Source organism: Clostridium sp. BL-8, assembly GCF_002006495.1.
GTDB lineage: Bacteria > Bacillota > Clostridia > Clostridiales > Clostridiaceae > Clostridium.
Genome location: NZ_LZZL01000030.1, coordinates 1 through 57671, shown reverse-complemented (window position 1 = coordinate 57671; position 57671 = coordinate 1). Strand labels below are relative to the sequence as shown.

Below are 57671 nucleotides of genomic sequence, written 5' to 3'. Positions count from 1 at the left end.
TCCTGTATTAGCTGAAGCAGGTTTCCATGTAGTAGCCCCAGATTTAAGAGGCTTTGGAGATACAGAGCAGCCAGAAGCTATTGATAAGTATACGCTTCTTCATTTAGTAGGTGATATAGTGGGATTATTAGATGCATTGAATGAAGAAAGGGCTGTAATAGTAGGAAATGACTGGGGAGCAACACTTGCATGGAATGCAGCATTATTAAGACCAGACAGATTCAGTGGAATTATTGCGTTAACAGTTCCTATGATGCCGCAACCGCCAATTCCTCCAACAACAGTTTTTCCACAGAATGAGAAAGAATTATTTTATACTCTCTATTTCCAAACCCCAGGTGTGGCGGAAAAAGAATTTGAGCAAGATGTACGTCTTACAGTACACAATTTATTTTACTCAGCTTCTAGAGATGCAGGTCCACGCAAAGATAATGATGGAACTCCAAATCCATTTAACATGGTATCAAGAGAATACGGCTTACTTTCAGCATTACCAACACCTAGAACAACCTCTTGGCTTACAGAAAAGGATTTAGATGTTTATGCAGAGGCATTTGCCAAAACAGGCTTCCGTGGAGGATTGAATTATTATCGTAATTTAGATAGAAATAGAGAATTATTAAGCTGCTTTAATGGAGTGAAAGTAACAATTCCAGCTCTATTTATGATAGGGGAGAGTGATGTTGGTTTAAGCATTCCGGGAATGGAGCAAATAATTTCTGGAATGAAGAATCTTGTTTCAAACCTTCGTGAAACTATATTTCTTAAAGATTGCGGGCATTGGGCACAGCAGGAAAAATCAGAAGAAGTAAATAAAGCGATAATTTCATTTCTTAAAGATCTTTAATTTATATATATTGAAATTTGCAATGTACAGTTTACAATTGTAAATTATGCATTGTAAATTGTTAGTCATAACATATATATTTCAGAAGAGTAAAATGATTTTTTATATATTATAAATATGAAATTTATTGAGATGAGAATAAGCTGAAATGTACGCATATTATAAAAATAAGAAAAGCTTAGAGACATCATATCTAAGCTTTTCTTGAATAATATATTTATACTAAGCAACTTCTTGTATTAACTTTGAGGCAGCTGGTTTTACACTTGCATTATGTGTTTCAGCTTTCATTATTGAAGTTAAAATTATAGATACTAGGCATAAGGCACCCACAATTATAAAGGTAGGTATAAATCCACCAGCTATTGCAGCGATAAATGAACCTGCAAGAGCTCCAAAGCCAAAGCCCTGATAGATAATTCCATAATTTTTAGTCTGGTTCTTCAAGCCGAAGAAATCACCTACAATAGTAGGGAATACTGTAATATTTCCGCCAAAGCAAAATGCAATTGAAGCAACGCAGGCGAAGAAAATCATGAAGTCTAAATGTACAAAACTTAAAACAAATACTGAAACAGTTGTTACAGCTAAGGTAAAGAGTATTACATTTAATCTTCCAAGTCTATCAGATAAGGCACCAAGGATGATTCTGCCGGCTGTATTAAAGATTGCTATCATAGCAACTGCATTTGCGGCTACAGCAGGTGTAAGACCAGCCAATTGAACACCTATATCTTTAACAATTCCTATTAAATAAAGACCACTCATACATGCTGTGAAGAATATTACAAATAGAAAATACGCTTCTTTAGTTTTTAACATTTCTTTTACTGAAAAATCTTTTTTATCTACGTTACCGTTAGAATGATTAGCTGATGTATTTATTACAGGGGCATCTTTTATTAATTGAGCACCAATAACAACTAGTACCATAATTATTATTCCCCAGTACAAAAATGCTTCCGAAACACCTACACTACTGATTAAGCCGCCATTAATATATTTAAATATTAAACTTCCAGTACCATAAGCTCCAACTGAAATACCTGAGATAAGTCCTTTTTTCTCAGGAAACCATTTAATACAGTTTGAAAGTGATGTAAGATATGCTATACCATCTGCAGCACCAACTATTACACCAGCTGTTAAATATAACATAGATATTGAAGTAACTTTAGAGGTTAATATTAGTCCAGCGCCTAGAACTAAACCTGAAATTGATATTAGCTTTCGAATTCCTAATTTATCTTGAAGTTTTCCTCCAGCTAAAGTAGAGAAGGCTAAAGCAAAACTTGTTATAGAAAAGGTAACAGTTACCCCACTCAACTGCCAGCCAAATTTATCTACTAAAGGTTGATTAAATAAACTCCAAGTATAAATTGTTCCAAGACCTAATTGTGCAATAATTGTACCTAAAACTATTAACCATCGATTTTCAGTTTTTTCTTTCATCGTTCATCGCTCCTTAATTATATACAAATATTTATTAAGGCATTTACAACATTCTTTAGTTAACTCTTTATGTTGCTTGCTTCCTTGACTTTATTATAAGTCCGTGAAATAGAAACTTACGCTTTATTGAACGAAATGCATAAAAATCGACATGGGATACATTTATATATTCATAAGTTGTTTAAACTCTTTTATGTTACTCCTGCTTACAGGAATTTGGAAATCTATATCCTGAAGTTTTAAATTGTAAGTGTTATTAAACCAAGGTATGATTTCTCTGATTTTATTTACATTAACAATATAGGATCTATGGCATTTAAAGAAAGTATCCTTCGGAAGAGTTTCATAGAACTCAGCTATACCAAGGTTCACTGAATACTCATCATTTTTGGTAAAAACATGGGTTATTCTTTCTTCAGCAGCACAGTAATATATATCATTCATAGAGACTACTATTATTTTTTCATTTTTCCATAAATTTATTTTATTTGACAAGCTACTCTTAGGGACAGTATTTTCTTTGTCATTATTGACAGCTTCTAGTTTTTTTAGCATGGCTACAATTCTAGACTCTGAATAAGGCTTTAATATATAATCAAAGGCTTCTATTTCAAAGGCCTCTGCAGCATGTTCCTTATAAGCTGTTATAAAGACTATGTAAGGTTTTTTAGAAAACTTACTTATACTTTTAGCAAGTAATACTCCATCTAACGATGGTATGTTTATATCCATGAATATAATATCAATCTCATTATTTTGAATGAATTTAAGTACATCTATTCCATCTTCAAATTCATCTATAATTTCTATTTTGCTGTAATTTTTAATAAAAAATTTAAGTTCTTCTCGTGCTAAGAACTCATCTTCAACTATTATAGCTTTCATATGATCACCTTCTCTTATATTCTCTTTATATAAAATTCTATCTTAGTACCTTTTTCTAATCTTTTTATAATAAGCCCTTCTCCGTAAATAAGCTTAATCCTCAAATGTACGTTATATAATCCTATTTTATTTTCAGGTACTGAATTAGTATAAACATTTTTAATTGCCTCTTCACTTATGCCTATGCCGCTGTCAATTATAGAAATCTTAACTTTTTCTCCTTCTTCTTTTACGATAATTTGTACTGTTCCGAGTCCTTTGTCTTTTAAGATGCCGTGAATTATGGCATTTTCTACTAAAGGCTGTATTGTAAGACTTGGTATCTTAATATTAACATCATCTATATCATAAATTACATTCAATTTATTTCCAAATCTGGCCTTTTCTATTTCTATATAATCTTTTACCTGTTGCAATTCCTTTTTTATATCAATAAATTCGCTGTTTAATTCCAAATTATATCTTAAATAGCTGGCAAGGTTTATTATAAGTTCCCTTGCTTTATTTGGATCTATTCGTATAAAAGAAGTTATGGCGTTTAGAGCGTTAAATAAAAAATGCGGATTTATCTGTCTTTGAAGAGCTTTAAGTTCTGCTTTATTAGCCATTTCTTTCATTTGTTCAACCTTTGATACCTCCATCAAAGTTGATATAATTTGAGAGAGCCCTACTGCAAGAGTTTGAAGAGAATAAGTTATCCTGTTAGAACTTGCATAGTATATTTTCAAAGCGCCTACAACTTCATTTTTGACCTTAAGTGGAATTACAATTGCTGATTTCAGCATTGAACTTTTATCCTGAAAACCATTGTTTTTGATGACTATCTTATCATTGCTTATGGCTTCCTTAGTTGCTTCGGTTATTATCTCGTGTTCAATGTTATAATATTCTTTTCCAATCCCAATATAAGCCAGGATATTTCTTGTATCAGTTATCGATACGGCATCGGCTTTAATATCATCACGTATAATGGTACAGATTTTATTTAGAGAATCACTGTTTACATTTCTAAAATAAGGAAGAGTTTTATTAGCTATATCAAGTGCTAGTTTTGCCTGCTTGGCGGCTATTTTTTCCTTATCATCTTCTATACTTTGAATTAATTGCACAATAAAGCCAACAGAAACCTGCCCAAGTATCATTGGAAACGCTATTTTAGATACTATATCTAATCCTAAGGAAAGGGGCTTGCTTAATAAGAGTATAAGGAGCATGGTTATGGTTTCAGAAAATACTCCAGCTATTATTCCAGCTATCCATCTATAGTTTCTTTGAATTTTTCTATTAATATATCCAGCTATTATTCCGGCAGTTATACTGCTTATAAGACATGGTATTGAAGTTATTCCCCCTACATCCATCAGATATCTATGTACCCCGGATATTACTCCAGTTGTAATTCCGACTACTGGACCAAATATTATACCGCCAGATACTATGGCTATTGTTCTGACATTTACTAGAGAGCCTTCAACATTAACTCCAGTATAATTTGCCATTATAGCAAATAAAGAAAATACTGTGCATGCAACTATGTAATCTTTTTTACTGTAATTTTCATTTCGGAATATTTCTCTAAAGCCTCTAAGTCTTGTTATGACAAACAAACACAGGAGCAGCAGTGCAACTCTATCCACAAATTGAGTTAATATATATTGAGCTAGAATGTTATATAGATAGTTCAATTTGAATTCATCTCGCTTTCTTGTCAAAGTAGGACAGCAGCAACGCGATTCTGCTGTTATTTGTATGACTTTAATTATAACATTGCTTTAGTAATAATCAAAAAAATAATGGAGAGTTCACTTTTTAAATTAAAAGATCGCTAAGATAAATGGAAACAACAATATAATTTAAAAAAGTATTTACACCTATAATATTGCAAATTCACATGCAATATTATAGGGATTTTAGTATTTGTATGTATAACTTTGAAATTTTATAACACAAGATTAAGTTCAAAATAGAGTGTTTTCAAAAAAATGTAGTAATTTAGTGGAAAAAAATTCTGAAAAAGGGTTTATATTTTCTTATGTAAAGCATATTTCATTATTAGGGAAATAAAATCAGAATATAAATTAATTAAAAAAATAAAGGGGAATGATAAATATGAGAGAAAGAAAGTATGTAAAGTTTAAAGTGAGCATGTATTATGATACTAAATTCAAAATAATCGATATGAAGCGTGAAAGGGATCTTATTCATTATGTTTGGACTAGGGTTGTGGTTTTAGCTGGAAAGGTTAATTTAGAAGGAGAGTTATATCTTTCTAAAAATATTCCTTATACAATAGAGACTTTGGCTATAGAGTTTAATAGAGACGTCGATGGTGTAAAAGCAGCTTTTGATGTGTTAATGGAATTAGAGATGGTTGAACTTACTGAAGATAAGGTATATAAAGTAATAAATTTTGCAAAGCACCAAAATATAAAGGTTAAAGAAAAAAATAAGTTATCAAATATAGAAGAAACTATAAAAAATAGAGTTAATGATGAAAAAGAAGGATATAACCCAAAAGTACAGGAGAAAATTGTTAAGCAACAAGATAATATTTGTAGGGGAGAGGAAGAAAAAATAAATAAAAATGAATCGAATTGTTTAAAAGAAGATGTAATAGAAAATGAACAAAGTAATAAGGTAAAAGATTTAACGGATGTTACTGTTAACAAAAATATCAGTATTGTCAATGATAATATGATTTATAAAGGGGGAAAGGAGAACATAACTGATAATAAGATGAGCAGTGGAGCAAAAAGTAGTCTTCCTCTAATTCTAGACGCTAAAGAAAGTAATGTGAAAAAGAAAAAAGATGCTTTATTTGAAATGTCAGAAGAAAATGACGATGAAGATATATGTGGGTTTACTGATGGAGAATATAAATTAGCACCAGGAGAGAGTATCATTACGACTCTTTCGTTTTCTTAAGGTAAGATTAATATTTTTGGAGTCTATAACCCGAATATTAGAGATTTAAAGATATATGGTGAGTTTTATAGAATAAGAATATATGTAATTTCATTAAGCTTTAAAAAAAACTGAGACAAAGCTTTCATATATGTAGGAATTTATTGACTTAGCAAAGGTATTAAGGTAATATAACAAGGATAAGTATGTTATAATTGGGAGTGAAATAATGAAAAATATTATAACAAAAGTACTACCTAATGGAATTGCAGAAGAAGTTGGAATTGAAGTTAATGATGTTTTATTATCAATAAATGATAACAAGATAGATGATGTTATAGATTATAAATTCTTATCTGCTGATGAGGAAATTGTTTTAGAAATAGAAAAACCTGATGGTGAAGTATGGGAAGTTGAAATAGAAAAGGAATATGGAGAGGACTTAGGCATAGAATTTGGCGGAGGCATAATGGATAAGGCAAAATCATGCAGCAATAAGTGCATCTTTTGTTTTATAGATCAGCTGCCAGATGGCATGAGGGAGACTCTGTATTTTAAGGACGATGATTCTAGATTATCTTTTTTACAAGGTAATTTTGTAACTTTAACTAATATGAAAGATGAAGATATTGACAGAATAATTAAATATCATATTAGTCCAATAAATATTTCTGTGCATACGACTAATCCAGAGCTAAGAGTTCAAATGTTAAATAACAGATTTGCAGGAAGCGTTTTTGAGAGAATGAAAAGATTAGCAGAGGCAGGCATTTCTATGAATGCACAGATAGTTTGTGTTCCAGGAATAAACAATGGAGAGGAACTTAAAAGAACAATTGAGGATTTATATACCTTATATCCACAAGTTTCAGATGTTGCAGTAGTGCCAATAGGAATAACTAAGTTCAGGCAAGGACTTAAACATGTTAATACATATACAAAGGAAGGATCCATAAAAGAAATTGAAAGTATTAGTAAGCTTCAAGAGAGATATATTAAAGAAACTGGATCACCATTTGTTAGATTATCTGATGAATTTTATTTAGTTGCAGGCAAGGAAATTCCTAATGAGGAATTTTATGATGACTATCATCAAATAGAAGATGGTATAGGCATGGTGAGATGCTTTAGAGATGCTATAGACAGCACTTTAGATGAGCTAGATGTAGGAATGAAAGAAAGTTTTTCTATTGTTACAGGAGAGCTTGCTTATAATGAATTGTTAGCTGCCAGCAAAAGGATAAAAGAGAAAAATCCAAACATACAGCTTGATGTTTATAAGGTAATAAATAACTACTTTGGTGAAACAATTACCATAGCAGGTCTTTTGACTGGAACTGATATAATAAATCAGCTAAAGGGAATAATAAGTACTAAGTATTTATTGATGTCTAATAACATGTTCAGAAAAGGATATGAATTAGCAGACTCTGATGAACAAATTATGCTGGATGATATGAAAATTAAAGATATTGAATCGGCTTTGGATGTTAAAGTAATTGTAGTTGATTACACAGGAGAAGATTTGATTGAGAAACTAAATGAGGCATGTGAAAGAAAATAATACGAATATGCCTAAATATAAAGAGGAGGAATAATAATGGGTAAACCGATTGTTGCAATAGTTGGAAGACCGAATGTTGGAAAGTCAACGTTATTTAATAGACTGGCGGGGAAGAGAATTTCAATAGTACAAGATACGCCAGGAGTTACTAGAGATAGAGTGTATGCGGAAGCAGAATGGTTAAATTATAGTTTTACTATGATAGATACGGGTGGTATTGAACCGGAAAGAGACGATATTATAGTCAAGCAAATGAGAAGACAGGCAAATATTGCAATTGAGACAGCAGATGTGATTGTATTCATTGTTGATGGTAAAGAAGGTTTAACACCATCAGATAATGAAGTTGCAGCTATGCTTAGAAAAAGTAAAAAGCCAGTTGTTTTAGTAGTTAATAAGGTTGATTCTTTAAAGGAAGAGGATAATGCTTGGGAATTCTATAATTTAGGTATAGGAGATCCAGTAACAATATCAGCATCACAAGGTTTAGGTCTTGGAGATATGCTTGATAAAGTAGTTGAAAACATTGATAAATCTGTATATGAAGAAGAAGAGGATGAATATATTAGAATTGCCATGATTGGTAAGCCTAATGTAGGAAAATCTTCATTAATTAATAAATTACTTGGTGAAGAAAGAGTAATAGTATCAGATGTACCAGGTACTACAAGAGATGCAATAGACAGCCACTTAGAAACAGAAAACGGAAAGTTCATTTTAATTGATACAGCAGGACTTAGAAGAAAGAGCAAAGTTAAAGAAGAAATTGAAAGATACAGCGTAGTAAGAACCTATGCAGCAATTGAAAGAGCAGATGTATGCATACTTATGATAGATGCAACTGAAGGTATTACAGAACAAGATGAAAAGATTATTGGTTATGCTCACGAAATGAGAAAAGCTATCATGGTTATAGTTAATAAGTGGGATCTTGTTGAAAAAGATGATAAAACTTTAGATAAATTTAAAAAAGACTTACAACAAAATTTGAAATTCTTAAGTTATGCTGAATATCTGTTTATTTCTGCATTAACTGGTCAAAGAGTAGGAAAAGTTCTTGATGTAGCAAAATATTGCTACGACAATTATAATAAGAGAATTTCAACAGGAATATTAAATGATGTTATAAGTAAGGCTGTTCTTATGAAAGAGCCCCCAGTAGTTTCTCTTAAGAGAATGAAGATTTACTATGTAACTCAGGTTGCAACTAGACCACCAAAGTTTGTTTTCTTTGTAAATGATGAAAGTACAAGACAGTTTTCATATGAGAGATATCTAGAAAATCAATTAAGAAATAGTTTTGACTTTAAAGGAACTGGTATTCAGATTGAATATAGACAAAGAAAGGAATAATTATGAGTAAAATTACTTTTCTAGGAGGAGGCAGTTTTGGAACTGCCTTAGCTGCTTTGCTTGCAGAAAAAAATAATATTGTTAATATATATGACAGAGATCAAAATGTTGTTAACGAAATTAACCTTGAGAGAAAAAATGAAAAGTATATGAAAGACTTAATAATTCCAAACGGAGTTACTGCGTTTAATAACATTGATGAGGCTATAAAGGATGCTGAATATATAGTATTATCAGTTCCTTCACATGTTATCAGAAGCATGTGTAAAGCAATAAAAGGTAAAGTAGCTAATGATGTACCAATAATATCAATTGCTAAAGGAATTGAAGAAAGCAGTGATAAAAGACTATCAGTTGTAATTGAAGAAGAACTTAAGAATCCTATAGTAGTTTTATCAGGTCCAAGTCATGCTGAAGAAGTTGTTATGAAAATACCAACCACTATTGTAAGTACTTCTAAAGATATGAAATGTGCAACAGATGTCCAAGATTTATTTATGACTCCGTATTTTAGGGTGTACACTAATGACGACTTAATTGGTGTTGAAGTTGGTGGAGCCGTAAAGAATATTATAGCACTGGCAGCAGGAGTTATTGATGGGCTTGGCTATGGTGATAATACTAAAGCAGCACTTCTTACAAGAGGTATGAAGGAAATTACTAGAATTGGAATAGCTCTTGGAGGTAGAATAGAGACTTTCTATGGACTTACTGGTATGGGAGATTTAATAGTTACCTGCACATCTATGCATTCTAGAAATAGGAGAGCAGGATTATTGATTGGTAAGGGCATGTCTGTTGATGAAGCTTTAAAAGAAGTCGGCATGGTTGTTGAAGGCGTAAAAGCATGCAGGGCTTTTTATGAACTAAAAGAAAAGATCGGCATATCAATGCCAATAACTGATGGGCTTTATAAAGGTTTATTTGAAGGTAAAGATGCTAAAGTTATTGTTGATGAGCTTATGAATAGAGATAAGAAAAGTGAATTATTTTAATATATAACTTTGAAATTAAAAGTGTGTAATTTTTGGTGTAAGCAGCACACAACAATTTAATTTAAATAAATAATTATTGAATGTAGTGTATATAAGGTAGATTCTTAAAGAGGATATGTATATAGACATTTAAAAATAATAGGCTGATATAATTCTATATTTGGTCTGTTATTTTTTTTGCTTATATTGAGATTTATATTAGGTGAGTGGAGAAACATGGGGGAAATTTGTGTTGCTCCACTTTTTTTATTATAGGAGGAAATTATAGAATTCCGAAGAGGATAAGAAGACATAGAATCAAGCTTGAGAACTTTTAAAATGTTAAGCTATAACAATAATGAAGAATGTATTAGAAGATTACTAATATAATTTTATGAAATTGTAGCTAAATGCGTAAGGGCTACAGGGATTAGCAAACGTTTTTTATAAGATAACAAAAGGCAAGCAATTACTTAGATATTACTCTAAGTAATTGTATAATTAAATCGTTTTTATGAATGTAAAATAGAAATTGTCTATCTATTAATTATTGCTAGAATGCTTAGTATCATCAATGGAATCATAGAAAGCGATTTTTAACTTAATAATATTTTGATTCTTTTTAAGTTCAGCAATCTGCCTTGAAATATTCTTGCTGTGGTCAACCATCATTTGCTTTCTTAGAGGCACAGTCTCCTCGCCCTGCATGTATAGATCAATATATTGCTTAATTTCTTTGACTTGCATCCCAGTATTTTTTAAACAACAGATTATTTTGATCGCTTCCAAATCGGATTCACTAAACTGCCGATTGCCTGCACTATTTCTAGAAACAAATGGAAGTAGTCCTTCTTTATCGTAAAAGCGAATTGTATGGACTGAAAGATCAAATATTTTCGCTACATCATTGATAGTATACATATTTAAAATCTCCTTAAAATAAAAATATTACAATTATCTTGACTTAGATAGAACTCTAAGTGATACCATTATTATAGATCATGCAAGACTTAACTTCAAGTAGTGCATGAAATTACAATCACAAGGAGGATATGAAAAATATGATGCAAAAAAGTAGAATGACTATGCAAGATAAACATATCGCTCTGGTTACAGGAGCTAATCAAGGAATTGGTCTTCAAATAGCAAAGGATCTTGTGGAACATGGTTTGACTGTACTGGTTGGGTCACGTAATCTCGAACGTGGTGAGGCTGCAGTCAAGGAGGTTGGACCAAACGCTATTGCACTCCAGCTTGATGTAACAGATCAGGCTTCAATCACTGCAGCTGCGGAGTACATCCGTAAGGAGTTTGGACACCTCGACGTGCTTGTCAATAACGCCGCTATCTTTAATACGAGTAAGTCGCCAGGCATGTCTCTTGATGAGTACGCTAATTCGACCAGACCAAGCAATGTGTCACTTGATGAAATGCGAGAAGTATGGGAAACGAACGTGTTTGGTGTCCTTTCTGTTTACCAAGCGATGCTACCGCTTTTGCGTGAGGCTCCAGCAGCCAGAATCGTTAATGTATCGAGCGGACTTGGTTCGCTGACAATGAACTCTGACCCGACCTACGCCAATCGCTCGCATTTCACTTCTGTCTACCCTGCGTCCAAGACGGCTCTCAATGCTTTGACATTAGCAATGGCAATTGAGCTGGAGTCGACAGACATAAAGGTAAATGCCGTCTCTCCTGGTTTCGTGAAGACAAACCTCAATAACTATGCAGGTACGGAGTCTGTCAAAGAGGGAGCACGTGAGGCAGTGCGTGTTGCGTTATTAGGTCCGGATGGTCCAACAGGTAAATTTACGCACGCAAAACTTGGAACTCTTCCATGGTAATTGGTAAAGTCGAAAAACTATCGATCGATACAGCTAAGCCAGTAGTTTTCGTCAGCTTTTCAATGTCTGAACTTATACGGCTTTGTTATGATTTTACGCAGTCTATTTGAACTAGAGAGGCTAAGCCTTGATTAAAAAGGCTACTAGAATGCCTTTTTGTAGAGGAAATCATAGAATTTCGAAGAGTCTAAAGATAGATGAAATCTATCTTTAGACTCTTTAATATGTTGAGCTATACTTATAAAGTTAGGAGGGATATAGAGGGGAAATTGTAAAAATTTATACCAATAATTAGTGGTAAATTAACTAAAATGAAAAAAGGACTACTTAAATATTGATATTACTTTAAGTAGTCTTTTTCTTTATAATTCGCGAAAATTCAACCACATAATTTAATATTACTCTACAGCTAAATTTTTTGATATAGTATTTTTAAGAAGCATTATTAAAGAAAACCTTTTTAGCAATTTCAAAAGCTGATGCCGCTCTTGGCCAGCCAACATAAAAGGCAAGATGTGTTATAGCTTCAATTATTTCATCTTCTTTTACCCCATTATTTTTAGCGAGCTTTAGATGATATTCTAATTGTTCTGTATTTTGTCCAGCTACTAATGCTGATATTGTGATAATACTTCTATCCCTTAGAGAAAGTTCTTCTCTTCTCCATGAATCACCAAAAAGAATTTCATCAGTGTATTTTACAAAAGCTGGAGCAAAGTCACCTAGAGTTTTCTTTGCAGTAGATATTATTGCTTTATTCTTCATTGATATTCCTTCCTTTCTACATTTTATTAAATATTGATTTTATTTGATCATTTGCGCTTTACCTTCTCCAAAGGACCAGTCTTCTAATTGGGTTTCTATAAGCATTATGAACACATTTTCTTTAGGAATTTTGCAATTTATAAATAGCTTGTCAGCAATACTTCTATATAATTCCTTTTTTTGTCCACTAGTTCTGCCTGATCCACATGTAATTTGAATATATAGAATACCATCGGTCCTGTTTTTGCTAATAAGATAATTCTCATCATAGAAAATTTCTTCTTTTTTATGAGAATCAAAAACTTGAAAATAATCGTTTGAAGGAATATTAAATTTTTCAATAAGTGAATTTAATATATTTTCGCTTATTAAAGATAACTCTTTCTTATTATATTTGTCTTTATTATAACTTACTCTAACAAATGGCATTTTAAAAATCGCCTCCTTTTATTTGATATATTAATTTTACGATAGATATTTTTATTTGTATAATTGAATTAATTAATAAAGATTATCGATTTAATAGATGAAGATGAGGAATTAAAAATGGATTTAAAAGAACTTATTACTTTTCGTACTATTATTCAAGAAAGGACTTTTTCAAATGCAGCAATTAAGCTACATTATGCTCAATCTACTATAACTAATCAAGTTCAACGTTTAGAAAGAGAATTAGGTATTAAACTATTTGAGAGGGGATGGGATGCAGAATTGACTCCTGCTGGAAAAATATTTGCAGAAGAAGTTGATGAGCTTATTAAACATTGGAATTTTGTATCAGAACAAGCAAAGTTTTTACAAAAAGAAGAAATAGGCATTTTAAATATAGGAATAATAGAAACCATTGCAGTCAATATTTTACCAAGAGCACTTAAAAAGTTTGCTGAATATAAACCTAATATTACCTGTAATTTTATTGTTGGAAATACAGATTCCCTATCAAATGCTTTATTTAATAATTCTATAGATTTTGCTATTTGCTCAAACAGTAATAGATACAACTTGGACTTTGAGCCTATTTATAATGAGAAGATATCTTTTATTGTTGTTAATAATCATCTCTTTGCTGAAAAGAAATCAATTTCTATAGATAAATTGTTAGAATATCCTCTTATCATAGGTGGAAAAGATTGCTTATATAGCATTAGATTAGAAGAGGAACTTTTGAAGCTTCCTAAAAAGCCATTTTGTTATTCTGTTAGTCAAATATCTTCAATTCCTTCATTCGTAGAAAAACTTTCTGGCATAGGAGTGGTAATTTCATCTTTACAATTATCTGGAAAATTTGTGAGGCTTCCAATTAGTATTGGTGACCCATATATTCAAATTGGAATTTTGAAACAAGTCAAGAATCACTATATGTCTTCTACAAAAAAGTTATTTTTAGAAATTTTGAAGGAAGAAATTTTACTAGAGAAGTTATGATAAACGAATTAAATGTAAAGCTTCAACAAGAGGGTGTCAGAATTGTTATCAAGGGAATAGCAGAAATATTGGAAAGTGCACGATTGGCTCCATCAGGAAACAATACACAGTCTTGGAATTATATTATAGTTAAATCTGAAGAACTGAGACGAAAAGTAATGGAGGCTTGTCATAATCAAAAATGGATGATGACAGCTCCTGTTTTTATTGTAAGTGTTGCAGATGTACGATGCAGAATAAAAGAAGATATATCAATCAATGATAATAGCTCACAAGATGAAGTGAAACGAATAATTAGAGATACAGCAATTTCAAATGGATATATGCTTTTGCAAGCGAATAATTCAGGATTGGGAGTTTGCTGGGTTGCAGAGTTTACGCAAGAAGAAATCAGACCAGTATTAAACATACCTTCTGATAAATATGTACTTGGAGTTATAACGGTTGGCTATCCCGATGAGGCTCCTAAATCTCAACCAAGAAAGAATATTAGTGATATAGTACATTATGAGTTTTGGTAATGCATGTTAGAAAGAAAAAGAGTTATCATTTACAACTGATGCGGCGAACAATACCATAAGTAAATGAGAGCTTTATTAAAATTTGATATAGAATTACTAGAAATAGACTGTCATATTGAAGCGTATTCGACTAAATAATGGATTAAATTCCAAAAATACAATATAATTTTAATATTATAAAAATATAATACAAAAAACGGTAAAATATAGTGTAAACTTTGTAGAAAAATATTATAATAAGATTATTAAACATAAATCATATGAAATATTGATTTTATTATAGGGGGATATTATGAGAAGTATAAAAACAAAATTAACGGTATTCTTTGGGATTTTAATAGGAGTTATTTGTATTGGGTTGGGCATAGTGTCGTTTATAAATTCGTCTAATGCATTAAAGTCTAATTTAAACAAAACTTTACCTAAAGTTGCAGAGCAAACTGCAGATGATATTCAAGGAAGAATTGAAGGAGAATTAAATTCAGTGGCAGCTATAGCTGCAAGACCAGATATAAATAATCCGAATGATCCTTTAAAAGATAAAATGTTAATTCTCTCCAATGAAGTTAAAAGAACTGGCTGCAATAGACTGAGCTATATTGATAAAGATGGTAATCTTACAAATACATTGGGAGGAACTTCTGATGTAAAGGAACGAGACTATTTTAAGAAAGCTATGAGTGGTAAAAGCAGTGTATCAGATCCATTAATAAATAAAACTGATGGAAGTATTATAGTTACATATGCAGTTCCTATTAAATACAATGATGAGATTGTAGGTGTATTAGCATCAGCACAAGATGGTAACGATTTAAGTGATTTGACAGATCAAGTTAAAATTGGACAAACAGGTACTGCTTTTATGGTGAATGGTACTGGAGTATCAATAGCTAATTCAAATAGGGATTTAGTTCTCCAAATGAGTAATGTAATTGAGGAAGCAAAAAAAGATACTAGTTTGCAGGGGTTAGCAAATATTGAGGATAAAATGATCTCTGGAGAAACAGGAATGGGTGAATATAAATATAATGGAGTGGATAAATTTGTTGGTTATGCTCCAGTAAAAGGAACTAATTGGTCTGTGGGTGTTTCCGTACAACAAAATGAAATATTATCAGAACTAAGCACTTTGCAACTTTCGGTTTTAGGATCATCCATGGTATTTATATTACTTGGACTTGGTATAATTTACATAATTTCAAATAAAATAGCTAATGGAATAAAGTCTACAGCAAAGCATTTGGGATTATTAGCAGAAGGTAATCTGTGTGAAGAAATTCCTGATAAATACTTGAAAGGAAAAGATGAAATTGGTACGATGACCAATGCAATGAAATCAATGCAGGAATCTTTGGGAACAATGATTAAAAAAATAAAAGAAAATTCTTCGAATATTAATGTCAAATCAGAAAATTTAGCGGCAATATCAGAAGAGATAGCAAGTGTATCACAAAATGTTGCACAGGCAATAACGGAAGTTGCAAAAGGTACAAGTAATCAATCCCAAGATTTAATAAATATAACAGATATTCTCGATGAATTCAGTAAGAATTTATCTGAAATGGTTAGAGAAATACAAGTTGTTGATTCAAATTCTAGAGAGATAAGTTTAATGGCAAATGGAAGTAGTAGTGAAATGCAAGGCCTAAATGCATCGGTAGAAAATATAAGCAATTTATTTAAAGAGTTTTATAATAAAATCATAGCACTTGGAAAAGATATAAATGAGATAAATGAAATTACAAGTCTTATAAATAGTATTGCAGAGCAAACAAATTTATTGGCATTAAATGCTGCTATTGAAGCAGCAAGAGCAGGGGAAGCTGGAAAAGGTTTTTCAGTTGTTGCTGATGAAATAAGAAAACTTGCTGAACAATCAAAAGAATCCTCTGAAAATATTAGTAAATTGGTAAATGTAATATCCAATAATGCTGATAACATAGTTAAGGAATCTGTTAATATGGATAATGAAATGAGAAATCAGGCTGAAATTATAGATAATTCACTAACATCTTTCAGCAAAATAATAATAGCTGTGGATGAAGTAATTCCTAAAATTGAAACAGTTAAAAGTTCTGCTGATAAAATAGAAAAGGATAAAAACGCTATTTTGACTAGAATAGATAGATTGTCTTCAATTTCAGTAGAAGTTTCTGCATCAGCAGAGGAAATTTCAGCATCATCAGAGGAAGTAAATGCTTCAACAGAAGAAGTGGCCTCTTCTGCACAAATACTTAGTAATATGACTAGTGAAATGATAGAGGAAGTAAATAAGTTTAAAGTTTAAAATAAAGAATCTTAATGGAAGAATAGAGTCTGAATTTGAGGACTCTATTTTTAAAGTACTATAAAGAAGGAATGTACCCAATTTGGCTTGATCCAACCATGGATACAAACACAAAATATTCAAAGTAAACAATTTAACTCAACTTATATGGTTGAAAAACAAACAGATATTTTGCTATTTTTATCGATATAATTATTCCAATAACTATTACAATGACACAAATTATAAAAGTAAATGGCAAAGTTCTAGCTAAAAATATACTATCCATTCCATTGGTATTCATAAAAAGCCTCCAAAACTTTATAATTGATATTTATTTTATGCTTTAGATTAACGCAAGTATCATGAGGGTGAATTAAAAACTATATAACTTGCTATTGATACAGTGAGCCTTAACATAAATAACATAGGCTTTCTTTAAAATTATTGGTATGAGTGAGTTTAACAAGATATGTTGGCAAGAAAAAGTGCTAATTTTTGCTGAAAGGAGCACTTTTTCTTTGTCTCTAATTTTAATCTTATGATAAGGGTGTTTCTACTTTTATCTCTAATAATCTAATAGATAAAAAAATTTTGCATATTTCGTCACCATGTTCTAAGCTTATACCAGTCATATCTTTTATTTTATTGATACGGTAGAATAAGGTATTTCGATGAATATTTAATATTTTTGCAGCTTCTCCTGGAGATGAAGAATAAAAAATATACTGTTTCAATGTTTCTAGAAAATTTGTTCCATTATTTTTGTCATAAACCGCAAGCATTGAGACAGCTGGATGGCAAAAATCCAGCTGATCATATTTGCTTGAGATTAATTCATATATAATATACAATGTACAATCCTCGAATAAGGAGCAATGCATGCTTCTTTTTAGTCCTATCTCCATAGCTTTAACAGCATTCAAATAGTGTTTTTTTGAATCATTCAAAAGAGTATACTTCTGGCTGATTCCAGCATATAGATTATTTTTGCTCAAGAATTCATTAAATTCGCTATTGGTGGAGTTAAAAAGTTTATCAAATAGCAATTGATCAAGGAAAGCTACAATTCCAGGAGCATAAATAATACACTGTCCAACAGGAATGTACGATTTCAAAATTTTAAAAATGGAAGGAATCTTACTGTCGAAAGCTTCTTGTCTGTTACTTCCGATAACCATAATGTAAAGATGTTCTGTCCTAGCCCATTTTAAATAGTGTTGTTTATTTTTTATAATAGACTCATCAATCCGCTTTCCTTCTATAAGGTCAGCTAATAAGTAATTGGGGAGATTATTGTTATCCAAATTTAAAAGAATATTCTTTTGTAATTGAGCACATATAAGTGGGCTAACCTTGTCTATTAACATGAAATCAATATCTTGAAAGGAGATGCTGTTTTCGTAAACAACAAATTTTCCAATCTCTATAGTGTCAATTTTTATAGAGGCTATTAGGTTTCGTTTTGAATTGTTTTCTTTTTCAATATTATCATCTGTTTTATCTGAACATATTTGTGATAAAGTTTCTTCTGTTAGGTAAATATTTTTATTTTCACTCTGAACAAATTTAAAAACATTTTCCGCATCATAAGAAGCTGCCAAGAGCTTTCCGCTTGTATCGATTAATATCAATGGTCTTGCAAACTTTTCCCTTGCTTTATCTATCAGATATTGCAGTCCTTTGTTAGAACAAAATCCATCAAAAAGATCCTGCATGTAAAGTGCAAGCTTTATATCTATTTCATTTAGATCATTTATATCGAAGTTTTTTTTCATGGAAACCTCCTAATATTTTAGTTGTGCTTTAGTACAATTTTTAGCTTTAATATGAAACAAAATTCAAATTTGAGTACATTGTATGAGTTCTTACATTATATTATAATCAGAAATGTAAGGCAAGATAGCTATCTGGAGTGTATTGTGCTTGAGCATAATACGCTAATAAAAAATACTGTAAATTATACTGCAGGTGATTATCCAGTATTAATAAAATCGTTAAAATTGATAGTCTTTAGCCTTAAAAATATTACTATTTCATAGGAGGTAATAAAAATGTCTACTATCTTATTAAAGAACATAAAAATTTTTAATGGTATTGAATGTATAGATGCAGATAAAGTAGTAATCGAAAACGGATATATTACTGATAAAACAGAAGGAGATATTGAAATTGATGGAAATGGATGCACTTTGCTTCCAGGGCTTATAGATGCCCACATTCATTTATATCAAATTAAGAACCTAGAGGAAGCTTTGAGGTATGGTGTTACAACTATGATGGATATGGGGACACGTTCACCGGAAGTAGTTCATAATCTAAAAAAATTACCTGGTTTACCTGATATACGAAGCAGTTATAGTCCAGGTTTCGCTCCAGGAAGCCAAGTTCCAGCTAAAATGGATTATCCTGATTCTGCCTTTGTAACAAGTGCAGATGATGCAGAGCGCTTTGTGAAGGAACAGATATCATATGGTGCAGATTACATTAAAGTTATTATAGAGGGCCAAGGTGTAAGTGTTAAAGATACGCTATTTCCACCAGAGATTCTTGCTGCTATTGTCGCCAAGGCTCACACTTATGATAAAAAAGTCATTGCACATGTCACTTCTTCTAATGCTTTTAATGCTGCAATAGAAGGGGGAGTGGATGTGGTAACACATATTCCATTCGCTGAACCTTTAAGAGAAGAGGTTATTCAGTTGATGAGAAAGAACGGTACTGTGTCAGTTCCGACTATGGTAACAATGAAAGGAATTGTTGAGTCGATTAAAAAGTTTAATCCTAACGCGCCATTAAATTATGATTATGTAAAGGAAGCAGTTGCAAGACTTTATAAAGCTGGTGTGACAATTATAGCTGGAAGTGATTCTAATACTGACGATCCAACAACTCCATATTCTGCACCCTATGGGGTTTCACTTATTAATGAACTTGGACTAATGGTTGATGCTGGCTTTACGCCTATTCAAGCATTACAAAGTGCAACAAGTATGCCAGCGAAGTATTTTGGCATGAATGATAGAGGAATTATTAAGACTGGCTATAGAGCAGATATTCTTTTGATAGAAGGCGATCCGACTGTAAATATTAATGACATAAAAAATATTAAACAAGTTTGGATTGGTGGAGAGAAGATTAGTTGATTTATTACTGCTATAGTGAAATGTATCATTTAAATTTATCATATACTTTTTACAATTGTAATATTTAGGGTTAATATGCATGTATATTATATTAATGTATAAAGTAGATTATTAAGATTGCAATTTATTGGATGAACTTAAAGTAATGCCCAGACGGTATTTTAAGAAAGATTATTACATTTTAATTTAATAATTGTATTGCTAAGTTAAGGAGGTTATTATGGACTCTGATGAAGATATAGAAATACTTGTTTTAACAAAGAAATATTTAAATAAAAGTATTAAATTAGTTGAAACAGTTTTTACAGATGAAGAGGAATCCATGAAAAAAGAGATAGAGGCTAGCATTGATGAGAAGAAATTTCAAAAGTACGTAACTAAAATTGATAGGCATGTAATGAGTATTGAATATTTTACTGCGATAAATTCTAAAAAGAAGGTTATAGGATTTATCGGAATGTATACACTTATAGAAAATTATGAGAATACTATATGGCTAGGTTGGTACTGTGTTCATGCAAAATATAGAGGAAGAGGTGTAGGAAAGTTACTTTTAGATTTTATTATAGATAAAGCTAGGGAACGAGGAAAAAAGTATATTTGTCTTTATACTTCAACCGACAGCAATGAAGCTAAGGCACAAGAGATTTATGAAAAAAATGGATTCTATATAACAGAGAGAGTCAAGAAAAATGGATATGAAATTTTATACAGAAGAAAGACGTTATAGCTGCTAAAAATAAGCGTCTGCAAAATTAATTTTTTATACACTATATTGATTAATATGATAAGTAGAAAATCAATATAGTGTGTTATTTTTCTTTTGTGACAGTTTCATTTATTTGACTTTGATAAGTCTGTTTATGAGATCTCCATCGCAGTGGTTATTTTCACCTATAATAAATTTATCTAAATAATAGCTTAAGTATTTACCATAATTATTGTTAGTACTAACAAGTAGTTCATCAACATAATAAATTCCTTGCGGAATATCATCTAGCAACATTACTGCTAAAGCACCATAAATTCCGGCAGCAACTTGAAGATAGGTGGCATTAGTTTTATATTTATCATAGGTTTCTTTATTATTTAGCTTATTGTACATATAGGCTTCACTATCTTCAAAAACAAGAAGTATTCCAACCAAATCATCACCTTTTAAAGGAGCGACTTCAGGATCTAAAACTTTCATTGGCTTATTCCACAAGACATCGATATTGTTTAAATTTGACTTAATTAAGTTTGTGGTATGATCATTTATTTTGTATATAAATCCAGTTTCCATATCAAACATTTTTCCAAGTGTAACAGCTTCCTCATGAGGCATAAGGCAGCCGTAAAATTGGTTTTGCCCTAAGGTAACTTTAAATTCAAGCTCATAGACCTTGTTATAAAGAAATAGCGGCTGATGTTTTTTCATGAATGTTGGGTAGCTATAAATGGCTTCATCTAGGAAACCTTCGGGATACCAGGTGGTGTAAATAGCATTTTTATCTGCTAATTTTTCATCTTCAAAGAAGGAGGTGTCATTTTCTACTATATAACAAGCCTTAGGATGCTTATTAGGATATTTTCTCATTAAATAAATGGCCATCCATTGTACAACTCCAGGGTTCATGCCAGAACAAATTATAGCAGAAGTATTTTTAAACTTATCCCTATTGATTTCAAAAAGCCTATATCTTTCTTGCAATGAAAATCCTGCAAAAGATTCATTTTTATCAACACTTACACTTTCAAATGCGGAGTTTATATATACTATTCCTAAGGAGTTGCAGCATTTTAATACGTCAACGGTATCGCCAAAGGACATATCTAATACTATAGAGGTATTGGTTTCTTTTAAATGGGCTTTTAATTTCTTATGATTATTCACATCGAATTGATGCAGAGATATTTTATCCTTCAAATTAGGAAAACTTTTTTCATAATATTGTACATCTTTTTGCTTTAAATCAATTAGATGTAGCTTTGACGATTTAATAAAGGTATTAATAGGGTCATTTTCATCGTTTGTTGTTTTATTTAATATAGATAAAACGGATTTAGCGACACCGCCGCCGCTACCTAAAATAGATATTATGGGGCGTTTATTCCGTGACTCTTTCGTGTAATTACTTTGAGGGATAAACTGCGGTAGTGAATAGTTAATAGTATCAGATATTAGTTCGTTTATCTGACATTTATCTGACTTTAGGACTTTGCTTAAATACTTAAAAGCGCGGTAAGAATCAATTTCGATTGATATTGCAAATAAATCAACGGTAGCATACTTTTTGTTAGCATTAGTATTAAGTGTTAGCTGGCATTCGTTTAATAGGATGACAAGAGTTATTCCATGGGGATTATATAGAAAAAATGAATTATTAATTTCACCAAGATTAAGCTCTTTAATACATTCACGAATATATACATTTATTTTTTCACTATTACTTAATATAGAAGAATCACAGTTGAAAAGCTTAGCCAGCATGTGGCGATGTGAAGGGGGATATTCCATAAGATTTCTCCTTTTATATTAAATTATAATATTATTAGTATGATAACCAAAGTGGAAACGATACATCTTTAATCCTTTTACACTATTGTCTGTTAAGATCTACATAAATATCGATAAGTTTTATGTTTAAATATATATTTTAAGCGTTGGCAGTTGGGCAGTAGCCTTAAATTTGAATGGGACTCGTAATAAGTATTAATTTTGAAAGGCTTACGGCGTTGGTTATCTGGAAAGCAATATTATAATAAGCGGTATGATACGCACTGGAGTAGATGAATTAATAAAAAGAGTTCTTTAAAAATTGAATAATATGATGCTTACAATTTATGCTATAATTGATTTTGAATGGTAATATCAGACTGGTAAATATTAATAAACAATAGGAGGAATAACTATGAACATTGAAGAAATGAAAGACTATCGGAAAAAGTATAATTCAAAACTTATTGAAGCTGATAATTTCTTTAAGGAATTTGGGGCATTGGATAATAATACATATTCTGCTGGTGCAATAGATAAAAAGCATAAAGAACTTATGGGACTAGCTATTTCAGTAGTTAGCCGTTGTGACGAATGTATTTGTTATCATATAGAAGGCTGCTTAAATGCTAATGCGAATATAGATGAGATTATGGAAGCGATAAAGATAGGAGTTATTGGTGGTGGTTCCATAACTTATCCTAATGCAAGATTCGCTATGCAAGTATTAGAAGAATTTACAGCAAAAGAATAAGAGCATTTTCTTATTCACAATGAAAATCAATATTTTCTAACAAAAGTTAAATCTATAGAAATATTGATGATATATAATACGAAAGGGATATTTTAAGATTATGATTGTTGAAAAGCTAAAGATAGAGGAACTCTCACAGGTATTGGAATTGCATAAAGATATTATTCCTTTTGCAATATCATTTGATAAAGCCTTTGAAATGTATAATGAAATGTTGTTAGATGACAATTATTTTGTTGCAGTTGCTAAAGAAGAGGAAGAAGTTATTGGTTCCGCAATTGGAATATGCTGCAAGACTTTAACTGTACCGTTTCTAATAATAGAAGATGTAGTGGTTAAGGAAGGCTTGAGAGGAAAAGGTATAGGGAAAAAGATTATGGAATCACTTGACAGTTTTGCTGAAAGAAAAAAATGTGCTTATGCAATTCTTGTATCATCTGATTTTAGAAAGAAAGCACATAAATTTTATGAAAATCATGGTTTTACAGATAGTGTAAGAGGATTTAGAAAAGTATATTAGGAAAATAACAAATTACACGTTTCGTATAATAAGCTTCTTTTTATTAAATAACATTTTTGAATATCAGAGTTACTCAAAATGATAAATGAGTAATCCTGATATTTTTTTATTTAACATTAACTGTATATTTTATAACTTAAATGAATATATATATATTGGAAAAAGAATATAGGAGGGAATTTTGTGGATAATTTTAACATATACAAGGATATAGCTGATAGAACCCAAGGGGACATATATGTAGGAGTTGTAGGTCCAGTTAGAACAGGAAAATCTACATTCATAAAAAAGTTCATGGACCTTATGGTAATACCTAAAATTGATAATACTTATAAAAAAGAAAGAGCAAAAGATGAATTACCACAAAGCGGATCAGGAAAAAACATTCATACAACAGAACCTAAATTTGTTCCAAATGAAGCTGTTGAAATAAACTTAGGAGATGAAATTAAGTTCAAAGTTAGAATGGTTGACTGTGTAGGATATATTGTAAAAGGGGCATTAGGATACATGGATGGAGAACAGAGTAAAATGGTTCACACACCATGGTACGATTATGAAATTCCTTTTGAAGATGCAGCAGAAATTGGGACAAGAAAGGTAATTAAAGATCATTCAACAATAGGTCTTGTGATTACAACAGATGGTAGTATAACAGGAATAGATAGAGATGATTATATAGATGCAGAAGAGAGAGTAATATATGAATTACAATCTTTAAACAAACCATTTATTGTAGTCCTAAATACAAACAGACCTAACTCACCAGAAGCTAAGACATTAAAAAAGGAATTAGAGGATAAATATAATGTTACAGTACAAGTTATGGACGTCCAAAATATGCAGGAGGGAGACGTTCAAGATGTATTTAAACATGTACTTACAGAATTCCCTGTAAAAGAAATTAATATTGATATGCCTGAATGGTTAGAAAAGTTAGAAGGCAGCCATTGGCTTAAAAAGGATTTTTTCAACATAATTATGAACATGAGTCAAGATGTTTGTAAAGTTAGAGACATAAAGTATTGTTTGAATAATTTTGAAAATGACGATTATATGGGGAAAGCTACAATAAAAGAGGTTGATTTAGGACGTGGAATTGCCAATGTACTTATGAAACCTAAAGATGATGTTTTTTATAAAGTACTTAGTGAAATATGTGATTTAGATGTTAACTCAGAAAGTGACCTGCTTGGAATAATAAAAGATTTAACCCATGCAAAATGTGAATATGATAAAGTCAAGGATGCTTTAGATGATGTAAGGGAAACTGGATATGGATTAGTTGCACCACAGCTTGCAGAAATGAAATTTGAAGAACCGGAAATAGTTAAACAAGGAAATAAGTATGGAGTAAAGTTAAAAGCTAGTGCTCCAAGTTTGCATTTTATAAAATGTGATATAAAAACAGAAATAAGTCCATTAATGGGATCTGAAAAGGAGTCAGAGGAATTAGTAAAAGGGCTTCTTGAACAATTTGAAACAGACCCAACTCTACTTTGGCAGAGTAATATGTTTGGAAAATCCTTAGAAGTGTTAGTAAAAGAGGGATTACAAAACAAGCTTTATAAGATGCCGGAAGATGTCCAAGTAAAGATTCAAAAGACTTTACAAAAGATAATTAATGAAGGAAATGGCGGATTGATTTGTATAATACTTTAGAAGGATGTATATAAAAATTTCATATTTTCATAAAGTGTTGATTTCTAAGGGACAGTTAAATAGAAATATAATGGATGATTAATTACTACATATTTCTTTATATAAGATAGTATAAATCAACACTTTTTTTACCATGTTTTATATTAATAAGTGGAAAAATACATACCATTAGGATATAATAAAGAAAAGGATATAAATGAGGGGTATCTATGAAAAGAGAGTATAAGGCTTATAAGAAAGTTGGAAAAATAAAAGTCTCTATAAGTGAGCTCTTGGAGCTTGATTTATCTAGAATTGTTTATGCCTCTCCGGGTGTTATAAACCACATAAAAAAAAGACATGGTAAGCAATTCACCAAAAAAATGAAAGATAATATAATAGATATTATAGAAAAGATTATAAAAGATCCTGAATATGCTGGATTGGATTATAGAAGAGGAGTCTGTGGCTCTCTTGAATTAATAAGAAAAGTCGATAATATCATTATACTTTTAGGGTTGGAGATTGATTTGGAAGATGAATATATATACGTGGCAACAATGTATCCAATAACCTTGTCAAAGTTAAATTCAAGAATATACAGAGGTAGATTAATTAAAGTTGAAAAAACTGAATTAGAAGAGAAGATACTATGATATTCTTTTAATGTAAGTTTATTTTTTGAGGTGAGAAAGGGCTCCTCATGCGCTATTTTTTTAGTAACCAGAGATGCAGGATACGCCGACCTGCCAAAAAATAATAATAATATCAATGGAGATTACTTACAACATTTTAATAAATGTTTGTGGGCAATCTTTTTTTTTGGTAACTGCTTGCGAAGGCAAAGGTTTTAAATGTAATTAAAATAGTTTTATTTTAATTGTAAATTAACGTATGAGGCTGCTATTTTAAGATTTGAATTTAAATAAATAATAAAGAAACAATAGAATTGAGATTGTTTTAAGTTAAATTATAGTAAAAAATATATAAAAATGTATAACATTAAAAGATATTGTGGTAAAATGTATTTAATAAAGTTTTTTACAAATATAGAAAATTATATTAAATATGGTTTGAATTATATATAGTTTTTATATGGATGATTTTTACAATGGACTATTTTCGGGAAAATTAATATGTGCTAATTAATATGGGGAACGATGATTCATATATTTATTTTGGGCACTTTATATATGAAGAGTTACTAGTGCAACCGACCTTTATTTTTATTAAGGTCGGTCTTTTTTTATGAAAAACAGGTCAATAATTATTGAATAAAAGCAAAGCAATATGCAGGATAAGAGCAAGCTGGCAGATAAGTTGTATTAATTGCCAAATTGTTAGAATAGAAGGAGAGGGTAAAATGTTCAAGTTAATTAACAAATTAAAAATAAGAAGTAAGCTTATAGTGGTGATTTGCTGTTTTATGTTAGGGTTTATTATTTTTGGATTATGCTCATTATATTCCCTATCTAAGGTCAAAGTAAATGGGGAAATGTACAATGAAATAGTTCAAGGGAAGGACTTGGTGGCTGATATTTTACCGCCTCCAGAATACATAATAGAATCGGATTTGTTGGCATATCAACTATTAAATGAAAATGATAAGAGTAAAATAGAAGAGATAATTAAAAGAAGTGAGGAATTGGAAGAAGATTATAATGAAAGGCATGAATATTGGGATAAAACCTTGCCAAAAGGGGACATGAGGCAGTATATGATAGAAGATTCATACAAGTATGCTGCTCAGTTTTTTAAAATAAGAGATGATGAATTATTTTCAGCAGTTAGACAGGGCGATAAAGAAAAGGCAGAAAGTATAGTTAATGGACCACTTTTAGAAGCTTATAATAATCATAGGCAATACATAGACAAGGTTGTTACGTTGGCAAATGAAAATAATGCATCAGTAGAAAGACAGGCATCAGTCTTTATAAATAAGACGATAATAATATTAATTGCGGTAGCTTGTTTGGTTGCTCTTGTTGTAATTGTAATTTCAACTATTATTAACAAAACTATAACCAAGCCGTTATCTTTAGCGATAAAAAATTTAGAGTTAATTGCTAAAGGAGACTTTTCAAAAGATTTACTGCAGGAGATGACAGGGAGAAAAGATGAAATAGGAGATATAATGAGTGCAATAACTATAATGAGAAGTTCACTCAAAAAATTGTTTGAAGAAATAACTATAGGAAGCGATAATGTAAAAGAAACTGTGTGCAATATTGTCGGGAATATTAATGAACTTGATACTAATATTGAAGAAGTGGCATCTGTTACCGAAGAGTTGTCAGCAAGTATGGAAGAAAATCTCGCAGCAACTGAAGAAATGTCTGTCTCAGCAAAAGGAATAGAAGATTTTATTTGTAATATAACTAAAGAATCTAAAAAAGGAGCTGGCGAAGCTAAAATAATAAGTGACAGAGCTAAAAATATAAAAAATAATTTTGATGAATCTGAAAAGAAGGTACAAGAAATTATTAAAGAAGTTATAGGAGAGGTTCAGAAATCAATTGAAGGTTCAAAAGTAATAGAACGAATTGAGATATTATCAGATACAATAATGGAAATATCAGCACAAACTAACTTGTTAGCATTAAATGCTTCTATAGAAGCATCTAGAGCAGGAGAGTCAGGAAGAGGATTTGCAGTTGTAGCAGAAGAAATAGGAAAATTGGCTGAAGAATCTAAGACTACTGTATCTGAAATTAAAAAAGTAACTGCTCTAATAACAAATTCAGTAACAAATCTATCTTCAAGTTCTAATGATTTAATTGATTTTGTAGAGAATGAAGTTGTAAGAGAATATGATACAATGCTTAAAGTGGCCGACCAATATAGTAAAGATGCGGTTTTTATTGATTCGCTAGTACTGAAATTTAGTTCGGCTACTGAAGAGTTATCAGTTTCTTTACGTGAAATGATGGAATCTATAAATAGTGTGGCAAAAGCTTCAACCGATGGAACTCAGGGAGCAGTAAATGCGGCTCAAAAAGTGAATGATATAACTATACAATCTGACAATGTGCGAATGAAATGTAGTGGCTTGGAGGAAAATGTGCAAAGACAAAAGCAACAAATAAGTAAATTTAAGGTTTCGTAGATGATCTATACATATTTAAGAGATATAAAATAGTTTGAATATATTTATGTATTTATAAGCAGTCTAATTCCGGTTTTAATTAGGCTGTTTATTTTTTGCAAGAAGTCGTAAAAAATTAGCTTTGAAAGCTTATAAAATCATGATGTAGAGAGGTTTTAATTGACAAGTCACAATGTACAATTTTCAATTGATGAAGAAAAAATTACAGTGTTAAAAAATAAAATGTTAACAATGTGTGAACAAATCATTGACACAGAAGAATAAATTAATTATGATTGATTTAAATTGAATTGGCATAGTGTATATAAAGGAGGTGCGAATTTGATAAAAAGTATGACTAGCTTTGGAAGGGCTCAAAGTGAAGAAGGAAAAGAAGTAAGTTTTTCAGTAGAAATGAAAAGTGTAAATCATAGGTATTTAGACATAAATATCAGGATGCCTAGAACTATGTTAGCTTTAGAAGAAAAAATAAGAAATATAATTAGTAAAAGATTAAACAGAGGAAAAGTTGATGTTTTTATTAATTATAAAAATTATGGAAGTAATTCTGGAAAAGTAAATTTAAATATGGAATTAGCTAAAGAGTATTATGAATGCCTTAAAAGAATTCAAGATGAATTGAATTCAATTGATGATATATCTACGACTAAAATAGCAAGACTTCCAGATGTAATCACATTAGAAGAAAAAGAAGAAGATTTGGATAAAATTTTTTGTGAAATTTCTCCATTAATTGAAGGAGCTCTTAATTTAATGGAAGAGATGAGAAGCAGAGAAGGCGAAAAGCTAAAAACTGATATTCTGCTGAAAATTCAAATGATAGAAAAATATGTTGAAGAAATTGAAAAAGTAGCAGATTCTATACCTAAAAACTATAAGAAAAAACTTGAAGAGAGACTGAATGAGTTACTGTCTGGTGTAGATATTGATGAAACCAGAATTGCTTTAGAAGTGGCAATACTCTCTGATAAAGCTGCTGTGGATGAGGAGATTACTAGGCTCAGAAGTCATTTGAGTCAAGTAAAGAGCACTTTAGATTTAAATGAGCCAATCGGAAGAAAGCTTGATTTTATAATTCAGGAAATCAATAGAGAAGCAAATACTATAGCATCTAAATCTACAGATATAGATATGACTAATAAAGTAATTGAAATTAAAAATATTACTGAAAAAATAAGAGAACAAATTCAAAATATTGAATAATCAGGAGGAATAAAATGGGAATTAAATTAATAAATATCGGTTTTGGAAACATAGTTTCGGCCAATAGATTAGTCGCAATTGTAAGTCCGGAATCAGCGCCTATTAAAAGAATTATTCAAGAAGCAAGGGACAGGGGAATGTTAATTGATGCTACCTATGGTAGAAGGACTAGAGCGGTTATAATAACTGATAGTGATCATGTTATATTGTCAGCAGTTCAACCTGAAACTGTGGCTCACAGATTGTCTACAAAAGATGATATTGCAGTTGACGAGGATGATGAATAATGATTGCAAATGGGAGAGGATTATTAATAGTTATATCAGGACCATCAGGTGCAGGAAAGGGTACTATTTGTAAAAGCTTTTTAGAAAGAAATAAAGAAGTAGCTTTATCTGTATCAGCAACTACAAGAGATCCACGAAATGGAGAAATAGACGGTGTAAATTATCATTTCATATGTAGAGATGAATTTAAGAAGAGAATAGAAGAAGATGATTTCTTAGAATATGCAGAGGTATATGATAATTTTTATGGAACACCTAAATCAAATGTTGAAGAACTTTTAGAAAACGGTAAAGATGTTATTCTAGAAATAGATATTCAAGGTGCTTTAAAGGTTAAAGAAAATGCAAGTGATGGTGTATTTATATTTATACTTCCACCATCTATGTCTGAATTAAGACAGAGAATAATAAATCGTGGCAGCGAAACTAAAGAATCTTTAATGAAAAGATTTAAATCAGCTTACCAAGAGATAAATTTTGTATCAAAATATAATTATGCAGTGGTAAATGATAAAGTAGATGTAGCGGTCGAAAAATTAGAAGCAATAATAGCTGCTGAAAAATGCAGGGTAGATAGAATAAAAGAAAGTATATTAGATTCAAAGGAGGGAATTATTCATGAACAACTCTATGATTAATCCATCAGTGGTAGATTTATTAGAAAAGGTGCATGACAGATATTCTTTAGTAATTTTAACATCAAAAAGAGCAAGGCAAATAATAGACGGTTCTAATCCGCGTATTTCATTAAATTCAAATAAGCCTTTAACAATTGCAATAAATGAGGTAGATCAAGATGCAATTGAATATGAAGTTGTAATAGAAGGTTCAAAATAAAATGAAGAAGAATGTAGTGTTAGGTGTAAGTGGTGGAATAGCAGTATACAAAGCTTTGGATATTGTAAGTATGCTTGTAAAAAAAGACATAAATGTTGATGTCATTATGACAGAAAGCGCTACAAAGTTTGTGACACCTCTTACATTTCAATCATTAAGTCAAAATATGGTTACCTGTGACATGTTTGCAGAACCAAAGGCGTGGGAAATCCAACATATAAGTTTAGCTACAAAAGCAGATTTGCTTTTAGTAGCGCCTGCAACGGCTAATATAATTGGAAAAGTTGCAAATGGAATTGCAGATGATATGCTTTCAACTACAATAATGGCAACAAAGGCAAAGGTTATCTTTGCACCAGCTATGAACACAAATATGTATGAAAATCCTATTGTTCAAGATAATATTAAGAAGCTTAAAGCGTATGGATATGAATTTATAGATCCAATTTCAGGCAGACTTGCATGCGGTACAACTGGAGCAGGAAAGTTTGAGAGCCCAGCAGTTATAGTTGACAGAGTTTTGATGGAAATTAACGAAAAAAAAGATTTATTAAATAAAAAAGTTATAGTGACAGCAGGGCCGACTGTAGCTGAAATAGATCCAGTAAGATTCATTACAAATAAATCAACTGGAAAAATGGGATATGCAATAGCTAAAGAAGCAAGAAATAGAGGTGCTGATGTGACATTAATATCAGGTCCTACTTCTATTGAAGTGCCTATGAATGTTAACCTTATAAAAGTCTCAACAAATGAAGAGATGAGAGAGGAAGCTTTAAAAGCATTTAGCGATGCAGATATAGTTATAAAATCAGCTGCTGTTGCAGATTATAAGCCTAAAAATTATAGTACACAGAAAATTAAAAAGGCTGACAATGATTTATCTATAGATTTTATTAGAGATAATGATATTTTGCAGGAGCTTGGAAATAAAAAAGAAAAACAAATTTTAGTAGGATTCGCGGCTGAAAGTCAAAACTTAGAAGAAAATGCTAAACTTAAGCTTTCGAAAAAGAATTTAGATTATATTGTAGCAAATGATATAACCGCAGATGATACTGGTTTTGCTTCTGAGGATAACAAAGTAATTATTTTATCTAACGAAGGTAAAAAAGTGTATTTAGATAAAATGAGTAAAGAAAAAATAGCAAGTAACTTATTTGATATCATACTTGAGAAGCGCTAGAAATTTGCGCTTCTTTTGTTAATATAGGGCAAATAGATAAATAAATCTAAAATTGTAAAAAGGGGGGTGGTATAGAAGTACTATGTATGCGGAAATAATTATTAATAGCGATGCCTTAGAAATAGATCGAACATTTACATATAAAATACCGGATGAACTCGTGGAGGATATAAGGGTCGGATTTCGAGTTAAGGTCCCATTTGGAATGCGAAGTAAGCCGGTAGAAGGATTCGTATTTTCTATAGTGGATGAGAATACAGATGAAGTTCAATATAAAGTTAAAAAGATCCTAAGTTTATGCGATGATGAAGCTATATTGACAGAAGATAAAATGGAACTCATTCATTTTTTGAGAAAAAAGTATCTTTGTAAGTATATTGATGCTATCCGCCTTATGATTCCGGTTGGAATTATGAAAGGTTCAAAGGAAAAAAAGAAAAAAGTTGTATATATTAACAAGCAAATAGATGTAGACGAACTTAAGAAAGAAAATTATATAAAATTATATGATTTCATAGCTGAAAATAATGGTGTTTATACTAAAACAGAAATTACAAGTGACAAACAATTTTCTTTATACTCTCTAAATAAGCTTATAGAAAAAGATGTATTAAAGATAGAAGAACAAGTGGTTTTTAGATACAACACTCGTAAATATGAGAATTATAACAATGAATTTCTTACGGAAGAGCAAAAAAAATGTTTAAACGAAATTCTAAATGGCTCAAACTTAAAATATCTAATAAAAGGGGTTACAGGATCAGGAAAAACTGAAGTTTATATAAGATTAGTTCAGGAAATGTTAAGTCAAGGTAAGAGTGCAATTGTTTTAGTACCTGAAATATCATTAACCCCTCAAATGATAGAGCGGTTTAAAGGCAGATTTGGGGAAGATGTAGCACTATTTCATAGCAGGTTAAGCGATGGAGAGAGATTTGATGAATGGTATAGAGTAAAGACTGGAAAAGCTAAATTAGTTATAGGAGCACGTAGCGCACTGTTTTTACCACTTAAGGATCTTGGGCTTATCATAATTGATGAAGAGCATGAAAATACATATAAATCTGATCATAACCCCAAATATCATACTAGAGAAGTAAGTGAATTTATATGTGAGCAAAAAAAATGTAAACTAATATTGGGATCTGCTACGCCGAGCATTGAAAGTTATTATAAAGCATTAAAGGGTGATTATACTCTGATTGAAATGCTTAAAAGGGTTAATGGAAAGAAAATGCCGAAAATGCATATAATAGATATGAGAGAAGAGCTCAAAAGTAAAAATCTCTCATTATTCAGCAGAGAACTCTTAGAAAACATTGATAAAACTTTACAGTATAAAAAACAAGTTATTTTGTTTTTGAATAGAAGAGGTTATTCAACGTTCATTTCCTGTAGAAGCTGTGGGCATGTATTTAAGTGCCCGGAATGTGATGTCTCCATGACATATCATAAAAATGGATATTTAATATGTCATTATTGTGGAAGAGCAGAGAAGGTCACTAAGATATGTCCGAAGTGTGGCAGCAAATATGTGAAGTTTTTTGGAGCGGGAACAGAAAGAGTTGAATTGGAAGTGAAAAAGTATTTCCCAGAGGCTAAAGTGCTAAGAATGGATGTTGATACAACAAGGCATAAGAATTCACATGAATCTATTTATAATTCCTTCAAAAATGGAGAAGCGGATATTTTAATAGGAACTCAAATGGTCTCTAAAGGGTTAGATTTTAAAAATGTGACTTTGGTTGGGATTTTAGCTGCGGATATGTCTTTAAATATACCAGATTATAGATCAGCAGAAAGAACTTATCAAATAGTTACTCAGGTTGCAGGAAGAGCTGGCAGAGGTGAAGATGATGGGAAAGTTATTGTCCAAAGCTATACACCGGATCATTATAGTTTACAATATGCCAAGGAAGAGGATTATGTGTCTTTGTTTAAAAGGGAAATAGAACTTAGAAGGTTGATGAGTAATCCTCCTTTTGGTAAAATATTATTAATTAATGGTTCCTCGAAATTTGAGGAAAAATTAAAAAAATTTATGTATACTTTAGAATATAATCTGAAAAAATTAATAGTAGAAGATATTACTATGCTAGGACCGGTTCCTTGTATTATAACTAAACTAAAAGAAAATTATAGGTGGCAGATAATAATAAAAGGAAATTTTAACGATGAATTTAGCGAAAAAGTAAAAGATATACTTTATCAATTAAATAAGAGTGTATATAATGAAATAAGGATTAGTATAGATATTAATCCTAACAATATGACGTAGGGGAGAGTGCGAAAAATGGCATTAAGAAATATAAGGCAATATGGTGACGATACATTACGTAAGAAATGTAGAGAAGTTGGAAAAATAGACGATAGATTATTAACATTAATTGAAGATATGAAAGAAACTATGTATGAAGCAGATGGAGTTGGTCTTGCAGCACCTCAAGTTGGCATATTAAAAAGATTGTTTATTGTAGATATTGGGGAAGGTCCTTTAGTATTTATAAACCCTGAAATAATAGAAACAAACGGAAAACAGGTAGATGAAGAAGGTTGTCTTAGCTTACCAGGGGAAACAAGAGAGGTAATGAGACCTAATTATGTTAGAGCTAGAGCTTTAAATGAAAAAGGTGAAGAATTTGAAATAGAAAGTGAAGAATTACTTGCAAGAGCAATTTTACACGAATATGATCATCTTAATGGCACTTTGTTCATTGATAGAGCTAAAGAGCCTTTAAAAAAGTAAATAGAAGCAGGAGGAAAGCAAAATGAATATAATATTTATGGGTACTCCTGATTTTGCAGTTCCTTCTCTAAGTAAGTTAATTGAGAAATATGGTGTTAAAGCTGTCTTAACTCAACCAGATAAGCCTAAGGGAAGAGGTAAGAAACTAGCATATTCAGCAGTTAAAGAAGAGGCAGTGAAGCATGAAATTACAGTGTATCAGCCAATAAAACTTAGAGAAGATGCAGAATTAATTCAAAAATTAAAAGATCTTAAGCCGGATTTTATAATTGTAGTAGCCTTTGGACAGATTTTAACAAAAGAAGTATTAGACATACCTAAATATGGATGTATAAATCTTCATGGATCACTACTTCCGATGTATAGGGGAGCTGCACCAATTCAATGGGCAGTAATAAATGGTGAAAAAGTTTCGGGGAATACTACAATGCTTATGGATGTAGGTATAGATACAGGCGATATGCTTCTTAAAGACGAAGTCGAAATTCCCGATAGCATGACTGCAGGAGAATTGTTTGATTTATTAAAGGTAAGAGGAGCAGATCTTTTAGTTAAAAGCATAGAGGGAATAATAGATGGAAGTATAACTCCAGAAAAACAGGGAGATGAAACTTTCTATGCAAAGCCATTAGATAAAAATATTGCAAGTATTGATTGGAATAAAAGTTCAATAGAAGTTCATAATTTAGTAAGAGGATTAAATCCTTGGCCAATTGCGTATACAAATTATAATGATGAAAGAATGAAGATATTTGAAACAGAAGCTTTAAAAGAAGATACTTTAAAGGAACCAGGAACTATTATAGATGTGAGCAAAAATGGTGTTAAGGTTGCATGTAAAGAAGGTGTGCTTCTTATAAAAAAAGTACAGTTTCCAAATGGTAAGCCGCTTACTATAGAACAGTATATTAATGGGCATGAAATAAATAAAAATATAATATTAAAATAATGGAGGGATGTACTAATGCATTTTTATCCGTTTTTTGACCCAACAATGATAATGTTAATTCCAGCAATAATAATTTCATTTTGGGCACAAACTAAAATTAACAGCACATATAGTAAATATAGTGGAGTTGGAACCAGAAATGGATATACTGGACAGCAGGTTGCAAGAATGATGCTGGATGAAGCAGGACTTCATGATGTTAGAATAGAAGTTGTAAATTCTAAGCTTGGTGATCATTATGATCCATCCCAAAAGGTATTAAGATTATCACCAGAAGTTTTTTATAATGGGACCATATCTTCAGCGGGAATAGCTGCTCATGAAGTTGGGCATGCAATTCAGCATAAAGAAAGATATGCGCCGTTAGTTATAAGAAATTCAATAGTACCGGCTGTAAACCTTGGTTCAAGTTTATCATGGATATTATTTATAGCAGGTTTATTTCTAGGATTTAGAGGATTAACTACACTTGGAATACTTTTATTTTCAGGAGTGGTAATATTTCAAATAGTAACATTACCAGTTGAGTTTAATGCGTCAAGCAGAGCTTTAAGGATACTGGGCTCAAGAGGAATTTTATATGGTGATGAAACTAAAAGTGCACAAAAGGTACTAGATGCAGCGGCTATGACTTATGTAGCAGCAACACTTATGGCAGTATCACAATTAATAAGACTTATTGCAATAAGCAATGATAGAAATAGATGATTAGAAGAGGTAGCATATGGATTGTAGAAAACTAGCAGTAAAAATATTAAATAGAGTCTTAGATGAGGGAGCTTATTCTAATATAATACTAGCAAAAGAATTAAATGAAGCAGAATTAAATGATAAAGATAAGGCATTATTAACTGAAATTGTATATGGAGTTTTAAGAAGAAAGAAAACATTAGATATTATAATTTCAAACTTTGTAAAAGATATAAAGTTAATGAAAAAAGATATCTTAAATATTTTAAGAGTAGCAGTATATCAAATGAATTTCTTGGATAAGGTACCAAGCTATGCTGCATGTAATGAAGCTGTAGAAGAAGCTAAGGAAATATCAGAAAATGATTCAAAGCTTGTAAATGGTATACTTAGAAGTTTTACAAAGAACCCAGATGAAATTGAAGTTGTAGGTAATAAAATTGACGAATATGCATATAAGTTTTCTTTTGAACCTTGGATGATAAGACTACTCATTAAGCAGTATGGAGAAAATCTTTCAAAGAAAATAATGCTAGGATTAAATGCAATTCCACAAGTTAGCGTTAGAGTAAATGAGATTAAAGCTGATTATGATGAAGTTTTTGAAGAATTAGAGAAGCTTGAATATGATATTGAAGAAGGAGTTATCTGCCCAGAAGCAATTTGTATAAAAGGCGGTAAATCTATAGAAAGTAATCCTCTTTTTAAAGAAGGAAAGATTACAGTGCAAGATGAAAGTGCCATGGTTGTAGCTCCTTTATTAGAATTAGAAGAAGGCATGAAAGTCATAGATTTATGTAGTGCGCCAGGTGGAAAAACTACTCATATAGCAGAGATGCTTCAAAACACTGGAAAAGTATTAGCGTTTGATATACATGAATCTAAATTAGGATTAATAAAAGAGAATTGTGAGAGACTTGGAATAACTAACGTTGAAATTAATACAAATGATGCAACTAAGTTAAATCCTGAGCTAGTTGAATCAAGTGACAGAATACTAATAGATGTACCATGTTCAGGAATTGGAATAATCAGAAAGAAACCAGAAATTAAATGGAATAAAACTAGGTCTGATTTAAGAGAAATTATACCAATTCAACGTGAAATAATGGAAAATGCGTGGCAGTATTTACGAAGTGGCGGAATAATGGTATATTCAACTTGTACTCTAAATAAAGAAGAAAATGAAGAAAACATTGATTGGTTTTTAAGCAGCCACAAGGATTGCAGTATAAAGAAAATATTTATTGGAAATCAAAATAATTTAATATACAATAAAAATGGCTCTTTGACTATTATGCCAAATGAAAATATGGATGGCTTTTTTATTGCAAAACTTGAAAAAAGATAGTAACAGTAGGTGAGTAAATGAATAATTTGCTAGATTATACTTTAGAAGAACTTAAAGTATGGATGAAGGAAAATGGAGAGAGTGCATTTAGAGGCCAACAAGTATTATCATGGGTATATAAAGGCGTAAAAGAGTTTGAAGGTATGAAAAATATGCCTAAAAATTTAATATCAAAGCTAAAAGAAAATTTTGTTATAGATTTACCAAAAATAATAGAAGTTTATAAATCTAATATTGATGGGACAGAGAAGTTTTTATTTGGTTTTAAAGATGGAAATTTAATAGAATCCGTTCTTATGAGATATAAGCATGGAAATTCCATATGCATATCCACTCAAGTTGGATGTGCAATGGGATGTAAATTTTGTGCGTCTACTATTGAAGGGAAAGTAAGAAATTTAACAACAGGAGAAATTTTATCTCAAGTTCTTGTGGTTCAAAATTATATTAATGAGAGGATATCTAATATAGTCCTAATGGGTAGTGGAGAACCTCTAGATAATTATGAAAATGTTGTTAAATTTTTAGAAGTAGTTTCGGCAGAATATGGATTAAATATTGGTCAAAGGCATATAACATTATCTACCTGTGGACTTGTACCTAAAATATATGAGTTGGCGGATAGAGAATTAAGCGTAACTCTTGCGATTTCATTACATGCATTTAGTGATGAAAAACGAAAAGAAATTATGCCCATAGCAAACAAGTATAGTATTAATGAAATATTAGAAGCTTGCCAATATTATATCCGTAAGACAAACAGAAGAATTACATTTGAATACGCCTTAGTTAAAGATGTAAATGATGGCACGGAAGATGCAAAAGCATTAGGAAGACTATTAAAAGGTATGCTTTGCCATGTTAATTTAATACCTGTAAATGAGATAAAAGAAAATTCCTACAAAAGATCTTCCAAAAAATCAATAGATGATTTTTCAGAAATATTGAAAAACCATGGGATAGAAGTTACTGTAAGACGAGAAATGGGAAGTGACATTAACGCAGCATGTGGACAACTTAGAAGAAGTTATATACAAACCCAAGAAATAGAGAGGGAATAATATGGTAGGCTTAGTTAGTGATGTAGGATTAAAAAGAACTTTAAATGAAGATTATGCTTTGTATTTAGAAAAAGATGAATTTAAAATTTACGTGGTTGCAGATGGCATGGGTGGACATAATGCAGGAGAAGTTGCAAGTGAAATGGCTGCCGTACGAATCGTAAATTATATAAATGAAAAATTTTCTTCCAGCGAGTTGGAAGGTTTGATTGTTGAAGCTATTGAAAAGGTAAATAGAGATATATTTGATTTTTCTAATACCAATGAAAATTTAAATGGCATGGGGACTACAGTTACAGCTTGTCTTGTAACTGAAAAATTCATACATGTTGCAAACGTAGGAGATAGTTGTTGCTTAGCAATTAAGAACAATGAAATTAAAAAGATTACAAAGGATCATTCCTTAGTGCAAGAACTTGTTGATAATGGAAGTATAAGTGAAGAGGAAGCTGAGAACCACCCAAAGAAAAATATTATTACGAGAGCTTTGGGAACATCAAGTAGTGTAAATGTTGATGTGTTCGAGCTTAAAAAAGATGAATATGATTTGTATATACTATGTTCGGATGGATTAACTAATGAAGTGACAAAAGAAGAAATTCTACAAATTGTCATGGAGGAAAAGGATTATGTGAGTATGGCTGACAGATTAGTATATTTGGCAAAGGAAAAAGGCGGCAGAGATAATATAACAGTATTGTTGTTTGGAGGAGAGATATAAGTATGGATGGAATTGTACTTGGAAACAGATACGAGTTGTTAGAAAAAATAGGGGAAGGAGGCATGTCAGAGGTATTTAAAGCGAGAGATAATAAATTAAATCGTTTTGTTGCAGTAAAGATTCTAAAAAATGAGTTTTGTGATAATCCCAGCATAGTAGAGAAGTTTAAAGGTGAAGCAACCGCCATTGCAACCCTATCTGACAATAATATAGTAAATATATTGGATGTAGGAACTCAAGAGGAGATAAACTACATTGTAATGGAATATGTTAAGGGCAAAACTTTAAAAGATATAATAAAGCAAGTCGGAAAGATGAATTATGAAACAGCTATATCAGTAGCAGTTCAAATAGCTAAAGCTCTAGATTGTGCTCATAGAAACAATATAATTCACAGAGATGTTAAACCTCAGAATATTTTAGTAACTGAAGATGGAGTTATGAAGGTAACTGATTTTGGAATAGCAAAATTTTCTTCTTCAGAAACTATTACAAATACTAGTACAATAATGGGATCTGCCCACTATCTTTCTCCAGAACAAGCAAAAGGAACTTTTATTGATTGTAGAACGGATTTATATTCACTAGGAGTTGTATTATATGAAATGGTTACAGGAAGGCTTCCTTTTCAAGCAGACACTGCTGTAACTATAGCATTAAAACATCTGCAAGAAGAAGTTGTGCCGCCTAAAAGTATTAATTCAAAAGTACCTGACAGCCTGAACCAACTAATTTTAAAGGCGATGGAAAAAGATCCGATTAAGAGATATCAAACCGCTAAAGAAATGATTGCAGATCTTGAAAAGATTAAAGAAGATCCTAATGCCCTCATAGAGCCTGAAGATGAAAATGATCATACTATAATAATGTCAGCTGTGACAGAACAAATACCAAAACATGAAGAAGTGAAAAATACTAGAGATGATGAGTATGATGATGAAGATGACGATTATTATTATGAAGAAGATGATGATGATGAAAAATCAAGCGGAAAGAATAAAAAGAAAATAATAAAAATAGGTATAGTTGCTGTTTTAGTATTAGTATTACTGGGGATAGGTGTTGGTACATATATGCTTAAAACGGGTTCAGTCAGCAGCAAACAAGTTCAAGTGCCAGATGTAACTGGAGAAACTGTTGATGATGCTACAAAGCAGCTTCAAGCCTTAAATTTAGAACTGGTAAATGCGGGAAAAGAAGCTAGTGATAAACCAGAAGGAACAATTACTAAAATGAATCCAGATGCTGGAACAATGGTTAATGAAAAAAGCCAGGTTAGGGTTATTGTAAGCAGTGGAACAGAAAAGAGCAAAATGCCAGATTTTAGAGAGGATACTTTAGAACAGGCAAAAACAATTTTAGATTCTATGGGCTTAAAACTCGATGATAAAAATATAACATATGACTACAGTGATGATATACCAAAAGATGAAATAATAAGTCAGACACCAAAGAAGGATGCTGATATTGGTGCAGATGATAAGATAACAGTGGTCGTAAGTAAAGGACCAGAGGTTAAATATGTTCAGGTACCAAGTGTAAAGGGCTTTGATGAAGATAGAGCTAAGAGTACATTGTCTAATGCAGGCTTAAAGGCCTCTGTAAATTATCAAACAACTGAAAATCAAACTGATAATGGTAAGGTATTGTTCCAATCAGGTAATGATAAGGAAAAAGCAGGAACAACTATTACTATAACAGTAGGCTCTTATACGCCAAAACAAGAACCTCCTGCAACAGCTAATCCAGGAGATACAGGAGATACAGGAGATACTAAATCAAATAACAATCCAAGTAAAAGTGGAGGAAATACATCACAAAGCGGGCAAGGTAATACAGCAAGTAATTCACAACAAGGTCCAGGAAGTACAAATTCTCCAGGAGGATCTCCAGTAGAAGGACCTAGCACTCAAACATCAACAAATAAAACAACAAATCACTAAAAAGGTAAAAGGAGAGGTTGATATAAAAGACCTCTCCTTTTATAATATATGTATCATATTGGTAACGATCAACATGGTAAGAATTAGATATATGACTTATAATTTGAGGTGTATGTAAATTATTATATTTTATTAAAAAATATTTGCGGGTTATTAGTAAATTTTTTTGTAAATTTCGATATAATAGTTTTAGATTATTTATATTTAGAGATAATTTCAGGTATAGAATGTAGATAGAATAAATATGTATATGATTTAGTAAGGAAATGTATAAGTTTAATTTTATATTTAGGTATTTATATATTAAATCTTTGATTATAGATATTAATATTTTAAAGAATTATTGAAATACAAATTTAGGTTTTTAGATTTTATAAAACATGGAGGGAAAATATGAATGGAAAGATAATAAAGGGAATAGGAGGCTTTTATTATATTAAGACAGAAGAAGGCTTAATAGAATGTAAAGCTAGGGGGAAATTTAGACATAATGCCATAAAGCCTATGGTTGGAGATGACGTTACAATAAAAATAGAGAATGGAGAAGGAGTTATTGAAAAAATACATGAGAGGAAAAGTGAGCTTATAAGGCCGACAGTTGCAAATGTATCTCTTGCATTTATTGTTTTTGCAATTAAGAATCCAGATATAAATTTTGAGCTATTAAACAAGTTTTTAATTTTATGTGAGCACAACAATATTGAGGTCATAGTCTGCTTGAATAAAATAGATTTAGTATCTGAAGAGGAACGTGAGGAAATAAAGAAAAGAATAAATGATATAGGCTATGAGGTACTTTATATTAATGCTAAAAAAGGAATAGGAATAGAGCGGTTAGAAGAAAAGATTAAAGGGAATATAACAGTTTTATGTGGTCCATCTGGAGCTGGAAAGTCAACGCTTATCAATAAGCTTTCAAACAAAGAGCATATGGAAACTGGAAGTGTCAGCGAAAAGATTGGCAGGGGAAAGCATACAACAAGGCATAGTGAACTTATAGAAGTTGCAGATGGATATATAGTGGATACACCTGGATTTTCTACATTGGAAATAAAGGAGCTAATGGATAAAGATTCTTTAAAGTATTGTTTTCCTGAATTTCTTCAGTATAATGATAAGTGTAAATTCAGAGGATGCTTACACTATAAAGAGCCAAATTGTGCCATAAAAGAAGCTGTAGAACAAGGGGAAATTAATAAGTATAGATATGAATTTTACGTGAAAACTTTAGAGGAAGTAATGGAGGAGGAAAAAAACAAATGGTAAAAATAGCACCATCAATATTATCAGCAGATTTTTCGAAATTAGGAGAGGACATTGAGAAAATAGATAAGGGAGGAGCAGATTTTATCCATATAGATGTAATGGATGGATCCTTTGTACCTAATATATCTTTTGGTTTACCAGTTATAAAATCAATAAGAAATAGAACAAATAAGATATTTGATGTGCATCTGATGATAGAGAATCCATCAAATTATATAGATGCATTTATAGAAGCTGGAGCTGATATAATAACGGTCCATCATGAAGCAGATAGACATATAGACAGAACAATTAATTATATTAAGTCTAAAGGGAAGAAAGCAGCAGTTTCTTTAAACCCAGGGACTCCAACAAGCGTTCTTAAAGATTTAATACCAAGTTTAGATATGGTTTTAATTATGTCTGTGAATCCAGGGTTTGGAGGACAAAAATTTATCCCATATTCTTTGGATAAAATTAGAGAAATAAAAGAGCTTAGTAATAAACTTAATCCATCGTTATTAATAGAAGTTGATGGGGGAATTGATAAGTCTAATGTGAAAGCTGTTATAGAAGCAGGTGCAAATGTTATTGTAGCTGGATCAGCAGTATTTAATGGTGGAGAAGTCAGCGACAATATAAAAGCCTTAAGGGGGTAATAATTTGAAGGTAGCAATTATAAGTGGAGGAGATCCACCCTCAGAAAATTTATTGAGAAAGCATCTTGAAGGAGTAGATTTCATAATAGCTGCTGACAAAGGTAGTGAATGTCTTTATAAATATAATATCTCGCCAGACTTGCTTTTAGGAGATTTTGATTCAGCTAAAAAGGAAATTTTGGATAAAATGAAATTGAAAGCTAAAGAAGTTTTAGAGTTCCCACCAGAAAAAGATTATACAGATACAGAAATTGCAATAATGGAAGCAATTAAAAGAGGAGCTAAGAAAATATATTTATTTGGAGCAATTGGGTCTAGAGTAGATCATACACTAGGTAATATAGGTCTTCTTTTAACGACTAAGAAAAAAGGAGCGGTTTTAGAAATAATCGATGATAACAACAGGTTATACCTAGGTGAAAGTAAGATGACTTTGTCTGGTGAAATTGGTGAGAATATTTCATTTCATGCACTAAGTGATAAAGTCATTAATTTTAGTATTAAGGGTGCAAAATACAATTTAGATGGTTATGATATGAGTTTGCTTGATCCGAGGGCTATATGTAATGAGTTTATTGATATGCCAATAGACATTAGCTACGATGAAGGGGAAATTTTAGTTATTCATTCAATTGACTAATAGTACATAAATATTAATGAACAATGGACAATGAACAACTTGCAATAATTAAGGTAGAAAAGCTTGCAGATTTTCTAAACAATAAAAAATTAAGAAATTCCGAAAGGAATTTTATCCTAAATTATGCATTGTCAATTAAAAAATATTTTAGTGGAAGTAAATAAAATATTTTTGTAAAATAGGAACATTATTCTATTTAATTGAATATTAATATAATAACATGAATTTTAATTTGGAGTCATGGGTTAAATATTAATATTATAGGAGGATATTAATGAAAATAATAGCTTTTAAATTGCCTAAGTTTTTATCAAATATAATAAAGTTTTTTAGAAAGAAAAGCTAGGCTACATAGGATATGTTTGTATTTATTTAGATATGAAAATGCTTCTAAGTTATAATAAGGCAAAACAAAAAATGCAATTGGGATAACAATTGCATTTTTTATTATGAACTATATTGCTCTTTGAACCTTTCCAGATCTAAGGCATCTTGTACATACATGAACAGTTTTTGGTGTTCCGTTAACTAAAGCTTTTACTTTCTTTATGTTAGGAGCCCAAGTTCTCTTTGATTGACGATGTGAATGGCTGTATTGTACACCTGCTACAACACCCTTATCACAAATTTCGCATCTTCTTGCCATTAGAAAACACCTCCTTATATTCCAAAGATAATCATCTTCAATAGGACAGAGTAAATTATATCATAGGAAAATGTAATAGGCAAGAGAATTTATTAATTATGAGTTATAAGTTTGTTTTATAAATTGTTTACCTATATTTGGGGAATACTTGAATAAAATATTGTTCTAATATAGAATATAAAATAAGATATAAGAATTTAGGAGGAATATGAATGGTTGGATTTTCAAACGAAAATGGCAATATAAATTATTCAGAGGAAGTATTAGCTAAGATTGTAGGATTATCTACAATGGAATGCTATGGTGTAGTTGGAATGGTTTCTAGAAATGCTAGTGAAGGATTCTGGGAACTTATAGGGATAGAAAATTTAGGAAAAGGCGTAAAGATACAATTAACAGATGAGAAAAAATTACAGATAGAATTATTCATAATGGTTGAATATGGAACAAAAATATCTGTTATATCTAATAATATAATTCAAAAGGTTCGTTATAGCGTTGAAAACTATACAGGTTTAAAGGTTTCATCTATAACAGTAAATGTGCAAGCGGTTAGAGTTTAGGAGGTTAAACTAAATGGAATATACAAAAATTAACGGCCATGATTTTTATAACATGGTTGTAAATGCTAGCAACAAATTATTAGAACAAAGTGATTTTGTAAATGCACTAAATGTATTTCCAGTTCCTGATGGAGATACCGGAACTAATATGTCTATGACATTTAAGGCAGCGGTCAAAGAAATAGAAAATATAGATACTGAATCAATAGGGGAAGTATCTAAAAGATTAGCTAAAGGTGCGCTAATGGGCGCTAGAGGTAATTCGGGCGTTATATTATCTCAAATACTAAGAGGCTTTTCAAAAGGTTTAGAAGGTAAAAAAGAAGTTGATGCTGTTGAATTTGCTATTGGTTTCTTTGAAGGATCTAAATCTGCATATAAAGCAGTTATGAGACCAACAGAAGGAACTATACTTTCTGTAATCAGAGCAGCAGCAGAAACAGCAGTAGCATCTGAGAAAAAAGATGTGATTAGCCTTATGGAAGAAATAACAGTTAGTGCAAAAGACATGCTAGATAAAACTCCAGAATTATTACCAGCACTTAAAAAAGCAAAAGTAGTTGATTCAGGTGGAATGGGATTGTATATCATACTACAAGGGATGTTTGAGGCTTTAAAGGATGGAATTAAGGCAGAAATAAAAGATATAACAGCAGGAGCATCTAATAATACATTAGCTGAGGCTACAGAAGAAATTGATATTAAGTTTGGATATTGTACAGAGTTTATAATATTAGGTGATGCAAAACACGCAAAAGCTTTCCAAGATGAAATAGAAACTCTCGGGGATTCTATGATTGTTGTTGGATATGATGACGTTATTAAAGTTCATATACATACAAATGATCCGGGATTAGTTTTATCAAAAGCCGTAGCTATAGGAGAATTATCAAAAATTAAAATTGATAATATGAGAGAAGAGCATAGAGAAATCCTAATTAATGCTAAAGACAAAGAAATAAGTCTTTTGAAGGCTCAATCTGAAGAAGCAGATAATGAAAAAAAGAAATATGGATTTATAACAGTTGCAATGGGAGATGGAATATCAAATATATTTAAGGATCTAGGCATTGACTGTGTAATTGAAGGTGGTCAGACAATGAATCCATCTACTCAAGATATTTTAGAGGCAGTGAATGGTATTAATGCTGAACATATTTTCATAATGCCTAATAATAAAAATATTATTATGGCAGCTAATCAAGCAGCAGAAATATCTGATAAAGATATATTCGTAGTACCTACAACAACTATTCCACAAGGAATAGCATGTGCTACTGTGTTTAATTTTGACTCAGAAGTTCAAGAGAATTTTAATAATTTAAAAAACGCAATTGATGAAGTTAAAACAGGTTCAGTAACTTATGCAGTTCGTGATACTGAAATAGATGGAATAAATATTAAAAAAGGAAATATGCTAGGACTTGTAGAAGGCAAGATAAAAGAAGTCGGTGAAGACAAAAAAGAGGTTGCAGGTAAAGTTCTAGATGATATGATAGATGAAGAAAGTGAACTTATTACTGTATATTATGGAGAAGAAGTAAGCGATGAGGAAGCTAAAAACTTTGAAAATGAATTACAGGAAAAATATGATGATTTAGATATACAGTTTTATAAAGGAAACCAACCACTTTACTATTATTTAATATCGGTAGAATAAATATAGATCTTTGGTTTGGTTAGAGATAAATTTAGAAGAAGATACCGATAGTTAAGAGTTATAAGTTATGAATTATGAGTTTTAGGAAGAAGAAGTTTGATTTTTATCCTTAAACTCATAACTAATAATTCATAACTCTTAACTATTTGAAGTGTACAATAAACTGACAATGATCAATTATCAAGCGTGAAACAGCCGCTTTTTTCATTAATAGAAAGGAGGAGAATGTTTGGATATATATAGTGATATTTCGGCTTTAAAGGGAGTAGGACCAAAAGCTTCTGAGAAATTAAATAGATGTGGAATTTTTAATATATTAGACATCTTGTTATATTTCCCAAGAGATTATGAATTTGTTGATGGCAATGCTGTATTTGAAGAGATTACAGGAGAAGATAAACAGATTCTAATATGTCAGGTAACGAGATTTAGAAGCGATATAAGGACAAAGACAGGAAAAACATTAACGACAATAGAATTTAAATATGATAATCACACAGTAAATGCAAAATGGTTTAATCAACGATATATAAGAAATTCTTTTAAGATAGGTGAAAAATATAATTTGATGGGTAAGTTCAAACGAATAGGGAATACTTTAGAAGTTGTAAATCCAACAATTGCGTGTGAAGAGGCACTATCAAGCGAAATTATACCTAAGTATCCATTAAAGGGTGATATAAGCAATAAGCTATTTGAAAAGTTAATAAATGAGATATTAGCACATGTGGAAGTAAAAGAGAACTTGCCACAGAACATATTAGATAAATATTACTTGATTTCTTTGAATGATGCTATAAGAAGCATACATTTCCCGGAAAATAAAGAGATGCTTGAAAAAGCAAAGACAAGACTTAAGTTTCAAGAATTGTTTACATATTCATTAAAGCTATTATTGCTAAAATATAAACTTAAAAAGAATAAAAATGGAATACTTTTTGAATGGGCAGAGGATCTGAGCAGTTTTAAAGAAAAGTTACCATTTCCACTTACGAATGCCCAAACTAGAGTTATAAGAGATATTTTAAGAGATCAAAAATCTAAGTCTTCTATGAATAGATTGATTCAAGGAGATGTTGGAAGTGGTAAAACAATTATAGCATTAATAGCTATCTTTAATGTAATAAAAAATGGCTATCAATGTGCACTTATGGCACCAACAGAAATACTTGCAGCTCAGCATTTTGAAGAAGCTAAGAAAGTTTATAAGGATTTTAACATAGAAATAGAACTGCTTACAGGTGGTACGTCTGCAAAGGAAAAGAAGAGAATTAAAGAAAGAATAAAGACATCTGAACCTATTTTAGTAATTGGAACTCATGCACTTTTTCAAGATGATGTGGAATTTGGAAAGCTTGGACTAATAGTAACAGATGAACAGCACAGGTTTGGTGTTGAACAAAGAAGTAAGCTTATAAACAAAGGGAAAAGAGCAGATTGTTTAGTTATGACAGCTACTCCTATTCCAAGAACTTTAGCTTTATACCTTTATTCAGATCTTGATGTATCAATAATCGATGAGTTACCACCAGGCAGGAAGAAAATAGATACTAGATTTTACATGGATGATAAAAGAGACATAGCTTATGACTTAGCTTATGATGAGATTAAAAAAGGAAGACAAGTATATATAGTATGCCCGCTTATTGAAGAAGATGAAAAAGAAGAATTAAAGTCAGTGGAAACCATATATAATAATCTTACAAGTGGAATATTTAAAAATTTAAAAGTTGAAATTCTCCATGGAAAAATGAAGGGGATAGAAAAAGACGAAATAATAAAAAGATTTAAAAATAATGAAATTAATGTTTTAATCTCAACAACTGTAATTGAGGTAGGGGTAAATGTGCCTAATGCGTCTGTTATGATCATAGAAAATGCAGAAAGATTCGGTTTATCTCAGCTGCATCAGCTTAGAGGAAGAGTTGGAAGAGGAGAATACGCTTCTTATTGTATCTTAATAGCAAAGGCTAAAAGCAACATAACTAAAAAAAGAATGCAGATAATGACAGAAAGCAGTGATGGCTTTTTAATCTCTGAAAAAGATTTAGAACTTAGAGGTGCAGGTGAGATGTTCGGAAAGAAACAGAGCGGTGATGAAGGCTTCATACTTGCAAATCTTTATGAAGACATAAAGATCTTAAGGTGCGCTAAATTAGAAGCAAGCAATATGTTACAAAATGAATATGAGTTAAATAAACAAATAATAAATGAATTAAGTAAAAACTTGGAGAAGAGCAGCAAATATATTTGTTTTAATTAAATTGAAATTTTATGCATATATGTGCTAATATATAAAATATATGGCGTTGTGGCATATTCAAAGAATAACAACTCAGTGTTATATACTATTTGAATTGTTATCTTATTTCACATGCCTAAGGAGGAATAAAGTTTGAGAATAATAGCAGGAAGAGCACGAGGACATAAATTGATACCTCCAGCTACAATGGAAACAAGACCAACACTAGACAGAGTTAAAGAAGCTATGTTTAGTACAATTCAATCATATATACCAGAAGGAGTTGTTGTAGACGTTTTTGCAGGAACTGGAAGTCTAGGTTTAGAAGCAGCCAGTAGAGGAGCTGATGAGGTTTATCTATTTGATAAGAGTTCAGATACTTTTCCGCTTTTAAAGCAAAATGTAGAAAATCTTAAGTTTCAGGATTTTTGTTTTCCAATGAATATTGATGCATATGAAGGGCTCAGAAAATTAGCAGGCACTGGAAAAAAGTTTGATATAATATTTATTGATCCACCTTATTGTAAGGAAATGATTCCAGAGGCAATGAAAATCGTAAAGGATAATGAAATGTTAAAGGAAGATGGAATAATAGTTACTAAAATAGATAGCATTGAAGAAATTTATGAAGGATATGAGAACATAAGGTTGTCTAAGAGTAAGAAATATGGAAATACGACTGTATGCTATTATAAGGAGAAATAAACAATGAGAGTAGCAGTATACCCAGGAAGTTTTGACCCAATAACTAATGGTCATCTCGATATTATAAAGAGAGGGACTAAAGTGTTCGATAAAATTATAGTAGCAGTATTGGTAAATGTTGAAAAAAAGTATCTTTTTGATACCAATGAAAGAGTTGAACTTATAAAGAAGGCTACAAAAGATATGAAAAATGTTGAAGTGAGAAGTTTTAATGGACTTTTAGTTAATTTCTTAAAAGAATGTGACACAAATATAATTTTAAAGGGCTTAAGAACAACTTTTGATTATGAATATGAAATGCAAATGTCATATGCAAATACTGAATTAGCTCCTGATATAGAAACTATATGTATGATGTCATCTTCTAAAAATTTACATATTAGTTCGTCAGGTGTTAAACAAATAGCAAAGTTTGGCGGAAATATTGAAGGACTAGTTCCAAGTGAAATTGTTTCGGATATAATATCGAAAATAAATAACTAAGGGGTGTTTTTATGGAAAAGATGGATGTAAATATTATTGAGCTGTTAGAATATTTACAAGACTTGGTTGAAAATTCACCAAAAGTGCCAATGAGCAGCAAGGTTATGGTTGATAAAAAAGAAATGATTGAAGTTATTGATCAAATAATAAATTATATGCCAGACCAATTTAAAAAAGCTGAATGGGTTATGAGTGAAAGAGACAGGATATTAAATGAAGCTAAAAAAGAATATGATTCTGTCCGAAAAGAAACTATGACAATGATGAGACAAAATATTGAAAAACATGATATTGTAAAGGAAGCAAAACTCAGAGCGGAAGAAATTATAGCTTCAGCACAAAGAGATGCTAAAGCTATAAGATTAGGCTCAAGAGATTATTCGGATGAAATATTAAGTCAATTAGATCATGAAATAGAAGAACAAAAAGTAAGATTAATAAAAGGTCTTCAAGAGAGCTTTGAAATAGTTGCTAAAGAAATAGATTCTAATCTAACTGGTACAGCGTCTGTTATAAAAGAGAACATAAAAGAATTACGAAGCATGAATAAATAATTTTAGAACTTTTGTTATTAAAAATAATGAAACTGTTAATAAAATTAGTAAGCCGGTTGGAAACAATAATGTATACAAATAAAAGTGAGGGGTTATTCCTAAATTAGAGGTATATACGCTTGTTGGTAGTATTTTCAGTGATACATAAGTTATAATAAAACTAAAAATTCCTTGTATTACTTTAAGAAAGATGTATTTGCTATAACTAATTTTAGTATCATTAACAAAAGAACTTACTTGAGCTATTATAGCTAGCCCTGAAAAAGAACATAGAAAACTTATTATGCTTAACTTTAAAGGAAGAGAAATTTGCAGATTAGAAATTATACTACATCCATTTGTTATTTCTATGCTTCCTAAAAGGATTGAATATAATGTCCCAGAAGCTAAGTTAAGTACTTTTTCTAAATGCATAACTGTATTATATATATAAATACTATTTTTAATGAGACATATAATTACGGAAAAAATTACTATGAACCCACCAATTGATAATGTAGTATTTATTCCGTTTTGTACGGCATTTTTTAATGCAGATCCAAAATCTATAGGTTCATATTTATGACGAGTCGAGGAACTTAAGTTTATTGAGTTCCTCTTTTTCTTTGTAATGAATCCTATAAATAACGGTGATAAGTAATTGGCAAGTAGTAAAATATAGCCTAAAGAGATATTGCCAAGTAAGGTTCCAGCAACAGAACCTATTAAAAACAATGGTCCTACATTAGAAGCTATATTTAAAAGTCTGTCATATTCTTCTTTGTCAATATACTCCATAGAATATAAGTCAACGCAGTACTTTGCACCTAGTGGATATCCACATAAAATACTTGCAACAATAGGAAAGGAACAATTTCTTGAAAGTCCTAACGGTTTACAGATTAAAGGACCTAAAAATTTTGAATAAAGATTTATTCCATCGTAATAGATTAATAAATTGCAAATAACTACAAAAGGAAATGTTGTTGGTAGTATCGACTTATACCACAATTTGCAGCCGTCTATAGCAGCTGAGATACATTCATTTATATTTATAGCCAGCAGAACTATTAAAATAGAAATTAATATACAGATTATAATATTTTTTTTAATGTTAAGCAGTTTAATTAAAACAATGATTAAGCTAATGATTAAAAACCACAAAATAGCAACATATATCATGAAATCACTCCAATCAATAATATGTATATTCCTGTGGTTATGTTAAATATTACTTAAATATGAAATCTGTTTTGGGACTTAAAGTTAAGCATACCTGAAAGGGCCTTTTAAATAATCATCCATAGGGTTTAACATAGGATTTAAAATTGAATATGCCTTTGTTCCTAGTATATCAATTTTCATATGATCACATAAATTATTTCTTGGAACTTTAACAACTATGTCAATGCTTGCTTTTTTCTTGATGTCTTTTAACATATTTTGTCCAATAGAATTAAAAGCTAGAACTCTTACGTAAGGCGCCTGAATTTTTGATAACTCAAATAAATCAAATTCTTCAAGATTCAAAAAGGATTGAGCAAGTATTCTGCTAATTCTGGTATAAGTATATCTCTTACTTTTTGATTTCAAGATCAGTTCATCTAAAGAATGTGCATTTGTAATTTCTGATAATATTTTATTATCAAGTCCTTCTGAAACGTCAGGGAGATTAAGAAGGGCGTTGCCATTTGTAAGTAACTTGTATTTGATGTATTTAAACATATCTTCTTCAAAAGTAAAAGGATAGCTCTTACACTGCAAATCGTATAAAATATTATAGCTAGCCTCTGGAATAAGGGAAGCTAGTTCGGTTAAGGGTCTTTCTTTAAGATGTTTTCTAATTGATGTAGCTGAAGAAAAGTCTGAATTTAAATTAATATCGTTGTAAGCAGCACCTTCTCGTTTTAAGGTCTTAGGAACTATTGAGCTGTTTAATCCTATTAAAGCTTTTATATATTCAATTCCTAAAATATTATTGGAATTAGATAATACAGCTGAAACTACGTTTGAATTCAAATAATCACTAAGTGCTTTTGCTCTGCTTGAATGAAAAGGCAGCCCCATTTTTATATTATCTTTCAAGAGATTTTTATATATTTCAGGTTCAGAGGCTAAGGTCTTAGCTATGTCTTTTAATATAGAAATATTTCCTTCTTCGCTTCCAAAATATAAATAATCAACTATTCCTAATGAATTTAAGAGCGATACACTTCCAAAAGCAAAATGTTCAGCTGAAGAAATTGAATAAACTAAAGGTAATTCTAAAACTAAATCCACACCGTTTTTTATTGCCATTTCAGCTCTCTTCCATTTATCTATGATTGCTGGAATTCCCCTTTGCATAAAATTGCCACTCATTACGCAAATTATACCATCTGCATTAGTATCAGCTTTAGCTTTTTGTAAATGATGCGCATGTCCTTTATGGAACGGATTGTACTCAGTAATTATTCCTGTAATTATTTTAATCATTTCCTTTCTGAATTTAGTTTATAGTTAATAATATATTAGTAATTATATAGCTTAAAATTATATTCTGTTCAAAATGTACTTATAAAGATAATGATAGTATATCATAATATAAAAATAGATAAATATTAATAATATAATTTGTTGTATTCTTTATTGAAATCTAGTTAAAAAATAAAAAAAGCATTGTTAAAAAATAAACTTTGCTGATTTTTCCAATGTTAGACGCTTATTTTCTGAAAAATCAGATTATTGTCTTGAAAGAGGAATTTTAGAGTAAACATCTTTAAAGAGAAAAAATGGTAATATGAGAGCATATATAACGCTTTTTGATGTGTTTATTAGTATAAATTTAATTATGTGATGGGTAAAATTTGAAGTTATCCATATACTAATTATTAAAAATATAAAATATATAAGGTTATTTTATAAAGAATTAAAAAGTAATTTTATATAACATTTAATTGTTAAAAAATATACTTTTCCTATATTCTTATTTTAGAATGTTGTTATCAGATAATTTAGATTATTGCAAATCTAAAGACTTCAATTTTATCTAGAATTTATGTTGAAAAATCGGCTAATATAGGAGTATAGTAATATTAGAGATAGGATAGTATGGAGAGGAGATAAGAATAATTATGGACCTTATGAAAAAAATATGGACAGCAGCACAATCTGATAAAAAGAAAATTGTTCTTCCAGAAGGAAATGAAGAAAGAAATATAGCAGCGGCACAAAAAGTAAATGAGTTAGGATTAGCATATCCGATTTTAGTAGGTAAGAAGAGCGAAATAGATAGTAAGGCTAAAGAATTAAATGTAGACTTATCAGGAATTGAAATAATAGATCCAGATGAGTCAGCTAATTTAGATAAGTATATTGAAGCTTTTTATGAGTTGAGAAAAAATAAAGGTATGACAATGGAAAAGGCAGATAGAATAGTTAGGGATCCTTTATATTTTGCTACAATGATGGTTAAATTAGATGATGCAGATGGAATGGTATCAGGAGCTATTCACACTACTGGAGATTTATTAAGACCAGGACTACAAATTATAAAAACAGCACCAGGAGTATCAGTTGTATCAAGTTTCTTTATAATGCAAGTACCAGGATCAACTTATGGAGATAATGGAACTTTATTATTTGCAGACTGTGCAGTTAATCCAAATCCTAATGAAGATGAATTAGCTGCAATAGCAATAGCAACAGCGGAAACTGCTAAAAGCTTATGCAATATGGATCCTAAGGTAGCGATGTTATCATTCTCTACAATGGGAAGTGCAAGTCATGAAGTTGTTGATAAAGTTAGAAATGCAACTCAAAAAGCAAAGGAATTAAGACCTGACCTAGATATAGATGGTGAACTTCAATTAGATGCATCAATAGTAGAAAAAGTAGCAGCACAAAAGGCACCAAATAGTAAAGTTGCAGGAAAGGCTAATGTTTTAGTATTCCCAGATTTACAAGCAGGTAATATAGGATATAAATTAGTTCAAAGATTTGCAAATGCAACAGCTATAGGACCAGTTTGCCAAGGATTTGCAAAGCCAATTAACGATTTATCAAGAGGATGTAGCTCTGATGATATAGTAAATGTTGTTGCATTAACAGCAGTTCAAGCACAAAGTGTTAAGTAATAATTAAAAAATAAGTGACAATAGAATAATATTATTAAGGACAAAGGAGAGAGAATATGAAAGTATTAGTTATAAATTGTGGAAGTTCTTCATTAAAATACCAACTTATTGATATGAGTACTGAAGAAGCTTTAGCTCAAGGACTTGTTGAAAGAATAGGGATTAATGGATCAATATTAACTCAAAAAGTTGAAGGAAAAGATAAATATATAGTTGAAACACCATTAAAAGATCATCAAGATGCAATTGAACTAGTATTAAAGAGTTTAGTTGATGAGGCTCATGGTGTAATTAAATCTATGGATGAGATCTCTGCTGTTGGTCATAGAGTTGTTCATGGTGGAGAAAAATATGCAACTTCAGTTGTAATTGATGAAACTGTAATTAAAAATCTTGGAGAGTTTACAAAGCTTGCACCACTTCATAATCCACCAAATATAATTGGTATCAATGCTTGTAAGGCTCTTATGCCAAAAACTCCAATGGTAGCAGTATTTGATACAGCTTTCCATCAAACTATGCCTGAAAAAGCATTCATGTACCCACTTCCATATGAATTGTATAAAGATGATCATATAAGAAGATATGGATTCCATGGAACATCTCACAAGTATGTAGCTGGAGAAGTTGCAAAATGGATGAAGAAGGACATAGAAGATTTAAAGACTATTACTTGTCATTTAGGTAATGGTGTAAGTGTAACAGCAGTTGATGGTGGAAAATCTATAGATACTACAATGGGATTCACTCCTTTAGATGGTATTATAATGGGATCAAGATCAGGAAGCATAGATCCAGCAATTGTTACTTACTTAGTAAAAGAAAAAGGATATTCAATAGATGAAGTAAATGATATTTTAAATAAAAAATCAGGAGTTTTAGGAGTATCAGGACTAGGAACAGACTTTAGAGATATAAGAGCTGCTGTTGAAGAAAGAAATGATCCTAGAGCATTACTTACTATGGACATTTATGGATACCAAATTAAAAAGCAAATAGGTGCTTATGCAGCAGCAATGGCTGGCGTAGATGCTATTGTATTTACAGCTGGAATTGGTGAGCATGCTCCAGAAGTAAGAGTAAGAGCTTTAACTAACATGGAATTCTTAGGAATAAAAATAGATGTAGAGAAAAATGATAACCAAAACATTGGTGATGGTATGGAAATTTCTACACCAGACTCAAAGGTAAAAGTATTTGTAATTCCTACAAATGAAGAATTAATGATAGCTAAGGAAACTTTAGCTTTAGTTTAGAGATGAGCAAAATTCTAATTAAACGCATGTAGTTTAATCAATATTATGCTGTTCTGGCACATGGACTTTTAAATTAAGCATGCTGGAGCAGCATAATTTTTAATTCATAACTTATAAATGAGTTTGTAATAAGTCTAAATTTTATCTATATTTATAATAAATGCCTTGACTTTTTGGAACTCAATTTATATAATTAGTTGTGTTTGTTTTATAAATATATGTGCTAAGGAGTGAAAATGGAGAATATTATATAGTTTACTTTATGTATATTATATAAATTATTGTCCTGTGATTTTATGAAAGTACAAATTTCTGATATTATTTCAGGTAAAGACAGAAGCAAAAATATTGATTACACTTTTGAGATACCTGTATTTGACTTTGAAGGAGATATGATTAAATCTGTAGGTCCATGTGAAGTTATTGGAGTGATTTCATCCGATAGTGATATATTAATATTAAATGCTAAAATCAAAACTAATTTAGAAATGACATGTTCCAGATGTTTAGATACCTTTATCTATCCAATAGATATTGATATAGAAGAAAGGTTTACAACTAATAGAGATAGTGAAGATGATGAAGCTATTGTTGTAATGGATGATGTTTTAGACATCACAGATATTGTTGAAAATAGTATTATTTCAACTTTACCTATTAAAAGAGTTTGTAAGAACGACTGTAAAGGGCTTTGTCAAGAATGTGGATGCAATTTAAATCATGCTTCATGTTCATGCCAAAAAGAAAATGTAGATATACGTTTTGAAGTCTTAAAAGGTTTGTTTGATAATAAGGAGGTGTAATGAATGGGTTGTCCAGCAAGAAAATCAGGAAAAGCAAAAGTAAAAGCAAGAAGATCTCAAACTTTCAAAGCTAGTTTACCTGGCATAGTTGAATGTCCACAATGCCACGAAATGAAACTTGCTCATAGAGTATGTAAGAGTTGTGGTTATTACAAAGGTAAGGAAGTTGTAGCTTCTGAAAAATAAAAAGAAAGTCTTTATGACTTTCTTTTATTATATTTAGAAAGTAATATTTATATATATGTAGCACTATTTTTATTTATAGATAAAAAATTAAAATTATCAATTCTAATTTATAAGAATAATTTATAAGTTGAATATCTATAATGAATAGTTCTACATATGTATAAATATGAATATTACATAGTAATAAATAATATGGTATAAGTGATAATTTGGGATATAAATTCTAAATGAATCACTAAAAAGTATTTTACAGAAAAGCCAGCAGTCTTTTCTATGACTAATCATGTATGACCTTTAAGAGCATTAGCCGCTTTGATTACTTAAGGCACAATCAAAAAAATAACAGACCAGTATGCTTGCCTATTTTGTGTCATAAAGGAAGCCCGACTCGCATATGCTCGCTGAGTAAGTGATTCACACAAAATCATAGATTTTGGTTCTCTACTCACGTCAGCAAATATTACTAATAGACCCGCTATGAGCAGAATTTACTTCCTTGCCTGACGCAAAATATG

Annotated in this window: 54 protein-coding genes and 1 riboswitch (1 of these 55 running past the window's edge); of the genes, 42 read left to right on the top strand and 12 right to left on the bottom strand. The window is 30.8% G+C overall.

The features are described from left to right. Nucleotides 1-847, top strand: the 3' portion of a protein-coding gene (locus CLOBL_RS12090) for an alpha/beta hydrolase (RefSeq protein WP_077859265.1). It extends 131 nt beyond the left edge of the window; only the last 847 of its 978 coding nucleotides appear in the window; its start codon lies off the left edge, out of view; the stop codon is at nucleotides 845-847. Nucleotides 848-1069: 222 nt separating this feature from the next. On the opposite strand, the gene CLOBL_RS12085 is transcribed toward CLOBL_RS12090, so the two are convergent. From CLOBL_RS12085 to CLOBL_RS12075, 3 genes are all read right to left on the bottom strand, one after another. Further along, nucleotides 1070-2299, bottom strand: a complete 1230-nt coding sequence (locus tag CLOBL_RS12085; protein WP_077859264.1) for an OFA family MFS transporter — start codon at nucleotides 2297-2299, stop codon at nucleotides 1070-1072. A gap of 162 nt (nucleotides 2300-2461) precedes the next feature. Then, nucleotides 2462-3184: a LytTR family DNA-binding domain-containing protein gene (locus tag CLOBL_RS12080; RefSeq protein ID WP_077859263.1), complete on the bottom strand. Its 723-nt coding sequence runs from the start codon at nucleotides 3182-3184 to the stop codon at nucleotides 2462-2464. Between the two features lie 14 nt (nucleotides 3185-3198). Further along, nucleotides 3199-4791 carry a sensor histidine kinase gene (locus CLOBL_RS12075; protein ID WP_278281333.1) on the bottom strand — a complete coding sequence of 531 codons (1593 nt, stop codon included), beginning with the start codon at nucleotides 4789-4791 and terminating at the stop codon, nucleotides 3199-3201. A 502-nt stretch (nucleotides 4792-5293) separates the two neighbouring features. On the opposite strand from CLOBL_RS12075, the gene CLOBL_RS12070 reads away from it, so the two are divergent. From CLOBL_RS12070 to CLOBL_RS12055, 4 genes are all read left to right on the top strand, one after another. Then, nucleotides 5294-6109, top strand: coding sequence for a phage replisome organizer N-terminal domain-containing protein (locus tag CLOBL_RS12070; protein ID WP_077859261.1), 816 nt, complete (start codon nucleotides 5294-5296; stop codon nucleotides 6107-6109). Nucleotides 6110-6317: 208 nt separating this feature from the next. Further along, complete coding sequence (locus CLOBL_RS12065) at nucleotides 6318-7652, top strand: DUF512 domain-containing protein (protein WP_077859260.1); 1335 nt, start codon at nucleotides 6318-6320, stop codon at nucleotides 7650-7652. Nucleotides 7653-7688: 36 nt separating this feature from the next. Further along, entirely contained in the window at nucleotides 7689-9005 is a 1317-nt protein-coding gene (gene der, locus CLOBL_RS12060) for a ribosome biogenesis GTPase Der (RefSeq protein ID WP_077859259.1), read from the top strand. 2 nt (nucleotides 9006-9007) lie between these two features. Beyond that, complete coding sequence (locus CLOBL_RS12055; protein WP_077859258.1) at nucleotides 9008-10000, top strand: NAD(P)H-dependent glycerol-3-phosphate dehydrogenase; 993 nt, start codon at nucleotides 9008-9010, stop codon at nucleotides 9998-10000. A gap of 522 nt (nucleotides 10001-10522) precedes the next feature. Here the strand turns inward: CLOBL_RS12055 and CLOBL_RS12050 are convergent. Then, the gene (locus CLOBL_RS12050; protein ID WP_077859257.1) at nucleotides 10523-10900 is read right to left on the bottom strand and encodes a MerR family transcriptional regulator; all 378 of its coding nucleotides are present in this window, start codon (nucleotides 10898-10900) and stop codon (nucleotides 10523-10525) included. A gap of 140 nt (nucleotides 10901-11040) precedes the next feature. On the opposite strand from CLOBL_RS12050, the gene CLOBL_RS12045 reads away from it, so the two are divergent. Then, nucleotides 11041-11823 carry an SDR family oxidoreductase gene (locus CLOBL_RS12045; protein WP_207652357.1) on the top strand — a complete coding sequence of 261 codons (783 nt, stop codon included), beginning with the start codon at nucleotides 11041-11043 and terminating at the stop codon, nucleotides 11821-11823. Nucleotides 11824-12255: 432 nt separating this feature from the next. Here CLOBL_RS12045 and CLOBL_RS12040 read toward each other — a convergent pair whose 3' ends face one another. Together CLOBL_RS12040 and CLOBL_RS12035 are read right to left on the bottom strand one after the other, a co-directional pair. Further along, nucleotides 12256-12588 carry a carboxymuconolactone decarboxylase family protein gene (locus tag CLOBL_RS12040; protein ID WP_077859256.1) on the bottom strand — a complete coding sequence of 111 codons (333 nt, stop codon included), beginning with the start codon at nucleotides 12586-12588 and terminating at the stop codon, nucleotides 12256-12258. A gap of 39 nt (nucleotides 12589-12627) precedes the next feature. Beyond that, nucleotides 12628-13017 (bottom strand): tautomerase family protein, encoded by a 390-nt coding sequence (locus tag CLOBL_RS12035; protein WP_077859255.1) that lies wholly within the window; start codon nucleotides 13015-13017, stop codon nucleotides 12628-12630. Nucleotides 13018-13134: 117 nt separating this feature from the next. Here CLOBL_RS12035 and CLOBL_RS12030 point away from each other — a divergent pair, with 117 nt between their 5' ends. From CLOBL_RS12030 to CLOBL_RS12020, 3 genes are all read left to right on the top strand, one after another. Beyond that, the gene (locus CLOBL_RS12030) at nucleotides 13135-14013 is read left to right on the top strand and encodes a LysR family transcriptional regulator (protein ID WP_077859254.1); all 879 of its coding nucleotides are present in this window, start codon (nucleotides 13135-13137) and stop codon (nucleotides 14011-14013) included. Continuing rightward, the gene (locus tag CLOBL_RS12025; protein WP_077859253.1) at nucleotides 14010-14534 is read left to right on the top strand and encodes a nitroreductase family protein; all 525 of its coding nucleotides are present in this window, start codon (nucleotides 14010-14012) and stop codon (nucleotides 14532-14534) included. The genes CLOBL_RS12030 and CLOBL_RS12025 overlap by 4 nt, the downstream gene beginning before the upstream one ends. 292 nt (nucleotides 14535-14826) lie before the next feature. Next, nucleotides 14827-16821 carry a methyl-accepting chemotaxis protein gene (locus CLOBL_RS12020; protein WP_077859252.1) on the top strand — a complete coding sequence of 665 codons (1995 nt, stop codon included), beginning with the start codon at nucleotides 14827-14829 and terminating at the stop codon, nucleotides 16819-16821. A 133-nt stretch (nucleotides 16822-16954) separates the two neighbouring features. On the opposite strand, the gene CLOBL_RS27985 is transcribed toward CLOBL_RS12020, so the two are convergent. Both CLOBL_RS27985 and CLOBL_RS12015 read right to left on the bottom strand, forming a co-directional pair. Beyond that, nucleotides 16955-17104: a hypothetical protein gene (locus CLOBL_RS27985; RefSeq protein ID WP_179117739.1), complete on the bottom strand. Its 150-nt coding sequence runs from the start codon at nucleotides 17102-17104 to the stop codon at nucleotides 16955-16957. A 235-nt stretch (nucleotides 17105-17339) separates the two neighbouring features. Further along, nucleotides 17340-18578, bottom strand: coding sequence for a helix-turn-helix domain-containing protein (locus CLOBL_RS12015; RefSeq protein ID WP_077859251.1), 1239 nt, complete (start codon nucleotides 18576-18578; stop codon nucleotides 17340-17342). 276 nt (nucleotides 18579-18854) lie between these two features. On the opposite strand from CLOBL_RS12015, the gene CLOBL_RS12010 reads away from it, so the two are divergent. Together CLOBL_RS12010 and CLOBL_RS12005 are read left to right on the top strand one after the other, a co-directional pair. After that, nucleotides 18855-19946, top strand: coding sequence for an amidohydrolase family protein (locus CLOBL_RS12010; protein ID WP_077859250.1), 1092 nt, complete (start codon nucleotides 18855-18857; stop codon nucleotides 19944-19946). 220 nt (nucleotides 19947-20166) lie between these two features. Continuing rightward, nucleotides 20167-20676 carry a GNAT family N-acetyltransferase gene (locus CLOBL_RS12005; RefSeq protein ID WP_077859249.1) on the top strand — a complete coding sequence of 170 codons (510 nt, stop codon included), beginning with the start codon at nucleotides 20167-20169 and terminating at the stop codon, nucleotides 20674-20676. Between the two features lie 108 nt (nucleotides 20677-20784). Here the strand turns inward: CLOBL_RS12005 and CLOBL_RS12000 are convergent, their stop codons facing one another. Then, the gene (locus tag CLOBL_RS12000) at nucleotides 20785-22446 is read right to left on the bottom strand and encodes an S-adenosylmethionine decarboxylase (protein ID WP_077859248.1); all 1662 of its coding nucleotides are present in this window, start codon (nucleotides 22444-22446) and stop codon (nucleotides 20785-20787) included. Nucleotides 22447-22840: 394 nt separating this feature from the next. Between CLOBL_RS12000 and CLOBL_RS11995 the strand changes: the two genes are divergently transcribed. From CLOBL_RS11995 to CLOBL_RS11895, 21 genes are all read left to right on the top strand, one after another. Continuing rightward, nucleotides 22841-23179: a carboxymuconolactone decarboxylase family protein gene (locus tag CLOBL_RS11995; protein ID WP_077859247.1), complete on the top strand. Its 339-nt coding sequence runs from the start codon at nucleotides 22841-22843 to the stop codon at nucleotides 23177-23179. A 100-nt stretch (nucleotides 23180-23279) separates the two neighbouring features. Then, the gene (locus CLOBL_RS11990; protein WP_077859246.1) at nucleotides 23280-23699 is read left to right on the top strand and encodes a GNAT family N-acetyltransferase; all 420 of its coding nucleotides are present in this window, start codon (nucleotides 23280-23282) and stop codon (nucleotides 23697-23699) included. Between the two features lie 183 nt (nucleotides 23700-23882). Beyond that, on the top strand, nucleotides 23883-25361 hold the full coding sequence (gene spoIVA / locus CLOBL_RS11985) for a stage IV sporulation protein A (RefSeq protein ID WP_077859245.1): 1479 nt from the start codon (nucleotides 23883-23885) through the stop codon (nucleotides 25359-25361). A gap of 209 nt (nucleotides 25362-25570) precedes the next feature. Further along, nucleotides 25571-25996, top strand: coding sequence for a hypothetical protein (locus CLOBL_RS11980; protein WP_009169109.1), 426 nt, complete (start codon nucleotides 25571-25573; stop codon nucleotides 25994-25996). A 488-nt stretch (nucleotides 25997-26484) separates the two neighbouring features. Next, nucleotides 26485-26568: riboswitch (cyclic di-GMP riboswitch) on the top strand. Between the two features lie 135 nt (nucleotides 26569-26703). Continuing rightward, entirely contained in the window at nucleotides 26704-28446 is a 1743-nt protein-coding gene (locus CLOBL_RS11975; RefSeq protein ID WP_077859244.1) for a methyl-accepting chemotaxis protein, read from the top strand. A gap of 321 nt (nucleotides 28447-28767) precedes the next feature. Then, complete coding sequence (locus tag CLOBL_RS11970) at nucleotides 28768-29649, top strand: YicC/YloC family endoribonuclease (RefSeq protein WP_009169111.1); 882 nt, start codon at nucleotides 28768-28770, stop codon at nucleotides 29647-29649. Between the two features lie 14 nt (nucleotides 29650-29663). Further along, on the top strand, nucleotides 29664-29936 hold the full coding sequence (locus CLOBL_RS11965) for a DUF370 domain-containing protein (RefSeq protein WP_009169112.1): 273 nt from the start codon (nucleotides 29664-29666) through the stop codon (nucleotides 29934-29936). Beyond that, nucleotides 29936-30574 carry a guanylate kinase gene (gene gmk / locus CLOBL_RS11960; protein ID WP_077859243.1) on the top strand — a complete coding sequence of 213 codons (639 nt, stop codon included), beginning with the start codon at nucleotides 29936-29938 and terminating at the stop codon, nucleotides 30572-30574. The genes CLOBL_RS11965 and gmk overlap by 1 nt, the downstream gene beginning before the upstream one ends. Then, entirely contained in the window at nucleotides 30555-30773 is a 219-nt protein-coding gene (rpoZ, locus tag CLOBL_RS11955; protein ID WP_009169114.1) for a DNA-directed RNA polymerase subunit omega, read from the top strand. Before gmk ends, rpoZ begins: the two co-directional genes overlap by 20 nt. 1 nt (nucleotide 30774) lies before the next feature. After that, nucleotides 30775-31959 (top strand): bifunctional phosphopantothenoylcysteine decarboxylase/phosphopantothenate--cysteine ligase CoaBC, encoded by a 1185-nt coding sequence (coaBC, locus tag CLOBL_RS11950; protein ID WP_077859242.1) that lies wholly within the window; start codon nucleotides 30775-30777, stop codon nucleotides 31957-31959. Between the two features lie 82 nt (nucleotides 31960-32041). Further along, nucleotides 32042-34237: a primosomal protein N' gene (priA, locus tag CLOBL_RS11945; RefSeq protein ID WP_077859241.1), complete on the top strand. Its 2196-nt coding sequence runs from the start codon at nucleotides 32042-32044 to the stop codon at nucleotides 34235-34237. Between the two features lie 15 nt (nucleotides 34238-34252). Continuing rightward, on the top strand, nucleotides 34253-34705 hold the full coding sequence (gene def, locus CLOBL_RS11940) for a peptide deformylase (RefSeq protein ID WP_077859240.1): 453 nt from the start codon (nucleotides 34253-34255) through the stop codon (nucleotides 34703-34705). Between the two features lie 22 nt (nucleotides 34706-34727). Further along, complete coding sequence (gene fmt, locus CLOBL_RS11935; protein WP_077859239.1) at nucleotides 34728-35654, top strand: methionyl-tRNA formyltransferase; 927 nt, start codon at nucleotides 34728-34730, stop codon at nucleotides 35652-35654. Nucleotides 35655-35669: 15 nt separating this feature from the next. After that, nucleotides 35670-36362, top strand: a complete 693-nt coding sequence (locus CLOBL_RS11930) for a zinc metallopeptidase (RefSeq protein ID WP_009169119.1) — start codon at nucleotides 35670-35672, stop codon at nucleotides 36360-36362. Between the two features lie 16 nt (nucleotides 36363-36378). Then, entirely contained in the window at nucleotides 36379-37695 is a 1317-nt protein-coding gene (rsmB, locus tag CLOBL_RS11925; protein WP_077859238.1) for a 16S rRNA (cytosine(967)-C(5))-methyltransferase RsmB, read from the top strand. Nucleotides 37696-37712: 17 nt separating this feature from the next. After that, nucleotides 37713-38756 (top strand): 23S rRNA (adenine(2503)-C(2))-methyltransferase RlmN, encoded by a 1044-nt coding sequence (gene rlmN / locus CLOBL_RS11920; RefSeq protein WP_077859237.1) that lies wholly within the window; start codon nucleotides 37713-37715, stop codon nucleotides 38754-38756. Nucleotide 38757: 1 nt separating this feature from the next. Beyond that, entirely contained in the window at nucleotides 38758-39477 is a 720-nt protein-coding gene (locus tag CLOBL_RS11915; RefSeq protein WP_077859236.1) for a Stp1/IreP family PP2C-type Ser/Thr phosphatase, read from the top strand. Nucleotides 39478-39479: 2 nt separating this feature from the next. Next, nucleotides 39480-41420: a Stk1 family PASTA domain-containing Ser/Thr kinase gene (gene pknB, locus CLOBL_RS11910; RefSeq protein ID WP_077859235.1), complete on the top strand. Its 1941-nt coding sequence runs from the start codon at nucleotides 39480-39482 to the stop codon at nucleotides 41418-41420. Nucleotides 41421-41813: 393 nt separating this feature from the next. Continuing rightward, nucleotides 41814-42686, top strand: a complete 873-nt coding sequence (gene rsgA / locus CLOBL_RS11905) for a ribosome small subunit-dependent GTPase A (RefSeq protein ID WP_009169124.1) — start codon at nucleotides 41814-41816, stop codon at nucleotides 42684-42686. Continuing rightward, nucleotides 42680-43324, top strand: a complete 645-nt coding sequence (gene rpe, locus CLOBL_RS11900) for a ribulose-phosphate 3-epimerase (protein ID WP_077859234.1) — start codon at nucleotides 42680-42682, stop codon at nucleotides 43322-43324. The genes rsgA and rpe overlap by 7 nt, the downstream gene beginning before the upstream one ends. A 4-nt stretch (nucleotides 43325-43328) precedes the next feature. Further along, entirely contained in the window at nucleotides 43329-43964 is a 636-nt protein-coding gene (locus CLOBL_RS11895) for a thiamine diphosphokinase (RefSeq protein WP_077859233.1), read from the top strand. Nucleotides 43965-44418: 454 nt separating this feature from the next. Here the strand turns inward: CLOBL_RS11895 and rpmB are convergent, their stop codons facing one another. After that, nucleotides 44419-44610: a 50S ribosomal protein L28 gene (gene rpmB / locus CLOBL_RS11890; protein WP_002579588.1), complete on the bottom strand. Its 192-nt coding sequence runs from the start codon at nucleotides 44608-44610 to the stop codon at nucleotides 44419-44421. Between the two features lie 212 nt (nucleotides 44611-44822). Here rpmB and CLOBL_RS11885 point away from each other — a divergent pair, with 212 nt between their 5' ends. From CLOBL_RS11885 to CLOBL_RS11860, 6 genes are all read left to right on the top strand, one after another. Continuing rightward, nucleotides 44823-45173, top strand: coding sequence for an Asp23/Gls24 family envelope stress response protein (locus tag CLOBL_RS11885; RefSeq protein WP_077859232.1), 351 nt, complete (start codon nucleotides 44823-44825; stop codon nucleotides 45171-45173). A gap of 13 nt (nucleotides 45174-45186) precedes the next feature. Beyond that, nucleotides 45187-46833, top strand: coding sequence for a DAK2 domain-containing protein (locus CLOBL_RS11880; RefSeq protein ID WP_077859231.1), 1647 nt, complete (start codon nucleotides 45187-45189; stop codon nucleotides 46831-46833). Between the two features lie 229 nt (nucleotides 46834-47062). After that, nucleotides 47063-49096: an ATP-dependent DNA helicase RecG gene (gene recG / locus CLOBL_RS11875; RefSeq protein WP_077859230.1), complete on the top strand. Its 2034-nt coding sequence runs from the start codon at nucleotides 47063-47065 to the stop codon at nucleotides 49094-49096. Between the two features lie 132 nt (nucleotides 49097-49228). Beyond that, nucleotides 49229-49780 carry a 16S rRNA (guanine(966)-N(2))-methyltransferase RsmD gene (gene rsmD / locus CLOBL_RS11870; RefSeq protein WP_077859229.1) on the top strand — a complete coding sequence of 184 codons (552 nt, stop codon included), beginning with the start codon at nucleotides 49229-49231 and terminating at the stop codon, nucleotides 49778-49780. Between the two features lie 3 nt (nucleotides 49781-49783). Then, complete coding sequence (gene coaD / locus CLOBL_RS11865) at nucleotides 49784-50263, top strand: pantetheine-phosphate adenylyltransferase (protein WP_077859228.1); 480 nt, start codon at nucleotides 49784-49786, stop codon at nucleotides 50261-50263. A gap of 11 nt (nucleotides 50264-50274) precedes the next feature. After that, nucleotides 50275-50817, top strand: coding sequence for an ATPase (locus CLOBL_RS11860; RefSeq protein WP_009169132.1), 543 nt, complete (start codon nucleotides 50275-50277; stop codon nucleotides 50815-50817). Here the strand turns inward: CLOBL_RS11860 and ylbJ are convergent. Together ylbJ and CLOBL_RS11850 are read right to left on the bottom strand one after the other, a co-directional pair. Beyond that, nucleotides 50797-51978: a sporulation integral membrane protein YlbJ gene (gene ylbJ / locus CLOBL_RS11855; RefSeq protein ID WP_077859227.1), complete on the bottom strand. Its 1182-nt coding sequence runs from the start codon at nucleotides 51976-51978 to the stop codon at nucleotides 50797-50799. The two genes, CLOBL_RS11860 and ylbJ, sit on opposite strands and share 21 nt — an antisense overlap. A gap of 84 nt (nucleotides 51979-52062) precedes the next feature. Beyond that, nucleotides 52063-53271 carry a nucleotidyltransferase gene (locus CLOBL_RS11850; protein ID WP_077859226.1) on the bottom strand — a complete coding sequence of 403 codons (1209 nt, stop codon included), beginning with the start codon at nucleotides 53269-53271 and terminating at the stop codon, nucleotides 52063-52065. Between the two features lie 638 nt (nucleotides 53272-53909). On the opposite strand from CLOBL_RS11850, the gene pta reads away from it, so the two are divergent. The 4 genes from pta to rpmF all read left to right on the top strand — a co-directional run bounded on the left by pta (nucleotide 53910) and on the right by rpmF (nucleotide 57156). Beyond that, complete coding sequence (pta, locus tag CLOBL_RS11845; RefSeq protein WP_077859225.1) at nucleotides 53910-54911, top strand: phosphate acetyltransferase; 1002 nt, start codon at nucleotides 53910-53912, stop codon at nucleotides 54909-54911. Nucleotides 54912-54967: 56 nt separating this feature from the next. Next, nucleotides 54968-56167 carry an acetate kinase gene (locus tag CLOBL_RS11840; RefSeq protein ID WP_077859224.1) on the top strand — a complete coding sequence of 400 codons (1200 nt, stop codon included), beginning with the start codon at nucleotides 54968-54970 and terminating at the stop codon, nucleotides 56165-56167. Between the two features lie 296 nt (nucleotides 56168-56463). Then, nucleotides 56464-56970 carry a DUF177 domain-containing protein gene (locus tag CLOBL_RS11835; RefSeq protein ID WP_077859223.1) on the top strand — a complete coding sequence of 169 codons (507 nt, stop codon included), beginning with the start codon at nucleotides 56464-56466 and terminating at the stop codon, nucleotides 56968-56970. A 3-nt stretch (nucleotides 56971-56973) separates the two neighbouring features. Beyond that, nucleotides 56974-57156 carry a 50S ribosomal protein L32 gene (gene rpmF / locus CLOBL_RS11830; RefSeq protein WP_009169138.1) on the top strand — a complete coding sequence of 61 codons (183 nt, stop codon included), beginning with the start codon at nucleotides 56974-56976 and terminating at the stop codon, nucleotides 57154-57156. Nucleotides 57157-57671: the final 515 nt, after the last annotated feature.

Bases quoted from the DNA above. Each gene is read 5' to 3' on its own strand.
- CLOBL_RS12085 (WP_077859264.1), bottom strand. From the start codon at position 2,299: ATGAAAGAAAAAACTGAAAATCGATGGTTAATAGTTTTAGGTACAATT.
- CLOBL_RS12080 (WP_077859263.1), bottom strand. From the start codon at position 3,184: ATGAAAGCTATAATAGTTGAAGATGAGTTCTTAGCACGAGAAGAACTT.
- CLOBL_RS12070 (WP_077859261.1), top strand. From the start codon at position 5,294: ATGAGAGAAAGAAAGTATGTAAAGTTTAAAGTGAGCATGTATTATGAT.
- CLOBL_RS12065 (WP_077859260.1), top strand. From the start codon at position 6,318: ATGAAAAATATTATAACAAAAGTACTACCTAATGGAATTGCAGAAGAA.
- der (WP_077859259.1), top strand. From the start codon at position 7,689: ATGGGTAAACCGATTGTTGCAATAGTTGGAAGACCGAATGTTGGAAAG.
- CLOBL_RS12055 (WP_077859258.1), top strand. From the start codon at position 9,008: ATGAGTAAAATTACTTTTCTAGGAGGAGGCAGTTTTGGAACTGCCTTA.
- CLOBL_RS12050 (WP_077859257.1), bottom strand. From the start codon at position 10,900: ATGTATACTATCAATGATGTAGCGAAAATATTTGATCTTTCAGTCCAT.
- CLOBL_RS12045 (WP_207652357.1), top strand. From the start codon at position 11,041: ATGATGCAAAAAAGTAGAATGACTATGCAAGATAAACATATCGCTCTG.
- CLOBL_RS12040 (WP_077859256.1), bottom strand. From the start codon at position 12,588: ATGAAGAATAAAGCAATAATATCTACTGCAAAGAAAACTCTAGGTGAC.
- CLOBL_RS12035 (WP_077859255.1), bottom strand. From the start codon at position 13,017: ATGCCATTTGTTAGAGTAAGTTATAATAAAGACAAATATAATAAGAAA.
- CLOBL_RS12030 (WP_077859254.1), top strand. From the start codon at position 13,135: ATGGATTTAAAAGAACTTATTACTTTTCGTACTATTATTCAAGAAAGG.
- CLOBL_RS12025 (WP_077859253.1), top strand. From the start codon at position 14,010: ATGATAAACGAATTAAATGTAAAGCTTCAACAAGAGGGTGTCAGAATT.
- CLOBL_RS12020 (WP_077859252.1), top strand. From the start codon at position 14,827: ATGAGAAGTATAAAAACAAAATTAACGGTATTCTTTGGGATTTTAATA.
- CLOBL_RS27985 (WP_179117739.1), bottom strand. From the start codon at position 17,104: ATGAATACCAATGGAATGGATAGTATATTTTTAGCTAGAACTTTGCCA.
- CLOBL_RS12015 (WP_077859251.1), bottom strand. From the start codon at position 18,578: ATGAAAAAAAACTTCGATATAAATGATCTAAATGAAATAGATATAAAG.
- CLOBL_RS12010 (WP_077859250.1), top strand. From the start codon at position 18,855: ATGTCTACTATCTTATTAAAGAACATAAAAATTTTTAATGGTATTGAA.
- CLOBL_RS12005 (WP_077859249.1), top strand. From the start codon at position 20,167: ATGGACTCTGATGAAGATATAGAAATACTTGTTTTAACAAAGAAATAT.
- CLOBL_RS12000 (WP_077859248.1), bottom strand. From the start codon at position 22,446: ATGGAATATCCCCCTTCACATCGCCACATGCTGGCTAAGCTTTTCAAC.
- CLOBL_RS11995 (WP_077859247.1), top strand. From the start codon at position 22,841: ATGAACATTGAAGAAATGAAAGACTATCGGAAAAAGTATAATTCAAAA.
- CLOBL_RS11990 (WP_077859246.1), top strand. From the start codon at position 23,280: ATGATTGTTGAAAAGCTAAAGATAGAGGAACTCTCACAGGTATTGGAA.
- CLOBL_RS11980 (WP_009169109.1), top strand. From the start codon at position 25,571: ATGAAAAGAGAGTATAAGGCTTATAAGAAAGTTGGAAAAATAAAAGTC.
- CLOBL_RS11975 (WP_077859244.1), top strand. From the start codon at position 26,704: ATGTTCAAGTTAATTAACAAATTAAAAATAAGAAGTAAGCTTATAGTG.
- CLOBL_RS11965 (WP_009169112.1), top strand. From the start codon at position 29,664: ATGGGAATTAAATTAATAAATATCGGTTTTGGAAACATAGTTTCGGCC.
- gmk (WP_077859243.1), top strand. From the start codon at position 29,936: ATGATTGCAAATGGGAGAGGATTATTAATAGTTATATCAGGACCATCA.
- rpoZ (WP_009169114.1), top strand. From the start codon at position 30,555: ATGAACAACTCTATGATTAATCCATCAGTGGTAGATTTATTAGAAAAG.
- coaBC (WP_077859242.1), top strand. From the start codon at position 30,775: ATGAAGAAGAATGTAGTGTTAGGTGTAAGTGGTGGAATAGCAGTATAC.
- priA (WP_077859241.1), top strand. From the start codon at position 32,042: ATGTATGCGGAAATAATTATTAATAGCGATGCCTTAGAAATAGATCGA.
- def (WP_077859240.1), top strand. From the start codon at position 34,253: ATGGCATTAAGAAATATAAGGCAATATGGTGACGATACATTACGTAAG.
- fmt (WP_077859239.1), top strand. From the start codon at position 34,728: ATGAATATAATATTTATGGGTACTCCTGATTTTGCAGTTCCTTCTCTA.
- CLOBL_RS11930 (WP_009169119.1), top strand. From the start codon at position 35,670: ATGCATTTTTATCCGTTTTTTGACCCAACAATGATAATGTTAATTCCA.
- rsmB (WP_077859238.1), top strand. From the start codon at position 36,379: ATGGATTGTAGAAAACTAGCAGTAAAAATATTAAATAGAGTCTTAGAT.
- rlmN (WP_077859237.1), top strand. From the start codon at position 37,713: ATGAATAATTTGCTAGATTATACTTTAGAAGAACTTAAAGTATGGATG.
- CLOBL_RS11915 (WP_077859236.1), top strand. From the start codon at position 38,758: ATGGTAGGCTTAGTTAGTGATGTAGGATTAAAAAGAACTTTAAATGAA.
- pknB (WP_077859235.1), top strand. From the start codon at position 39,480: ATGGATGGAATTGTACTTGGAAACAGATACGAGTTGTTAGAAAAAATA.
- rsgA (WP_009169124.1), top strand. From the start codon at position 41,814: ATGAATGGAAAGATAATAAAGGGAATAGGAGGCTTTTATTATATTAAG.
- rpe (WP_077859234.1), top strand. From the start codon at position 42,680: ATGGTAAAAATAGCACCATCAATATTATCAGCAGATTTTTCGAAATTA.
- rpmB (WP_002579588.1), bottom strand. From the start codon at position 44,610: ATGGCAAGAAGATGCGAAATTTGTGATAAGGGTGTTGTAGCAGGTGTA.
- CLOBL_RS11885 (WP_077859232.1), top strand. From the start codon at position 44,823: ATGGTTGGATTTTCAAACGAAAATGGCAATATAAATTATTCAGAGGAA.
- CLOBL_RS11880 (WP_077859231.1), top strand. From the start codon at position 45,187: ATGGAATATACAAAAATTAACGGCCATGATTTTTATAACATGGTTGTA.
- coaD (WP_077859228.1), top strand. From the start codon at position 49,784: ATGAGAGTAGCAGTATACCCAGGAAGTTTTGACCCAATAACTAATGGT.
- CLOBL_RS11860 (WP_009169132.1), top strand. From the start codon at position 50,275: ATGGAAAAGATGGATGTAAATATTATTGAGCTGTTAGAATATTTACAA.
- ylbJ (WP_077859227.1), bottom strand. From the start codon at position 51,978: ATGATATATGTTGCTATTTTGTGGTTTTTAATCATTAGCTTAATCATT.
- CLOBL_RS11850 (WP_077859226.1), bottom strand. From the start codon at position 53,271: ATGATTAAAATAATTACAGGAATAATTACTGAGTACAATCCGTTCCAT.
- pta (WP_077859225.1), top strand. From the start codon at position 53,910: ATGGACCTTATGAAAAAAATATGGACAGCAGCACAATCTGATAAAAAG.
- CLOBL_RS11840 (WP_077859224.1), top strand. From the start codon at position 54,968: ATGAAAGTATTAGTTATAAATTGTGGAAGTTCTTCATTAAAATACCAA.
- CLOBL_RS11835 (WP_077859223.1), top strand. From the start codon at position 56,464: ATGAAAGTACAAATTTCTGATATTATTTCAGGTAAAGACAGAAGCAAA.
- rpmF (WP_009169138.1), top strand. From the start codon at position 56,974: ATGGGTTGTCCAGCAAGAAAATCAGGAAAAGCAAAAGTAAAAGCAAGA.